The 57,671-nt window shown below is 60.4% G+C and carries 44 protein-coding genes, 4 tRNA genes and 1 other RNA gene (2 of these 49 running past the window's edge); 38 read left to right on the plus strand and 11 right to left on the minus strand.

Annotated features, from left to right (window positions below; translation table 11 throughout):
• The 7 genes from bcsA to QOL81_RS19460 all read left to right on the plus strand — a co-directional run.
• Positions 1-2,218: the 3' portion of a UDP-forming cellulose synthase catalytic subunit gene (gene bcsA / locus QOL81_RS19430; protein ID WP_060424243.1), read on the plus strand. Its footprint begins 386 nt before the window's first position; only the last 2,218 of its 2,604 coding nucleotides appear in the window; its start codon lies beyond the left edge, outside the window; the stop codon is at positions 2,216-2,218.
• A gap of 62 nt (positions 2,219-2,280) precedes the next feature.
• The gene (gene bcsB / locus QOL81_RS19435) at positions 2,281-4,587 is read left to right on the plus strand and encodes a cellulose biosynthesis cyclic di-GMP-binding regulatory protein BcsB (protein WP_070915633.1); all 2,307 of its coding nucleotides are present in this window, start codon (positions 2,281-2,283) and stop codon (positions 4,585-4,587) included.
• Positions 4,588-4,592: 5 nt separating this feature from the next.
• The gene (bcsZ, locus tag QOL81_RS19440) at positions 4,593-5,705 is read left to right on the plus strand and encodes a cellulose synthase complex periplasmic endoglucanase BcsZ (protein WP_080480352.1); all 1,113 of its coding nucleotides are present in this window, start codon (positions 4,593-4,595) and stop codon (positions 5,703-5,705) included.
• Complete coding sequence (bcsC, locus tag QOL81_RS19445) at positions 5,687-9,160, plus strand: cellulose synthase complex outer membrane protein BcsC (protein ID WP_197757488.1); 3,474 nt, start codon at positions 5,687-5,689, stop codon at positions 9,158-9,160. Before bcsZ ends, bcsC begins: the two co-directional genes overlap by 19 nt.
• A gap of 228 nt (positions 9,161-9,388) precedes the next feature.
• Positions 9,389-11,395: a biofilm formation regulator HmsP gene (gene hmsP, locus QOL81_RS19450; RefSeq protein WP_060424237.1), complete on the plus strand. Its 2,007-nt coding sequence runs from the start codon at positions 9,389-9,391 to the stop codon at positions 11,393-11,395.
• 273 nt (positions 11,396-11,668) lie between these two features.
• Entirely contained in the window at positions 11,669-12,955 is a 1,287-nt protein-coding gene (locus QOL81_RS19455) for a dicarboxylate/amino acid:cation symporter (protein WP_038874048.1), read from the plus strand.
• A gap of 260 nt (positions 12,956-13,215) precedes the next feature.
• Positions 13,216-14,718, plus strand: a complete 1,503-nt coding sequence (locus tag QOL81_RS19460) for a M16 family metallopeptidase (RefSeq protein ID WP_142109119.1) — start codon at positions 13,216-13,218, stop codon at positions 14,716-14,718.
• Positions 14,719-14,742: 24 nt separating this feature from the next.
• Here QOL81_RS19460 and ppiC read toward each other — a convergent pair whose 3' ends face one another.
• Positions 14,743-15,024, minus strand: coding sequence for a peptidylprolyl isomerase PpiC (ppiC, locus tag QOL81_RS19465; protein WP_004934175.1), 282 nt, complete (start codon positions 15,022-15,024; stop codon positions 14,743-14,745).
• A gap of 109 nt (positions 15,025-15,133) precedes the next feature.
• Between ppiC and rep the strand changes: the two genes are divergently transcribed.
• Entirely contained in the window at positions 15,134-17,158 is a 2,025-nt protein-coding gene (gene rep, locus QOL81_RS19470; RefSeq protein ID WP_004934177.1) for a DNA helicase Rep, read from the plus strand.
• Positions 17,159-17,336: 178 nt separating this feature from the next.
• Here the strand turns inward: rep and ppx are convergent, their stop codons facing one another.
• Positions 17,337-18,833: an exopolyphosphatase gene (gene ppx / locus QOL81_RS19475; protein ID WP_047729463.1), complete on the minus strand. Its 1,497-nt coding sequence runs from the start codon at positions 18,831-18,833 to the stop codon at positions 17,337-17,339.
• 5 nt (positions 18,834-18,838) lie between these two features.
• Positions 18,839-20,125 carry an ATP-dependent RNA helicase RhlB gene (gene rhlB / locus QOL81_RS19480; RefSeq protein ID WP_060424233.1) on the minus strand — a complete coding sequence of 429 codons (1,287 nt, stop codon included), beginning with the start codon at positions 20,123-20,125 and terminating at the stop codon, positions 18,839-18,841.
• A 131-nt stretch (positions 20,126-20,256) separates the two neighbouring features.
• Here rhlB and trxA point away from each other — a divergent pair, with 131 nt between their 5' ends.
• From trxA to QOL81_RS19580, 20 genes are all read left to right on the plus strand, one after another.
• A complete protein-coding gene (gene trxA / locus QOL81_RS19485; RefSeq protein ID WP_004934187.1) occupies positions 20,257-20,583 on the plus strand; it encodes a thioredoxin TrxA in 327 nt (108 codons plus the stop codon).
• 400 nt (positions 20,584-20,983) lie between these two features.
• A complete protein-coding gene (gene rho, locus QOL81_RS19490; RefSeq protein ID WP_004934188.1) occupies positions 20,984-22,243 on the plus strand; it encodes a transcription termination factor Rho in 1,260 nt (419 codons plus the stop codon).
• Positions 22,244-22,539: 296 nt separating this feature from the next.
• Positions 22,540-23,637 carry a UDP-N-acetylglucosamine--undecaprenyl-phosphate N-acetylglucosaminephosphotransferase gene (gene wecA / locus QOL81_RS19495; RefSeq protein WP_004934192.1) on the plus strand — a complete coding sequence of 366 codons (1,098 nt, stop codon included), beginning with the start codon at positions 22,540-22,542 and terminating at the stop codon, positions 23,635-23,637.
• A gap of 20 nt (positions 23,638-23,657) precedes the next feature.
• A complete protein-coding gene (gene wzzE, locus QOL81_RS19500; RefSeq protein WP_029988858.1) occupies positions 23,658-24,710 on the plus strand; it encodes an ECA polysaccharide chain length modulation protein in 1,053 nt (350 codons plus the stop codon).
• An 85-nt stretch (positions 24,711-24,795) separates the two neighbouring features.
• On the plus strand, positions 24,796-25,926 hold the full coding sequence (wecB, locus tag QOL81_RS19505) for a non-hydrolyzing UDP-N-acetylglucosamine 2-epimerase (RefSeq protein ID WP_060424231.1): 1,131 nt from the start codon (positions 24,796-24,798) through the stop codon (positions 25,924-25,926).
• The gene (gene wecC, locus QOL81_RS19510; RefSeq protein ID WP_060424229.1) at positions 25,923-27,185 is read left to right on the plus strand and encodes a UDP-N-acetyl-D-mannosamine dehydrogenase; all 1,263 of its coding nucleotides are present in this window, start codon (positions 25,923-25,925) and stop codon (positions 27,183-27,185) included. The genes wecB and wecC overlap by 4 nt, the downstream gene beginning before the upstream one ends.
• On the plus strand, positions 27,176-28,249 hold the full coding sequence (gene rffG / locus QOL81_RS19515; protein WP_172906339.1) for a dTDP-glucose 4,6-dehydratase: 1,074 nt from the start codon (positions 27,176-27,178) through the stop codon (positions 28,247-28,249). The genes wecC and rffG overlap by 10 nt, the downstream gene beginning before the upstream one ends.
• A gap of 48 nt (positions 28,250-28,297) precedes the next feature.
• On the plus strand, positions 28,298-29,179 hold the full coding sequence (gene rfbA / locus QOL81_RS19520) for a glucose-1-phosphate thymidylyltransferase RfbA (protein WP_060424226.1): 882 nt from the start codon (positions 28,298-28,300) through the stop codon (positions 29,177-29,179).
• Positions 29,157-29,888 (plus strand): dTDP-4-amino-4,6-dideoxy-D-galactose acyltransferase, encoded by a 732-nt coding sequence (gene rffC, locus QOL81_RS19525; protein ID WP_060424224.1) that lies wholly within the window; start codon positions 29,157-29,159, stop codon positions 29,886-29,888. The genes rfbA and rffC overlap by 23 nt, the downstream gene beginning before the upstream one ends.
• Positions 29,875-31,005, plus strand: coding sequence for a dTDP-4-amino-4,6-dideoxygalactose transaminase (rffA, locus tag QOL81_RS19530; protein ID WP_060424222.1), 1,131 nt, complete (start codon positions 29,875-29,877; stop codon positions 31,003-31,005). The genes rffC and rffA overlap by 14 nt, the downstream gene beginning before the upstream one ends.
• A gap of 1 nt (position 31,006) precedes the next feature.
• Positions 31,007-32,257 carry a lipid III flippase WzxE gene (wzxE, locus tag QOL81_RS19535; protein WP_049198179.1) on the plus strand — a complete coding sequence of 417 codons (1,251 nt, stop codon included), beginning with the start codon at positions 31,007-31,009 and terminating at the stop codon, positions 32,255-32,257.
• Positions 32,254-33,339 (plus strand): TDP-N-acetylfucosamine:lipid II N-acetylfucosaminyltransferase, encoded by a 1,086-nt coding sequence (locus QOL81_RS19540; protein WP_070915641.1) that lies wholly within the window; start codon positions 32,254-32,256, stop codon positions 33,337-33,339. The genes wzxE and QOL81_RS19540 overlap by 4 nt, the downstream gene beginning before the upstream one ends.
• A complete protein-coding gene (gene wzyE, locus QOL81_RS19545) occupies positions 33,336-34,703 on the plus strand; it encodes an ECA oligosaccharide polymerase (protein WP_070915643.1) in 1,368 nt (455 codons plus the stop codon). The genes QOL81_RS19540 and wzyE overlap by 4 nt, the downstream gene beginning before the upstream one ends.
• A gap of 14 nt (positions 34,704-34,717) precedes the next feature.
• A complete protein-coding gene (gene wecG, locus QOL81_RS19550) occupies positions 34,718-35,458 on the plus strand; it encodes a lipopolysaccharide N-acetylmannosaminouronosyltransferase (protein WP_060424217.1) in 741 nt (246 codons plus the stop codon).
• Positions 35,459-35,823: 365 nt separating this feature from the next.
• Positions 35,824-37,227 (plus strand): bifunctional threonine/serine APC transporter ThrP, encoded by a 1,404-nt coding sequence (gene thrP, locus QOL81_RS19555; RefSeq protein ID WP_038874078.1) that lies wholly within the window; start codon positions 35,824-35,826, stop codon positions 37,225-37,227.
• 135 nt (positions 37,228-37,362) lie between these two features.
• Positions 37,363-37,439, plus strand: a tRNA-Arg gene (locus tag QOL81_RS19560).
• A gap of 63 nt (positions 37,440-37,502) precedes the next feature.
• A tRNA-His gene (locus tag QOL81_RS19565) sits at positions 37,503-37,578 on the plus strand.
• Positions 37,579-37,619: 41 nt separating this feature from the next.
• Positions 37,620-37,706 (plus strand) — tRNA-Leu (locus QOL81_RS19570).
• Between the two features lie 74 nt (positions 37,707-37,780).
• Positions 37,781-37,857, plus strand: a tRNA-Pro gene (locus QOL81_RS19575).
• A gap of 34 nt (positions 37,858-37,891) precedes the next feature.
• Positions 37,892-38,021, plus strand: a non-coding RNA gene (locus tag QOL81_RS19580) — RtT sRNA.
• A 703-nt stretch (positions 38,022-38,724) separates the two neighbouring features.
• On the opposite strand, the gene hemY is transcribed toward QOL81_RS19580, so the two are convergent.
• Genes hemY through hemC form a run of 4 tightly spaced genes read right to left on the minus strand, consistent with a single transcriptional unit; the run spans position 38,725 to position 42,750 of the window.
• Entirely contained in the window at positions 38,725-39,921 is a 1,197-nt protein-coding gene (hemY, locus tag QOL81_RS19585; RefSeq protein WP_019452550.1) for a protoheme IX biogenesis protein HemY, read from the minus strand.
• A gap of 3 nt (positions 39,922-39,924) precedes the next feature.
• Complete coding sequence (gene hemX / locus QOL81_RS19590) at positions 39,925-41,049, minus strand: uroporphyrinogen-III C-methyltransferase (RefSeq protein WP_169317946.1); 1,125 nt, start codon at positions 41,047-41,049, stop codon at positions 39,925-39,927.
• 22 nt (positions 41,050-41,071) lie between these two features.
• Complete coding sequence (hemD, locus tag QOL81_RS19595) at positions 41,072-41,812, minus strand: uroporphyrinogen-III synthase (RefSeq protein WP_049200055.1); 741 nt, start codon at positions 41,810-41,812, stop codon at positions 41,072-41,074.
• Positions 41,809-42,750 carry a hydroxymethylbilane synthase gene (gene hemC / locus QOL81_RS19600; RefSeq protein WP_038874089.1) on the minus strand — a complete coding sequence of 314 codons (942 nt, stop codon included), beginning with the start codon at positions 42,748-42,750 and terminating at the stop codon, positions 41,809-41,811. Before hemC ends, hemD begins: the two co-directional genes overlap by 4 nt.
• 316 nt (positions 42,751-43,066) lie before the next feature.
• Between hemC and QOL81_RS19605 the strand changes: the two genes are divergently transcribed.
• Positions 43,067-45,619: a class I adenylate cyclase gene (locus QOL81_RS19605; RefSeq protein ID WP_019452546.1), complete on the plus strand. Its 2,553-nt coding sequence runs from the start codon at positions 43,067-43,069 to the stop codon at positions 45,617-45,619.
• 36 nt (positions 45,620-45,655) lie between these two features.
• Here QOL81_RS19605 and cyaY read toward each other — a convergent pair whose 3' ends face one another.
• On the minus strand, positions 45,656-45,976 hold the full coding sequence (gene cyaY / locus QOL81_RS19610; RefSeq protein ID WP_049200053.1) for an iron donor protein CyaY: 321 nt from the start codon (positions 45,974-45,976) through the stop codon (positions 45,656-45,658).
• Positions 45,977-46,054: 78 nt separating this feature from the next.
• Here cyaY and lptM point away from each other — a divergent pair, with 78 nt between their 5' ends.
• The 6 genes from lptM (at position 46,055) to uvrD (ending at position 51,732) form a co-directional block, all read left to right on the plus strand.
• Positions 46,055-46,261, plus strand: coding sequence for an LPS translocon maturation chaperone LptM (lptM, locus tag QOL81_RS19615; RefSeq protein ID WP_048232385.1), 207 nt, complete (start codon positions 46,055-46,057; stop codon positions 46,259-46,261).
• Between the two features lie 71 nt (positions 46,262-46,332).
• Positions 46,333-47,157 (plus strand): diaminopimelate epimerase, encoded by an 825-nt coding sequence (gene dapF, locus QOL81_RS19620; RefSeq protein ID WP_049200051.1) that lies wholly within the window; start codon positions 46,333-46,335, stop codon positions 47,155-47,157.
• Complete coding sequence (locus QOL81_RS19625; RefSeq protein ID WP_060424209.1) at positions 47,154-47,867, plus strand: DUF484 domain-containing protein; 714 nt, start codon at positions 47,154-47,156, stop codon at positions 47,865-47,867. The genes dapF and QOL81_RS19625 overlap by 4 nt, the downstream gene beginning before the upstream one ends.
• On the plus strand, positions 47,864-48,775 hold the full coding sequence (gene xerC / locus QOL81_RS19630; protein ID WP_070915644.1) for a tyrosine recombinase XerC: 912 nt from the start codon (positions 47,864-47,866) through the stop codon (positions 48,773-48,775). The genes QOL81_RS19625 and xerC overlap by 4 nt, the downstream gene beginning before the upstream one ends.
• The gene (gene yigB / locus QOL81_RS19635) at positions 48,775-49,491 is read left to right on the plus strand and encodes a 5-amino-6-(5-phospho-D-ribitylamino)uracil phosphatase YigB (RefSeq protein WP_060441210.1); all 717 of its coding nucleotides are present in this window, start codon (positions 48,775-48,777) and stop codon (positions 49,489-49,491) included. Before xerC ends, yigB begins: the two co-directional genes overlap by 1 nt.
• A gap of 78 nt (positions 49,492-49,569) precedes the next feature.
• Complete coding sequence (gene uvrD / locus QOL81_RS19640; RefSeq protein ID WP_038874108.1) at positions 49,570-51,732, plus strand: DNA helicase II; 2,163 nt, start codon at positions 49,570-49,572, stop codon at positions 51,730-51,732.
• Positions 51,733-51,777: 45 nt separating this feature from the next.
• On the opposite strand, the gene QOL81_RS19645 is transcribed toward uvrD, so the two are convergent.
• Positions 51,778-52,251, minus strand: coding sequence for a WbuC family cupin fold metalloprotein (locus tag QOL81_RS19645; protein WP_025160392.1), 474 nt, complete (start codon positions 52,249-52,251; stop codon positions 51,778-51,780).
• Between the two features lie 445 nt (positions 52,252-52,696).
• Here QOL81_RS19645 and corA point away from each other — a divergent pair, with 445 nt between their 5' ends.
• Complete coding sequence (gene corA / locus QOL81_RS19650) at positions 52,697-53,647, plus strand: magnesium/cobalt transporter CorA (protein ID WP_004934262.1); 951 nt, start codon at positions 52,697-52,699, stop codon at positions 53,645-53,647.
• A gap of 16 nt (positions 53,648-53,663) precedes the next feature.
• Here corA and rarD read toward each other — a convergent pair whose 3' ends face one another.
• The gene (rarD, locus tag QOL81_RS19655) at positions 53,664-54,551 is read right to left on the minus strand and encodes an EamA family transporter RarD (RefSeq protein ID WP_060424204.1); all 888 of its coding nucleotides are present in this window, start codon (positions 54,549-54,551) and stop codon (positions 53,664-53,666) included.
• A 66-nt stretch (positions 54,552-54,617) separates the two neighbouring features.
• Positions 54,618-55,088 carry a thioesterase family protein gene (locus QOL81_RS19660; RefSeq protein ID WP_225529365.1) on the minus strand — a complete coding sequence of 157 codons (471 nt, stop codon included), beginning with the start codon at positions 55,086-55,088 and terminating at the stop codon, positions 54,618-54,620.
• A 203-nt stretch (positions 55,089-55,291) separates the two neighbouring features.
• Between QOL81_RS19660 and pldA the strand changes: the two genes are divergently transcribed.
• Complete coding sequence (gene pldA, locus QOL81_RS19665) at positions 55,292-56,170, plus strand: phospholipase A (protein ID WP_004934270.1); 879 nt, start codon at positions 55,292-55,294, stop codon at positions 56,168-56,170.
• A gap of 43 nt (positions 56,171-56,213) precedes the next feature.
• Positions 56,214-57,671, plus strand: partial view of an ATP-dependent DNA helicase RecQ gene (recQ, locus tag QOL81_RS19670; protein WP_060424201.1) — the 5' portion only. It continues 375 nt past the right edge of the window; 1,458 of the gene's 1,833 nt are visible here — the first part of the coding sequence; its start codon is at positions 56,214-56,216; the stop codon falls past the right edge of the window.

Below are 57,671 nucleotides of genomic sequence, written 5' to 3' on the forward strand. Positions count from 1 at the left end.
CGTGGAGCAGCGTTCGGTGGAGCGCCTCGGCCGCATGAGCCGCGGCATGCGGCGCGCGCTGTTTATTCTGGTCAGCGTGCTGGCGGCGATCCTCGCCATGCTGTGCATCTCGCAACCGTTCGATCTGCCGGCGCAGTTCGTGTTCGTTCTGCTGCTGTGGGGGATCGCGATGGTGGTGCGCCGGGTGCCGGGGCGCCTGCCGGGGTTGATGCTGATCGTGCTGTCGCTGACCGTATCCTGTCGCTACCTGTGGTGGCGCTATACCGCCACGCTGAACTGGGACGATCCGCTCAGCCTGGTGTGCGGCCTGTTGCTGCTGGTGGCGGAAACCTACGCCTGGGTGGTGCTGGTGCTGGGCTATTTCCAGACCGTCTGGCCGCTTAACCGGCAGCCGGTGCCGTTGCCCGCCGATAGCGCCACCTGGCCGACTATCGATCTGATGGTGCCGACTTACAACGAAGATCTCGGGGTGGTGAAGCCCACCATCTACGCGGCGCTGGGCATCGACTGGCCGAAAGAGAAGGTGAACATCTATATCCTCGATGACGGCAACCGTCCCGAATTCCGGGCGTTCGCTGACGAAGTGGGGGTGAAATACATCGCCAGGCCAACCCACGAACACGCCAAGGCCGGCAACATCAACAATGCGCTGAAGCAGGCCACCGGCGAGTTCGTGGCGATTTTCGACTGCGACCACGTGCCGACGCGCTCCTTCCTGCAGCTGACCATGGGCTGGTTCTTCAAAGACAAAAAGCTGGCGATGCTGCAAACCCCGCACCACTTCTTCTCGCCGGATCCGTTCGAGCGCAACCTCGGCCGCTTCCGCCAAACGCCCAATGAGGGCACCTTGTTCTACGGGCTGGTGCAGGACGGCAACGACATGTGGGACGCCACCTTCTTCTGCGGCTCTTGCGCCATCCTGCGCCGCAGCGCGCTGGACGAGATCGGCGGCATTGCGGTGGAAACCGTCACCGAAGACGCCCACACCTCGCTGCGCTTGCACCGGCGCGGGCACACCTCGGCCTACATCCGCATTCCGCAGGCCGCCGGGCTGGCGACCGAGAGCCTGTCGGCGCACATCGGCCAGCGCATTCGCTGGGCGCGCGGCATGGTGCAGATCTTCCGGCTGGACAACCCGCTGCTGGGCAAGGGGCTGAAACTGGCGCAGCGCCTGTGCTACGCCAACGCCATGCTGCACTTCCTGTCGGGCATTCCGCGGCTGATCTTCCTCACCGCGCCGCTGGCGTTTTTGCTGCTGCATGCCTACATCATCTTCGCACCGGCGCTGGCGATCGCGCTTTATGTGCTGCCGCACATGATCCACGCCAGCCTGACCAACTCACGTATCCAGGGGAAATACCGCCATTCGTTCTGGAGCGAAATCTATGAAACCGTGCTGGCCTGGTATATCGCGCGGCCGACGACGGTGGCGCTGTTCAATCCGCACAAGGGCAAATTCAACGTCACCGCCAAGGGCGGGCTGGTGGAGGAGGAGCACGTCGACTGGGTGATCACCCGGCCTTACATGTTCCTGGTGATCCTGAACCTGGCCGGGCTGGCGTTCGGCGTCTGGCGGTTGGCCTATGGCCCGACGGACGAGGTGATGACGGTGATCATCAGCCTGGTATGGGTGCTGTACAACATGACGATTCTCGGCGGCGCGGTGGCGGTGGCGGTGGAGGCCAAGCAAGTGCGTCAGGCGCACCGCGTGGAAATCGCCATGCCGGCGGCGATCGCGCGTGCCGACGGCCATCTGTATCCCTGCACGCTGCGCGATTACTCCGACGGCGGCGTGGGCATCGAGATGCGGGTGGAAAACGCGTTGAAAGACGGCGACAAAGCCTCGCTGCTGCTCAAGCGCGGCCAGCAGGAGTACAGCTTCCCCTGCGTGGTAACGCGCGCCTTCGGCAACAAGGTGGGGGTGCGCCTGGTCGACCTCTCCACCCGTGAACACATCGATTTCATTCAGTGCACCTTCGCCCGCGCCGATACCTGGGCGCTGTGGCAGGACGGGTTCCCTGAAGACCGGCCGATCGAAAGCCTGCGCGATGTGCTGGCGCTGGGCTTCCGGGGGTATGTGCGCATGGCGGACTACGCGCCGCCGCTGGTGCGCGGTCTGCTGGTCGGGGTCACTTCGCTGACCGCCTGGGTAGTGTCGTTTATTCCGCGCGGCGTCGGCAGGGATCCGACCTTGGGTCAACAAGAAACAGTGGGTTAGCTGCGAGTTCAACCGCCCGCTCACTCGCCCGGTGAACAGGCTCCAACATTGATGATGATACGATGACGAGAAAAATAACCTGGTTAACTGCTCTGGCCTTAGGCATCAGCACCCTGTCGCAGGCCGAAACCGCCACCGCGCCGACCGTGGCGGCCCAGCCGCCGATCGCCGCGGCGGCCGATACGGCGACCGCGCCACCGCCGGCCGCCGCGCCGCAGGATCCGAATGCGCCGGTGCGCGACGTGTCGCTGCCGTTTGCGCAGATAGCGCCGCCGCCGGGCACCTTTGTTCTGCGCGGCACCCGGCCGGACGGGCAGATCGAATTCGGCGTGCGCAGCGATGAGGTGGTCTCGCAGGCGATGCTCGATATGGAGTTTACGCCGTCGCCGGCGCTGATCCCGGTGGAGTCGCACGTCAAGGTCTACCTGAACGACGAGCTGATGGGGGTGACCACGATCGCCAAGGAGCAGCTGGGCAAGCCCAATCGCATCCAGATGGCGATCGATCCGCGCTATATCACCGATTTTAACCGCGTCCGGCTGGTGTTCGTCGGCCATTATCAGAACATCTGCGAAAACCCGGCCAGCACCTCGCTGTGGCTTGACGTCAGTAAATCGAGCGCGTTGAAGCTGCGTTTCCAGACGCTGCCGGTGAAAAACGAGCTGTCGCACTTCCCTGAGCCGTTCTTCGACAGTCGCGATAATCGGCCGCTGACGCTGCCGATGGTGTTCGCCGGCCAGCCTGATCTCGCCCAGCAGCGCGCGGCGGGCATTCTGGCGTCCTGGTTCGGCAGCAAGGCGCAGTGGCGCGGGCAATCCTTCCCGGCGCTGTACAACGCGCTGCCGACGCAGCACGCGGTGGTGTTCGCCACTAACCAGCAGCGCCCGGATTTCCTGCGCGATTATCCGGCGGTCAACGGCCCGACGGTGGAGATGATCAGCCACCCCGATAACCCGTACGTTAAACTGCTGCTGATTCAGGGGCGCGACGACAACGATTTGATCACCGCGGTGAAGGGCATCGCGCAGGGCAACATCCTGTTCCGCGGCCAGAACGTGACGGTGGACAAGGTGGAACAGCTCGCGCCGCGCCAGCCTTACGACGCGCCGAACTGGGTGCGCACCGATCGGCCGATGACCTTCGCCGAGCTGCAGCAATACGCCGAGCAGCTGCAAACCAGCGGCATCGAACCCGGCCCGATCTCGCTGACCATGAACCTGCCGCCGGATCTGTTCCTGATCCGCAGCACCGGCATCGACATGCACCTGAAATACCGTTATACCGCGCCGCGCATTCAGGACGGTTCGCGGCTGAGCGTCAGTCTGAACAACCAGTTCGTGCAGGCTTACTCGCTGGTGCCGGAACACGAACAGGGCGCACAGCTGCTGCGCCTGCCGTTGACGCAGGGGCTGCTCGATTCCGACAAAAACGTCAGCATTCCGGCGCTGCGGCTCGGGGCCACCAACCAGCTGCGCTTTGACTTCGATTACACCACGCTGCTGGCCAGCGGCGCGGAAGGGCGCTGCGAAACCTACTCCTTCACGCAAAACCACGCGGTGATCGACGGTGCGTCCACCATCGATTTCTCCGGCTACCGCCACTTTATGGCGATGCCGGACCTGCGCGCCTTCGCCAACGCCGGCTTCCCGTTCAGCCGTCTGGCGGATCTGTCGCAAACGCTGGTGTTGGTGAACCAGAAACCGCAGCCGGCGCAGGTCAGCGCGCTGCTGAACGCGCTGGGGGTGATCGGCGCGCAAACCGGCTACCCTGCGCTGGCCTTCACGCTCAGCGACGACTGGTCGCAGGCCAAGGATCGCGACGACGATATCCTGATGGTCGGCACCATCCCGCCGGAGCTGCGCGACGACAAGAAAATCAGCCTGCTGGTGGACGCGACCCAAAGCTGGGTGAAACAGCCGACGCGGCAGCCGCCGCTGCCCAGCGCGGAAGTGCTGGCGGAAGATACCAAACCGGACAGCAAGACCAGCGTCAGCTCCGAGGGGGCGATGTCGGCGATCATCGGCGTGCAGTCGCCGTTCAACGACCAGCGCAGCATCGTGGCGCTGCTGGCGGACAGCCCGCGCGGCTATGAGCTGCTGAACGATGCCCTGCTGGACAGCGGCAAGCGCGCCGCGGTGTTCGGCTCGGTGGCGGTGATCCGCGAATCGGGGGTCAATAGCCTGCGCGTCGGCGATATTTACTATGTCGGCCACCTGCCCTGGTGGGAGCGGCTGTGGTATGCCCTCTCCACCCATCCGGTGCTGCTGGCGGTGATCGCGGTAGTGCTGGTGGTGATCCTGGGGCTGATGCTGTGGCGCGGCCTGAAGGCCTTCAGCCGGCGTCGTCTGGCGCCTGAAGATCGGGATTGACGGCGGTGAGCGCGATGCTGCAACGCCTGTCGCTCGGCATGCTGCTGCTGTGCGCGTTCAGCGCGGCGGCGGCCTGCGAGTGGCCGGGCTGGCAACAGTACAAGCAGTACTACATCAGCCCGCAGGGGCGGGTGATCGATCCGAGCAGCCCGAACAAAATCACCACCTCCGAGGGACAGAGTTACGGCCTGTTCTTCGCCCTGGTGGCCAACGACCGGCCGACCTTCGATCGGCTGCTGGCCTGGACGGAGAACAACCTGGCGGCGGGCGATCTCAGCGCCCGTTTGCCCGCCTGGCTGTGGGGCGAGAGCGACGACAAGCAGTGGAAGGTGCTGGACGCCAACTCGGCGTCGGATGCCGATCTGTGGATAGCTTACAACCTGCTCGAAGCCGGCCGCCTGTGGAAAAGCCGGCGTTATCAAACCCTAGGGACGCTGCTGCTGCAACGCATCGGCCGTGAGGAAGTGGCCGACATTCCCGGCCTGGGCCTGATGCTGTTGCCGGGCAAAGTCGGGTTCGTGGCGGAAGATCGCTGGCGGCTGAACCCCAGCTACCTGCCGCCGCAGCTACTGGCGCGTTTTGCGGCGCTGAACGGCCCGTGGCGCGCGATGCGCCAGGTCAATCAGCGGCTGTGGCTGGACACCGCGCCGCACGGCTTCTCGCCGGACTGGGTGGTGTGGCGGATCGGTGCCGGCTGGCAGCCGGATACCGTCAAGCCGAACGTCGGCAGCTACGACGCCATTCGGGTTTATCTGTGGGCCGGCATGCTGGCGGACGACGATGAGCACAAGGCGGCGCTACTCGAACGCTTCCAGCCGATGGCGCAGCTCACCGCCAAACAGGGCGTGCCGCCGGAAAAAACCGATACCGCCAGCGGCAAAACCACCGGCACCGGCCCGGTCGGCTTTTCTGCCTCGATGCTGCCGATGTTGGCGACGCAGGCCGAGGCGCTGACGACACAGCGGCAACGCATCAGCGAACATCCGCCGGGTGACGACGCCTATTTCAGCGCCTCGCTGACGCTGTTCGGTCAGGGATGGGATCAACAACGTTATCGCTTTAATCGTCAGGGTGAATTGCAACCCTCGTGGGACGGCCAATGCACAACTTCAAAATAAACTGGCTGAATTTGATTCCGCTGAGCCTGGCGATGTTGCCACAGGCACGCGCCGCGGAGGCCGTGGCCCCGGAGCAGTGGCTGCTGGAGCAGGTGCGTATTGGCGAGGCCGGCAACAAGGACGATCTGGTGCGCCAGTCGCTGTACCGGCTCGAGCTGATGGATCCGAACAACCCGGACGTGATCGCCGCGCGCATGCGTTTGGCGCTGCGGCAGGGCAACATGGCGCTGGCGCAGCAGCAGTTGGACAAGCTGAAAACCCTCGCGCCGCAGTCCAGCGCCTATCGCCAGGCGCAAATGAACATGCTGCTGACGCAGCCGGAAACCCGGCAAAAGCTGCAGCAGGCCCGCCTGATGGCGACTGCCGGCCGGTTGCCGGAGGCCAAGGCGCAGTACGATGCGCTGTTCCACGGCGAGCCGCCGACGCTCGATCTGGCGGTGGAATATTGGCGGCTGGTGGCGCGTTTGCCGGGGCAGGAGGCGAAGGCGTTGAAGCAGCTGCAGGCGCTGGATCAGCAATATTCCGGCAACGTGGCGCTGCGTATGTCGCTGGCGCGCATGCTGTTCAGTCAGAACCAGGACGCGCAGGCCTATGAGCTGCTGCAGAAGATCGCCGCCGATCCGGCCGGGCGCGGCGATGCCGCCGATCTGTGGCTGGACAAGGTCAAAGCGATGCCGGTCAGCGCGCAAAGTGTGGCGGCGCTCAACCGCTTCCTCGGCGTGTTCGACACCGGCGATCAGGCGACCAGCGCCCGCGAAGAGCTGGCCAGACAGCAGAAACTGTTGGCCGATCCGGCGTATCAGGCACGGGTACGCGGCCTGGCACAGGTGGATAAAGGCGGCAGCCGGGCGGCCATTCCGGCGTTGCAAAAGGCGTTGGCGGCGGCGCCGAACGACGCCGAGGTGCTGGGCGCGCTCGGCCAGGCCTATTCGCGCGCCGGCAACCGCCCGCAGGCGCTGAAACTGTTCCGCCAGGCGCTGGCCGCCGACAAGAACGGCTACGACAGCGGCAAGTGGCAAAGCCTGATCAAGAGCACCGGCTACTGGCTGGCGATCGACGAAGGCGACAAGGCGCTGAAGGCCGGCAATCTCGCGCTGGCCAGGCAGAAATACCAGCAGGCGCGCCAGCTCGACGACAGCGACGGCGATGCGTTTATCGGCCTGGGCGATGTGGCGGTGGCGAGCAAGGATGACGCCGCGGCGGAAGGATTTTATCAGCAGGCGCTGCGGCGCGACCCCGGCAACGGCAGCGCGCTGCGCGGCCTGGTGAATCTCTATCAACGGCAGTCGCCGGAAAAAGCGCTGGCCTACCTCAACGGCCTGCCGCGCAGCCAACAGGCCAAGCTGCGTAGCACCCTCGACGGGCTGCGGCTCGATATGTTGAAACAGCAGGCGGAGGCGCTGGCGGCGCAGCAGCAGTGGCAGCAGGCGGCGGAAATCTATCGCCGCGCTCAGCCGATGGATCCCGACGATGTTTGGCTGACCTATCGCTACGCGCAGGCGCTGCGTCAGGCCGGGCAGCCGCAGCAGGCGGACGCTCTGTTCCGGCAGCTGGCGCAGCGTCAGCGCGTCAATCCGCAGTTGGCCTATGCCTATGCGCTCTACCTTTCCGGCAGCGATCGCGACGACCAGGCGCTGGCGCAGCTCAATACGCTGCCTGTGGCGCAGTGGAACGATAACATGCGCGAACTGGCGCAGCGGCTGAAAATGCAGGCGGTGATCGCACAGGCCGAACGGCTGCGGGCGGCCGGCGACGAACCGGCGGCGGAAGCCTATCTGCGCCGGCAGCCGGCGGACACCCGCATCGATTTACTGCTGGCCGACTGGGCGCTGGCGCGCGGGGAGTATGCGGCGGCGCTGGAGGATTATCAGCGGGTGAAACGGCGCGAACCGAACAACCCGGATGCGCAACTGGGCGAGATCGAAGCCTATGTCGCGCAAGGGGATTTGGACGCGGCGCGCCAGCGGCTGAAAACCGAACCGCAGCCGCAAGACGCTTCGCTCAACAGCCAACGGCGGGTGGCCAACGCCTGGAGTGCGGTCGGCGATCCGCAGCAGGCCGACGCGCTCTTCAACCGGCTGAAAACGGCGGCGGCCTCGGAGCCCGTGGGGCAGGCCAAGGCGCTGATCTACCGCGACGCCGCCCGTCTGGAACAGGCGCAGCGGCAGCCGGAGCGGGCGCAGCAGGATTACCGCCAGGCGATGGTGGCCGGCGGCATCACGCCGACGCTGCCGCAGGACAATGACAGCTACACCTATTTGACGCGCAATAACCCGAGCGACGACTGGCTGAAACGCGGCATCCGTTCCGACGCCGCGGATCTGTATCGGCAGCAAGACGTGAACGTCACGCTCGATCACGATTACTGGCGCTCGAGCGGCACCGGCGGCATTTCCGACTTCAACGCGCACGACACCATGCTGCAGGTGGACATGCCGCTGTATGACGGGCGCGCCTTCTTGCGCACCGACACCGTGCAGCTGGACGCCGGCCGCTTCTCGACCGACGGCAGCGGCAAGTACTACGAGACCTTCGGCACCTGCAATACGCAAGGGTGCCGCGGCGATGAACACCAGAAAACCACCGGCACCAGCGTGGCGGCCGGCTGGAAAAACGACCGCTGGGCCGCCGACATCGGCACGACGCCGATGGGCTTTGAGGTGGTCGACTGGACCGGCGGCCTGGCCTACAGCGGCGACTGGAACCACATCGGTTGGACGCTGGCGGCCTCGCGGCGGCCGATCTCCAGCTCGCTGCTGGCGTTCGGCGGTGCCAAAGATCCGAACACCGGCACCACCTGGGGCGGCGTGCGCGCCACCGGCGTCAGCCTGAGCGCGAGCTACGATCGCGGCGAGGCGAACGGCGTGTGGGCCGATCTCAGCGCGCACCAGATTACCGGCAAGAACGTGGCGGACAACCAGCGGCAGCGGTTGATGGCCGGCTACTACTACAAGCTGATCAACGAAGACAATCGCCGTCTGAGCGTCGGGCTCAATACCATGCTGTGGCACTACCAGAAGGATTTGAGCGGCTACTCGCTGGGGCAGGGCGGCTATTACAGCCCGCAGCAATATCTGTCGCTGTCGCTGCCGGTCAACTATCGCCAGCGCACCGAGAACTGGTCGTGGGAGCTGGGCGGTTCGGTTTCGATGTCCCATTCGAAAACCGACAGCCAGCGCCGCTATCCGCTGCAGGGGCTGATCCCGGATTCACTGCCCGATAAGTTCGCCGTCGAGGACGGCAGCGCCTCGAGCGGCGTCGGTTATACGCTGCGGGCGATCGTCGAACGCCGCCTCAGTTCGCACTGGACGCTCGGCGCCGGCATCGACATTCAGCAGGCGAAGGACTATACGCCGAGCCACGCGTTGATTTATCTGCGTTATTCCCTGGCCGGCTGGCAGGGAGATCTCGATTTGCCGCCGCAACCGCTGACGCCTTACGCCGACTTCAAGTAACCGGGAGGGGAAAGATTCGGAGTGTCGGACACCGGGGAGTTTTGTTACCCTGTGTCCGGGTCGCGTTTGTTCGCTTTAGGAAAAGACTGAAACCCGCGATTTTCTTGGCTTTGCCTGCGGCATAGCCAGATTAAAACAGCCGATGATCGAGTATACTCAGCCCGGTTCGAGGGGGCGGGTGAGAGTCAGCCCCCTTTTTGTTTCAGCCCGATTTCACGGAGAGCAGGTTTGCGGGTCAGGCGTTCGTTAACGATTAAGCAGATGGCGACGGTGTCCGGCGTGGCACTGGTCACGATCTGTATCTTTATCGTGATCCAGTTATTCCACTTTGTGCAGCAGCGCAGGGATGACTACGCCCAGCAACTGGAGAATATCGCTCATTCCGTGCGCCAGCCGTTGGCGGAAGCGGTGCTGCGCATGGACGTGCCGGAAGCCAAAAAGGTGCTGAATACGCTGCTGCCGGTCGGCATTTTGAGCCGGGCGGATATCGTCTTGCCGAACGAGTTTCAGGCGCTGCACGCCAATTTCCCGCCTGAGAGGCCGGTGCCGACGCTGATCGCCCGGCTGTTTGAACTGCCGATCCAAATTTCCGTACCGCTCTATTCGCTGGAGCGGGTGCCGGCCAACCAGCAGCCGCTGGCCTATCTGGTGCTGCAGGCCGACTCGTTCCGCATGTACCAGTTTATCCTCAGCATTTTGTCGACCATGCTGTCGACCTACCTGCTGCTGGCGCTGATCCTGTCGGTGGCCATCACCTGGTGCATGAACCGGCTGATGGTGCATCCGCTGCGCGCGATGGCCAAGGAGCTGGAAAACATCTCGCAGGACGAAGCGCCCTATCACCAGCTGATGCTGCCGGCGCTGCACCAGGACGACGAGCTCGGCCTGCTGGTGCGCAACTACAACCGCAATCAACAGACGCTGGCCAAGGCGCATGCCGACATGAGCCGCCTCAGCACCCGCCATCCGGTGACCGAACTGCCGAATCCGGCGTTGCTGAACGCGTTGCTGGAACAGCATATCGCTTCCAGCCTGCGCCCCGAGCGTTTTAACCTGCTGGTGATCGGCATCGAGACGCTGCATGAGGCCTCGGGCGTGATGAGCCCGGCGATGCGTGAAGCGTTGCTGTTGGCGCTGGCGAAGAAGCTGCGCGGCTGCATCGACGAAAACGGCGTGCTGGCGCAGCTGAGCAATACCGAATTCGCCATCCTGGCCAAGGGCATCGAGCGGCCGTTCCACGCCATGCAGCTGGCACGGCGCATCATGGCGGAGATCAACGCGCCGTTGACGCTGGAAGGCTTGGCGCTGCGGCCCAACGCCAGCATCGGCATCGCGCACTACCTCAATCAGGGGGAAAGTGCGGAACAGCTGCTGCGCAGCGCCACCTCGGCGATGATGTCCGCGCACCGCGAAGGAAAAAATCAGATCCTGTTCTTCGAACCCAGCCTGACGGAACGCACGCAGAAGCGGCTGACGCAGGAGAGCGAGATCTTGCACGGCATCGAACAGCGGCATTTTACGCTGTTCCTGCAGCCGCAGATCGACATGCAGTCCAACGAGGTGATCGGCGCCGAAGCGTTGCTGCGTTGGCAGCAGTATGACGGCAGCTATACCCTGCCGGCCGACGTTATCCCGCTCGCGGAAGAGCTGGGCGTGATCGTGCCCCTCGGCAACTGGGTGCTGGAAGAGTCCTGCCGTATCCTGGCGGACTGGCAGCAACGCGGCATTGAGCTGCCGCTGGCGGTCAACGTTTCCGGTATTCAGATGCAGGATGAGGCGTTCGTTCCGCATCTGAAAAACCTGCTGGCGCAGTATCGGATCGATCCGCGCAAGCTGCTGCTGGAGATCACCGAGACGGTACGCATCGACGATCTCGACCGTGCGCTGGCGCTGCTGCGTGAGCTGCACGATCTGGGATTGTCGATCGCGCTGGACGACTTCGGGATGGGCTACTCCAGCCTGGAGTACCTGAACCGCTTGAAATCCCTGCCGATTGACCTGATTAAAATCGACCGCAGTTTCATTCAGGGGCTGCCGGCCGACGATGCGATGGTGCGCATCGTCAGCTCGATCTCTGAAGTGCTGGCGTTGCCGGTGATGGCCGAAGGCGTGGAAAACGCCGAGCAGCGCGACTGGCTGCTGAAGCACGGCATTCGCAGCGGGCAAGGATTCCTGTTTGCCCGGCCGCTGCCGCGCGAAGCGTTCGAAGCCGAGTTTTGCCGCGCGGCGCCGTGAGCGTCGCGTTACCTTTCCGGTACTTTTCCCCGTCCGAAAATCGCCATTCTCTACCTACCTCTTTTGCGTTAGTGCAAACAAAGGCTTACGCAATTTTCAGCTTTGCACCCAGACTGACGCGTTTCAGCTCTTAAATTCACATCAACCCCGTGGGGCGGGTGCAACAAATTATTTCCATGTTGTTAAGTGGGTGTTATTTTCCGCGCAAGCGATGAACAGGCTGGATGTTTAGACTGCTGCCTGGTGCGTGTCTTCCCCCCATAGGACGTTCATATGAAAACAACAATCTTTAAGAGCCTCTATTTTCAGGTGCTGACGGCGATCACGCTGGGTATCCTGCTTGGCCATTTCTACCCTGACCTCGGCGCCGAGATGAAACCTCTGGGCGATGGCTTCGTCAAACTGATCAAGATGATTATCGCCCCGGTGATCTTCTGCACCGTGGTGACCGGCATCGCCGGCATGGAAAGCATGAAAGCGGTGGGCCGTACCGGCGCCATCGCGCTGCTGTATTTTGAAATCGTCAGCACCATCGCGCTGATTATCGGCCTGGTGATCGTCAACCTGGTGCAACCGGGCGCCGGCATGAACGTCGATCCCGGCACGCTGGACGCCAAAGCGGTAGCGGTCTACGCCGAGCAGGCGCAGCAGCAGGGCATCATTCCGTTCCTGCTGGATATCATTCCCGGCAGCGTGATCGGCGCGTTCGCCAGCGGCAACATTCTGCAGGTGCTGCTGTTCGCGGTGCTGTTCGGCTTCGCCCTGCATCGTCTGGGTGAGAAAGGGCAGCTGATCTTCAACGTGATCGACAGCTTCTCGCGGGTGATTTTCGGCATCATCAACATGATCATGCGCCTGGCGCCGCTGGGGGCCTTCGGCGCCATGGCGTTTACCATCGGTAAATACGGCGTCGGCACCCTGGTGCAACTCGGCCAGCTGATCGTGTGCTTCTACATTACCTGTATCCTGTTCGTGGTGGTGGTGTTGGGCAGCATCGCCCGCGCCAACGGCTTCAGCATCTTCAAATTCGTCAATTACATCAAAGAAGAACTGTTGATCGTGCTGGGGACCTCGTCGTCCGAGTCCGCGTTGCCGCGCATGCTGGATAAAATGGAGAAGCTGGGCTGCAAGAAATCGGTGGTGGGCCTGGTGATCCCGACCGGGTACTCCTTTAACCTGGACGGCACGTCTATCTACCTGACCATGGCCGCGGTGTTTATCGCGCAGGCGACCAATACCCACATGGACATCATGCATCAGGTTACTCTGCTGGTGGTGCTGCTGCTTTCCTCCAAAGGGGCGGCGGGCGTGACCGGCAGCGGCTTTATCGTGCTGGCCGCCACCATCTCCGCCGTCGGCCATCTGCCGTTGGCCGGCCTGGCGCTGATCCTCGGCATCGATCGCTTCATGTCGGAAGCCCGCGCGCTGACCAACCTGGTGGGCAACGGGGTGGCGACCGTGGTGGTGGCGAAGTGGTGCGACCAACTGGATGAGAAACAGCTGAAAGACACGCTGAACAACAAAAACGCCGGCGCGGACAAAACGCAGCCTTCCGCCTGATATTGGCGGCGAATCACCGGCCGCAGCCGCGGCCGGTGAGGGAAACCCCCTGCCTCGTAACGATTTCTTGCATTAAAAACCCCGCTATCTATTATTTTTCACTCTAATGAGTGACATCCGCAAAGGCGCGCGGTCTAACACGATGGTACACTTTCTGCTTTCCGCCCCACTGTGAAACTCAGGGCGTATTTTTATGATTCCATTGAATGGAATACACGCATTTGCATAAGAAATTGGATAGTCATTAAGTAGGGGTTCACATGCAGGGCACCAGAATTCATCTTATAGTTGGTGGGCTGCTATTGGCTGCCGCCAGTAGCAGCGTGCAGGCTGAAGCACTACAACCCGATCCTGCCTGGCAGCAGGGGTCGCTGGCCAACGGGTTTTCATGGCAGATTCTCGATACGCCGCAGCGGCCAAGCGACCGCGTGGAACTGCGGCTGATCGTCAATACCGGCTCCCTGGTGGAGTCTTCGCAGCAGACCGGCTTCGCCCATCTGCTGCCGCGGCTGGCGTTGGCGCGCAGCGAAAGCTTTACCGCGCCGCAGCTGCGCGCCCTGTGGCAACAGAGCGTGGATAACGAGCGGCCGCTGCCGCCGGCGATCATCTCGTATGATTTCACCATGTATAACCTCAGCCTGCCGAACAACCGGCCCGACCTGCTGAAAGAAGCGCTGGCCTGGCTGGCGGACACCACCGGCAAACTGGCGATCGACGAGCATACGGTGCACGCGGTGATGAATTCCAGCATCAATCCGGTCGGCACTTTCCCGCCCAATACCAAAGACGCCTGGTGGCGTTACCGCCTGAAAGGCTCGACGCTGCTGGCGCACGATCCGGCGCAGCCGGCGAAACGGCCGGTCAATCTCGAGCAGCTGAAGAAATTCTATCAACAGTGGTATACCCCGGACGCCATGACGCTGTTCGTGGTCGGCAAGGTGGACAGCCGCAGCCTGGGCGAACAGATCAACAAGGCGTTCTCGCCGCTGCAGGGCAAACGTGAAACCCCGGCCCCGATGCCGACGCTGACGCCGCTGCCGCAGCAGCCGGTAAGCCTGATCAGCGAGCAGGTGAAGCAGGATACGCTGTCTATCATGTGGGATTCGCCGTGGCATCCGATTCGCGATTCGCAGAGCCTGCTCCGCTACTGGCGTGGCGATCTTGCTCGCGAGGCACTGTTCTGGCATCTCCAGCAGACGCTGGAAAAAAGCGACCAGAAGAACCTGCATCTGGGCTTTGACTGCCGCGTGCAGTACCAGCGCGGGCAGTGCGCCATCCATCTGGATACGCCGAACAACAACCTGAACGGCAGCCTGGGCTTTATCGCCCGCGAGCTGGCCAACGTGCGTGACAACGGCCTGTCCAAAGAGGAATTCGATGCGTTGCTGGCGCAGAAAAACGATCAGCTGAGCAAGCTGTTCGCGACCTACGCCCGTACCGATACCGACGTGCTGATGAGCCAGCGCCTGCGTTCGCAGCAGAGCGGGGTGGTGGATATCGCGCCGGAGCTGTATCAGAAGCTGCGTCAGGAGTTCCTGTCCAGCCTGACGCTGGAGACGCTGAATCAGGCGCTGAAGCTGCAGCTTTCTCAGGAGGCGACGCTGGTGCTGATGCAGCCGAAGGGCGAGCCGGAAATGAGCATGAAGCAGCTGCAGGAAACCTATAACGGCATCATGATGCCGGCGCCGGCGGTGGTGACGGAAGAAGCCAAACCGGCAGACACCGCGGTGGCTGCGCCAGCGACGGACGCTGGCGCGCAGTAATCGCAGCAGGGGGCTCAGGCCCCCTCAGTTGCGGTACAGCACCTTGATGATGTGGTAACCGAACTGGGTTTTGACCGGGCCGTAAGGTTTGAGCAGTGGGATGCTGAACACCGCTTTATCGAACGCCGGCACCATCGCGCCCTTGTTGAATTCGCCCAGCGAGCCGCCGTTGCGTTTTGACGGGCAGCTCGAGTATTTGCGCGCCAGCGTGTCGAAGCTGACGCCGCGCTTCAGCTTGGCCAGCAGCTCGTTGGCCAGCTTTTCATTGTCTACCAGAATGTGCAGGGCGCACGCCGTTTTTGCCATGGTAATGCCTTTGTCGATGCGAAAATTGCGCTGATTATACCCGCTAAATCTCATCGGCGCTTTCTGCTACAATTCCCTTCCACGTTTTACAGTCGAGCAAGCCAGCACCATGCGATTAAACCCCAGCCAACAACAAGCCGTCGAATTCGTTACCGGGCCCTGCCTGGTGTTGGCCGGTGCCGGTTCCGGCAAGACGCGCGTTATCACCAACAAGATAGCCCACCTGATCCACCACTGCGGCTATCAGGCGCGGCACATCGCCGCCGTGACCTTTACCAACAAGGCCGCACGCGAGATGAAAGAGCGCGTGTCGCAAACCCTGGGGCGTAAAGAGGCGCGCGGGCTGATGATTTCCACCTTCCATACCCTGGGGCTGGAGATCATCAAACGGGAATACGTGGCGTTGGGGATGAAGTCCAACTTCTCGCTGTTCGATGACCAGGATCAGCTGGCGCTGTTGAAAGAGCTGACCGAAAAGTGGCTGGAAAGCGACAAAACGCTGGTGGCGCAGCTGATCTCGACCATCTCCAACTGGAAAAACGACCTGATCGATCCCCAGCGGGCGGCGGAGCTGGCGCGCTCGGAGCGCGACAAGCTGTTCGCCCACTGCTACGGCCTGTACCACGCCCATATGCGGGCGTGCAACGTGCTGGACTTCGACGACCTGATCCTGTTGCCGACGCTGTTGCTGCAACGCAACGAAGAGGTGCGCGAACGCTGGCAGCAGCGTATTCGCTATCTGCTGGTGGATGAGTACCAGGATACCAACACCAGCCAGTACGAGCTGGTTAAGCTGCTGGTGGGCAACCGCGCGCGCTTTACCGTGGTGGGTGACGACGACCAGTCGATCTACTCCTGGCGCGGCGCGCGGCCGCAGAACCTGGTGCTGCTGAAGGAAGATTTCCCGGCGCTGCAGGTGATCAAGTTGGAGCAAAACTACCGTTCCAGCGAGCGCATTCTGAAGGCGGCCAACATTCTGATCGCCAATAACCCGCACGTGTTTGAAAAACGGCTGTTTTCCGAGCTGGGATATGGTGAAGAGCTGAAAGTGGTGACCGCCAACAACGAGGATCACGAAGCCGAGCGGGTGGTGGGGGAACTGATCGCCCACCACTTCGTAAAAAAGACCAACTACGGCGACTATGCGATCCTGTACCGCGGCAACCACCAGTCGCGGGTGTTTGAAAAGATGCTGATGCAAAACCGCATCCCGTACAAGATTTCCGGCGGCACCTCGTTCTTCTCGCGCCCCGAGATCAAGGATCTGCTGGCCTACCTGCGCGTGCTGACCAACCCGGAGGACGACAGCGCCTTCCTGCGCATCGTCAATACCCCCAAGCGCGAGATCGGCCCGGCGACGCTGCAGAAGCTCGGCGAATGGGCCAACCAGCGCAATAAGAGTTTATTCCACGCCAGTTTCGATCTGGGGCTGAGCCAGCACTTGACCGGGCGCGGGCTGGAGTCATTGCAGCGCTTTACCCACTGGCTCGGCGGTATCGCCCAGCAGGCGGAACGTGAGCCGGTGGCGGCGGTGCGCGATCTGATCCGCGGCGTGGACTATGAGAGCTGGCTGTTTGAAACCTCGACCAGCCCGAAGGCCGCCGAAATGCGGATGAAGAACGTCAACACGCTGTTCGGCTGGATGACCGAGATGCTGGAAGGCAACGATCTGGACGAGCCGATGACGCTGACCCAGGTGGTGACGCGCTTCACCCTGCGCGACATGATGGAGCGCGGTGAAAGCGAAGAAGAGCTGGATCAGGTACAGCTGATGACGCTGCACGCTTCCAAAGGGCTGGAGTTCCCCTACGTATTCCTGGTGGGCATGGAAGAGGGCCTGCTGCCGCACCAGAGCAGCATCGATGAAGACAATGTCGATGAAGAGCGGCGTCTGGCCTATGTGGGGATCACCCGTGCGCAAAAAGAGCTGATCTTCACCCTGTGCCGCGAGCGCCGTCAGTACGGCGAACTGGTGCGGCCGGAGCCGAGCCGCTTCCTGCTGGAGCTGCCGCAGGACGATTTGGCGTGGGAAACCGAGCGCAAAGTGGTGAGCCCGCAGGAGCGGATGCAGAAGGGGCAGAGCCATCTGGCCAATATCCGCGCCCAGCTGGCCAAGGCCAAAGGCGGGAATTAAAAAGACAGGGCTAGATTACTGACAAAGGAGGAAAAAGCGTGGTTTTTCCTCCTTTGAGGTTATCAGCCGAAAATCAATGAATTGATTTTCCTTATTTTTTATATGCTGTCTTCTGTAAACCTGGCAATGTCATCAGGTTTGCCATTAACCTTCAGGCGCTCATCGCGCCCTGGTCATTTCAACGCTGTTCTTCCAACCGCAGCGTCCAGTGGACGTAGCTCTGCCAGTGGCTTTCCTGCTCCAGCGCCTCGGCGCGCAGCGGATGCTGTTCCAGCCAACCCGGCGGCAAGATCACCGTCAGTTCGTCGTCCTGATTGGCGCGTAACCGCACCGCCGGCAGCGTGTCATCGCGGCGGCGGCTGGCGAAGATGATCGCCAGGCGCAAAATGCGGCACAGACGCTGCGCAGTGCGCGGCGGCAGGGCGTTTTGCTGGTTCAACAGCGACAGGTCGAGGGTGTTGCTCTGGTTTTGCAGCAGGGTGGCCAGCAGTTTTTTCTGCGCCGGGGTAAAGCCGGGTAAGTCCAGGTGGCGGATTAGATAAGCGGCGTGTTGCGGAGCCTGCTTGAAATCGACGCTGAGGCCGAGTTCGTGGATCAGGCTGGCGCTGTGCAACAGCTCGCGACATCGCGCATCCAGCTGCCACTCGTTGGCGACCTGCTGCGAGAAGTTGGCGGCGAGTTGGCTGACGCGTTCGGCCTGCTCGGTGTCGATCAGGTAGCGACGCTGCAGGTTGCGGATGGTGCGGATGCGAATATCCTGCTCCACCGGCAGATGCAGCATGCCGTAAACCAGGCCTTCACGCAGCGCCCCGCCGGCCAGCATCATGCTCTCGATGCCCAGCTCCTGGAAGATGGCCAACAGAATGGACAGGCCGCTCGGGAACACCAGCGCGCGCTCCAACGTCAACCCTTCGATCTCCAGCTCTTCCAGCTTGCCGCACTGAATGGCGCGCTGTTTCAGCTGGCGCAGCTTGGGCAGGGTGATGCGTTCATCCATGCCTTGCGCCACCATGATCTCCTGCAGCGCCTGCACGGTGCCGGAAGCGCCGACGCAGATCTGCCAACCTTGCTGGCGCAGCTGCGGTGCGATCGGCCGCACCATTTCGCGCGCGGCCTGTTCGGCGCGTTCGAAGTTTTCTTGCCCAAGGTTGCGATCGCTGAAATAGCGTTCCAGCCAGGTGACGCAACCCATCGACAGGCTATACAGCTGCGATGCCTGTGCGCCGGTGCCGGTGACCAGTTCGGTGCTGCCGCCGCCGATGTCGACGACCAGCCGCCGATCCGGCCCGCCGGTGGTGTGCGCAACGCCGTGATAAATCAGCCGCGCTTCTTCTTCGCCGCTGATCACCTGCACCGGGCAGCCGAGGATTTGCTCGGCGACCTGCAGAAACTCATCGGCGTTGGACGCCAGGCGCAGCGTGGCGGTGGCGACGACGCGGATCTGCTCGCGCGGAATGTCCTGCAGGCGTTCGGAGAACAGCCGCAGGCACTGCCAGCCGCGTTGCATGGCCTCATGCGACAGGTGATTGTTCTGATCCAGCCCGGCCGCCAGGCGCACCTTGCGCTTGATCCGCGCCAGAGTCTGAATGCTGCCGGCCACCTCGCGCACCACCAACATGTGGAAGCTGTTGGAGCCGAGATCGATGGCAGCATAAAGCGTGCTGGAACTGAGCATGGCGATCAGCTCGAACGTTTACGGTTGCTGCGCGGCGCGCCGCCGCGACGAGGCGCGGAGTTGCGACGTGGGCCGTTGCCGCCGCGCGGACGCGACAGGCGCTTCGGCGCCGGCAAATCGGTCAGCAGCGCATCGCTGTTGTACTTGCTCACCGGAATGCTGTGGTCGATATAGGTCTCGATCGCCGGCAGGTTGAGCGCGTACTCTTCACACGCCAGGCTGATGGAGTGGCCGCTGGCGCCTGCGCGGCCGGTACGGCCGATGCGGTGCACGTAGTCTTCGCAGTCGTCAGGCAGATCGTAGTTGAAAACGTGCGTGACGGAAGGGATGTGCAGACCGCGCGCGGCGACGTCGGTGGCGACCAGGATATCGAGGTTGCCTTTGGTGAAGTCGTCGAGGATACGCAGGCGTTTTTTCTGCGCCACGTCACCGGTCAGCAGGCCGACGCGGTGACCGTCGGCGGCCAGATGGCCCCAGATGTCTTCGCAGCGATGCTTGGTGTTGGCGAAGATGATGGCGCGATCCGGCCACTCTTCTTCAATCAGCGTCTGCAGCAGGCGCATTTTTTCTTCGTTGGACGGGTAGAACAGCTCTTCTTTAATGCGGTGGCCGGTTTTCTGTTCCGGTTCCACTTCAACATATTCGGCGTTGTTCATCTGCTCGAAGGCCAGTTCGCGTACGCGATAGGACAGGGTGGCGGAGAACAGCATGTTCAGGCGTTGATCGGCCGTAGGCATACGGCGGAAAAGCCAACGGATGTCTTTGATAAAGCCGAGATCGTACATGCGATCGGCTTCATCCAGCACGACGACCTGCATCGCGCCGAGATCGACATAGTTCTGTTTGGTGTAATCGATTAAACGGCCGGTGGTGCCAATCAGAATGTCCACGCCGCTTTCCAGCACTTTCAGCTGTTTGTCGTAGCCGTCGCCGCCGTAGGCCAGGCCCAGTTTCAGGCCGGTGCTCTGGGAGAGCGCTTCTGCATCGGAGTGGATTTGCACCGCCAGTTCACGCGTAGGCGCCATGATCAAGGCGCGCGGCTGATTGGTCTGGCGATCCTGTTTCGCCGGGTGAGTCAGCAAATAGTGAAAAGTAGACGCCAAAAACGCCAGCGTCTTTCCGGTACCGGTTTGCGCCTGACCTGCAACGTCACGCCCGGAGAGCGTGAGCGGCAATGCTAACGCCTGGATGGGCGTGCAATTGTGAAACCCTTTTTTCTCAAGGGCTTCAAGGACTAACGGGTGCAGGGCGAAGTCGGAAAACTTCTGTTCGGTCAAGTGTGTTTTGCTCATAGTGTGGTAGAATATCAGCTAACTATTGCTTTACGAAAGCACATCCGTTGAAATAAACGCGGTGCAATAAAATCACCTTGAGTTGGTTAATGCTACACCAACAAGGTAGACATAATCCTGTGGAGTAGAACATGAGCGATAAAATTATTCACCTGACTGACAGCAGCTTCGAAGCCGATGTGCTGAAAGCGGAAGGGCCGATCCTGGTCGATTTCTGGGCTGAATGGTGTGGGCCGTGCAAGATGATTGCTCCGATTCTGGATGAGATTGCCGAAGAGTTCGAAGGCAAACTGACCATCACCAAGCTGAATATCGATCAGAACCCGGCTACCGCGCCTAAGTACGGTATCCGTGGTATCCCTACGCTGTTGCTGTTCAAGAACGGTGAAGTGGCCGCGACCAAGGTTGGCGCGTTGTCCAAAGGTCAGCTCAAAGATTTCCTGAACGCGAATCTGTAATCGGGCGGGAAGCCCAGTATCAGGCGCCTGGCGGTGATGTTCAATTCACCGCTAGACGCCTGCCAAGAAGCGTGTTAAGTTTAACCACACTGCATATAGAACTTGCCCGAAGTTTTAAATCTAAAGAGTTTGAATCTAAAGCTATACTCTGTGTCGAACCACTGGCGTTGAAAGTAAACTGAACTCAGCCCGTGTTTTGGCAATCAAACGGTTTTGCAAAAATCATTTTTAAGGTACCTTCGATCTTCAACCGTCAATGCGTGCGCCCGATGTAAGCCATTTCTTACCGCGACGGCTCTGCGCCCGGTGATCGAACGTCCAGTAAACAGGCACGCATCTCGCTGCCATACCATTCACGATACAAGTTCGAGACATACCCCGAGTTTAAGAACCCACCACTATGAATCTTACCGAATTAAAGAATACGCCGGTTTCTGAGCTGATTACTCTCGGCGAAAATATGGGGCTGGAAAACCTTGCCCGCATGCGCAAGCAGGACATTATCTTCTCCATTCTGAAGCAACATGCGAAAAGCGGAGAAGATATCTTCGGCGACGGCGTGCTCGAGATATTGCAGGATGGATTCGGTTTCCTCCGCTCTGGAGACAGTTCCTACCTCGCCGGTCCCGACGACATCTATGTATCCCCTAGCCAAATCCGCCGCTTCAACCTCCGCACAGGTGACACCATTTCCGGTAAGATTCGTCCGCCAAAAGAAGGCGAGCGCTATTTTGCCCTGTTGAAAGTCAACGAAGTCAACTACGACAAGCCGGAAAACGCCCGCAGCAAGATCCTGTTCGAGAACTTGACCCCGCTGCACGCCAATTCCCGTCTGCGGATGGAGCGCGGCAACGGTTCGACCGAAGACCTGACGGCGCGCGTACTGGATCTGGCGGCGCCGATTGGCCGCGGCCAGCGTGGCCTGATCGTGGCACCGCCGAAAGCCGGTAAAACCATGCTGCTGCAGAACATTGCGCAGAGCATCGCCTACAACCACCCTGACTGCGTGCTGATGGTGCTGCTGATCGACGAACGTCCGGAAGAAGTGACCGAGATGCAGCGTCTGGTGAAAGGCGAAGTGATCGCATCGACCTTCGACGAACCGGCTTCGCGTCACGTGCAAGTGGCCGAAATGGTGATCGAGAAGGCCAAGCGCCTGGTTGAACACAAGAAAGACGTGATCATTCTGCTCGACTCCATCACCCGTCTGGCGCGTGCCTACAACACCGTGGTACCGGCCTCAGGCAAGGTGCTGACCGGTGGTGTGGATGCCAACGCCCTGCATCGTCCGAAACGCTTCTTCGGTGCGGCACGTAACGTGGAAGAGGGCGGCAGCCTGACCATCATCGCGACCGCGCTGGTTGATACCGGTTCGAAGATGGACGAAGTGATCTACGAAGAATTTAAAGGTACCGGTAACATGGAATTGCACCTGGCGCGTAAAATCGCCGAGAAACGCGTATTCCCTGCGATCGATTACAACCGCTCCGGTACCCGTAAAGAAGAGCTGCTCACCACCTCCGAAGAGCTGCAAAAAATGTGGATCCTGCGCAAAATCATCCATCCGATGGGTGAGATTGACGCGATGGAGTTCCTCATTAATAAGTTGGCGATGACTAAAACCAACGATGAATTCTTCGATATGATGAAACGCTCATAATTCGTTAAAAAATTCGCTGAACGCCACGCCTAGTCGTGGCGTTTTTCGCTTTTGGCGGATACGATAAGTAGCAGTAATGGAAAAGTAAGTTGTTTCCTCGACTTATTGAGAATTCATCTTGTTTGTCGGTCGGTTTCTCGCCGGTCGGCTTTGCTGCTGTCGTTTTGTCAGCCGAAGCGAAGAAAATAGGCATGAATCACCGTTGTCATAGGAAATGACCGAAAGGTGGCGGGGGCCGATGGCACAAGCTATTGCCCGTGGTAAGCTGCCTTATCTTCTACAGAGATCTGTTAACTGTGAACTTACTCACTATGAGTACTGAAATTCTATTTGTTTTCCTGTTTTCTTTGGCTTTTCTCTTTGTTGCCCGCAAGGCGGCAAAACGTATTGGTCTGGTAGATAAACCCAATTATCGCAAACGCCATCAGGGGCTGATTCCGCTGGTCGGCGGTATTTCCGTTTATGCCGGGCTGTGCTTCGCGTTTTGGATTTCTGAACAACCTATCGCGCACGCCAAGCTTTATCTTACCTGCGCCGGCATTCTGGTGTTTGTGGGCGCGCTCGACGATCGTTTCGACATCAGCGTTAAAATCCGCGCCCTGGTGCAGGCGTTGGTCGGCATCGCCATGATGGTGTTCGCGGGCCTCTATCTGCGCAGCTTCGGCCATGTGCTGGGCGACTGGGAGATGCTGCTGGGGCCGTTCGGCTATCTGGTGACGCTGTTCGCGGTATGGGCGGCGATCAACGCCTTCAACATGGTCGACGGCATCGATGGCCTGCTGGGGGGCTTGTCGTGCGTCTCCTTCGGCGCGCTGGGCCTGTTGCTGTACCTGAGCGGCCATCATGAGCTGGCGTTCTGGTGCTTTGCGATGATTGCCACCATCGTTCCCTATATTTTGCTCAACCTCGGCATCCTTGGCCGCCGTTATAAGGTGTTCATGGGGGACGCCGGCAGTACCCTGATCGGCTTTACCGCCATTTGGCTGCTGCTGCAAAGCTCGCAGGGAAAGGCACACTCGATTAACCCGGTGACCGCGCTGTGGATCATCGCTATTCCGCTGATGGACATGATAGCAATCATGTATCGTCGTTTACGCAAGGGGATGAGCCCCTTCTCTCCCGATCGTCAACATATTCACCACCTGATCATGCGCGCCGGCTTTACGCCGCGGCAGGCTTTCGTGTTGATCACCCTGGCGGCCGCATTGCTGGCGGCGGTTGGTGTGATCGGCGAACGTCTGACTTTTATCCCAGAGTGGGTTATGTTGGCATTATTCTTGCTTGCTTTCTTCCTGTACGGTTACTGCATCAAGCGCGCCTGGCGGGTTGCGCGGTACATTAAGCGCATCAAGCGTCGCCTGCGGCGTTCGAGCGATAACAAGCAAGTATCTTAACCAGAGGCTTTTTGGCTGTGATGAATCCAGAAACAACGTCTGACAAGCATACCCCGGCGGTGGATAACGAACTCGATATCCGCGGCCTGTGCTGCACCCTGTGGCGCGGCAAACCGTGGATTATCGGCATTGCGGTGCTGTTCGCGGCGGTCGCGCTGATCGTCTCTTATCTGGTTAAGCAAGAGTGGAGCGCGACCGCCATCACCGACAGACCGACGGTGAATGCGCTGGGCGGTTACTACTCGCAGCAGCAGTTCCTGCGTAATCTGGACGTGCGCACGCTGCCGGCGACGGCCGGCGATCAGCCGAGCATCGCGGATGAAGCGTACAATGAGTTCATCATGCAGCTGGCGGCTTACGATACGCGTCGCGATTTCTGGCTGCAGAGCGATTACTACAAGCAGCGTCAGGAAGGGGATGCCCGCGCCGATGCGGCGTTGCTCGACGAACTGATCAACAACATCCTGTTCACGCCGCGCGACGACAAGAAAGTGCCGAACGACGGCGTGAAGCTGACGGCGGAAACCGCCGCCGACGCCAACCGCCTGCTGCGTCAATACGTGGCCTTCGCCAGCCACCGCGCAGCCCTGCACCTGAACGAAGAGATCCAGGGGGCGTGGGCCGCCCGCACCACCTCGATGAAGGCGCAGGTCAAACGTCAGGAAGCGGTGGCGGAGTCGGTTTACAAGCGTGAGCTGAACACCACGCAGCAGGCGCTGAAAATCGCCGAGAGCCAGGGGATAAGCCGCACGCAAACCGACACCCCGGCCGAGCAACTGCCGGATTCGGATCTGTTCCTGCTGGGCCGGCCAATGCTGCAGGCGCGTCTGGAAGGCCTGCAGGCTTCCGGCCCGACCTATGACCTGGATTACGATCAGAACCGCGCGATGCTGGCGACGCTGAACGTTGGCCCAACGTTGGATGAGAAGTTCCAGACCTATCGCTATTTGCGTACGCCGGAAGAGCCGGTAAAACGCGACAGCCCACGCCGGGTCTTCTGGCTGATTCTGTGGGGTGCGATGGGCGCTTTGGTTGGCGCGGGTGTTGCCTTGGCGCGTCGGCCGCGTAGTTAAAAATAATATAATAATCTGATGCAGGGCGCGTGAGCGCCCCATTCGCAGGCGGGGCCTGCGATTAACCGACCAAAAGAGATTCGCTGTGAAAGTGTTGACTGTTTTCGGCACCAGGCCGGAAGCCATTAAAATGGCGCCGCTGGTACATGCACTGGCCCAGGATGAGGCCTTTGACGCAAGAGTCTGCGTAACGGCACAGCATCGTGAGATGTTGGATCAGGTATTGCGGTTGTTTGAGATTACGCCGGATTACGACCTGAACATCATGAAACCCGGTCAGGGGCTGACGGAAATCACCTGCCGTATCCTGGAAGGGCTGAAAGGGGTGCTGGAAGACTTCAAACCGGACGTGGTGCTGGTGCATGGCGATACCACCACCACGCTGGCGACCAGCCTGGCGGCGTTCTATCAACGCATCCCCGTCGGGCATGTCGAAGCCGGGCTGCGCACCGGCAATCTGTATTCTCCCTGGCCGGAAGAGGCCAACCGCAAACTGACCGGCCATCTGGCGATGTACCATTTTGCGCCAACCGAAAACTCGCGCCAGAATCTGCTGCGCGAGCTGCTGCCGGACAACCGTATTTTCGTGACCGGCAATACGGTGATTGATGCGTTATTCTGGGTGCGCGACCGCGTGATGAGCGATGCCGCGCTGCAGGCTGGCCTGGCGCAGCGTTACCCGTTCCTCGACGCCGACAAGAAACTGATTCTGGTCACCGGCCATCGCCGCGAAAGTTTTGGCGGCGGCTTTGAGCGAATTTGCAGCGCGCTGGCGGAGATTGCCCGCAACCACCCGGAAGTGCAGGTAGTGTATCCGGTGCATCTCAATCCGAACGTCAGTGAGCCGGTGAATCGCATCTTGAAAGGCATCGACAACGTCATGCTGATCGAGCCGCAGGATTATCTGCCGTTTGTCTATTTGATGACTCAGGCCTATATGATCCTGACCGATTCCGGCGGTATTCAGGAAGAGGCGCCATCGTTAGGCAAACCGGTGCTGGTGATGCGCGACACCACCGAACGCCCGGAAGCGATAGATGCGGGCACGGTACGCCTGGTCGGTACCGATGTAGCCAAAATTGTTGAAGCGGTGACCCGGCTGTTGACGGACGAAAGCGAATATCACGCGATGAGTCGGGCGCACAACCCATACGGTGACGGGCATGCCTGCCAGCGTATCCTCGAAGCTTTAAAGAATCATCAGGTGACACTATGAGTTTTGACACTATTTCGGTTATCGGCCTGGGTTATATCGGCTTGCCAACGGCGGCGGCGTTCGCTTCCCGCAAGAAAAAAGTGGTGGGTGTAGATGTTAACCAACATGCAGTAGATACCATTAACCGCGGTGCGATCCACATCGTCGAGCCGGATCTGGACAAAGTGGTCAAGGACGCCGTCGACGGTGGTTTCCTGCAGGCGGTGACCAAACCGCTGGCGGCCGATGCGTTCCTGATCGCGGTGCCTACGCCGTTCAAGGGCGATCACGAGCCGGATCTGGCCTATGTCGAAGCGGCGGCGAAATCGCTGGCGCCGGTGCTGAAAAAGGGCGATCTGGTGATCCTTGAGTCCACCTCGCCGGTGGGTGCCACCGAACAGATGGCGGAATGGCTGGCGCTGGCGCGCAGCGATCTCAGCTTTCCGCAACAAGCGGGCGAAGCGGCGGACGTGAATATCGCCTACTGCCCGGAGCGCGTGCTGCCGGGGCAGGTCATGGTGGAACTGATTCAAAACGACCGCGTGATCGGTGGCATGACGCCGAAGTGCTCGGAACGTGCCAGCGCGCTGTACAAGATTTTCCTCGAGGGCGAATGCGTGATCACCAACTCGCGCACTGCCGAGATGTGCAAGCTGACGGAAAACAGCTTCCGCGACGTGAATATCGCCTTTGCCAACGAATTGTCGTTGATCTGCGCCGAACAGGGGATCAACGTCTGGGAACTGATCCGCCTGGCGAACCGCCATCCGCGGGTGAATATTCTGCAGCCGGGGCCGGGCGTCGGCGGTCACTGCATCGCCGTCGATCCGTGGTTTATCGTGGCGCAGAACCCGCAGCAGGCGCGCCTGATCCACACCGCTCGCCTGGTGAACGACGGTAAACCGCTGTGGGTGGTCGACCGGGTGAAAGCGGCGGTGGCCGATTGCCTGGCCGCCACCGACAAGCGCGCGTCCGAGGTCAAAATTGCCTGCTTCGGCCTGGCCTTCAAGCCGAATATCGACGATCTGCGTGAAAGCCCGGCGGTCGAGGTCGCACATCTGATTGCCGAATGGCACGTCGGCGAAACGCTGGCGGTGGAACCGAACGTCGAACAGCTGCCGAAGTCGCTGGCGGGCCATGTGACGTTGATGCCAATCGCTGAGGCGTTGCAGCAGGCTGATGTGATCGTGATGTTGGTCGATCACCAGCAGTTCAAGGCCATCCGGCCGGAAGATGTAAAACAAACATGGGTAATTGATACCAAAGGAGTATGGCGTTGAAACGTATTTTAGTCACCGGTGGTGCCGGTTTTATTGGCTCCGCAGTCGTGCGGCACATCATCGAGGCCACCGGCGATAGCGTGGTGGTGGTGGATAAGCTGACCTATGCCGGTAACCTCGAGTCTTTGGCGGTGGTGGCTGAGAGCGATCGCTATGCTTTCGAGCAGGTCGACATCTGCGATCGCGCCGAGCTGGATCGGGTATTTGCCCACTATCAGCCGGACGTAGTGATGCACCTGGCGGCGGAAAGCCACGTCGATCGCTCTATCGACGGCCCGGCGGCGTTTATCGAGACCAACGTGGTTGGCACTTACACTATGCTGGAAGCGGCGCGCCACTACTGGCAGCCGCTGGCGGCGGAGAAGAAACTGGCCTTCCGCTTCCATCATATTTCCACCGACGAAGTGTACGGCGACCTGCACGGCACCGACGATCTGTTCACCGAAACCACACCGTATGCGCCGAGCAGCCCCTATTCAGCCTCCAAGGCGTCGAGCGATCATCTGGTGCGCGCCTGGCTGCGCACCTACGGTCTGCCGACCCTCGTGACCAACTGCTCGAACAACTACGGCCCTTATCACTTCCCGGAGAAGCTGATCCCGCTGGTGATCCTGAATGCGGTAGCAGGCAAACCGCTGCCGGTCTACGGCAACGGCGCGCAGGTGCGCGACTGGCTGTATGTCGAGGATCACGCGCGCGCGCTCTATCAGGTCGTGACCGAAGGCGTGGTAGGCGAAACTTACAATATCGGTGGCCATAACGAGCGCAAGAATATCGAAGTGGTGCAGACCATTTGCGATTTGCTGGAAGAACTGGCACCGAACAAGCCGCAGGGCGTGGCGAACTACCGCGATCTGATCACTTACGTGAAGGATCGCCCGGGCCACGATATGCGTTACGCTATCGACGCCGGCAAAATTGATCGTGAGCTGGGCTGGCGGCCGCAGGAAACCTTCGAAAGCGGCATTCGCAAGACGGTAGCCTGGTATTTGACTAATGAAACCTGGTGGCGCCGAGTGCAAGACGGTTCTTATGCCGGCGAGCGTTTGGGGCTATCAGATTAATTTAACGCCGCGTCGCTTTGCGACGGTGCGGCGGGTTTTGGAGTAAGTATGAAAGGTATTATTCTGGCCGGCGGTTCCGGCACGCGTCTGCATCCGATTACTCGTGGTGTGTCCAAGCAACTGCTGCCGATCTACGACAAGCCGATGATCTATTATCCGTTGTCGGTGCTGATGCTGGCGGGGATCCGCGATGTTTTGATTATCTCGACCCCGGAGGACTTGCCTTCCTTCGAGCGTTTGTTGGGTAACGGCGAGCAGTTCGGCGTCAATCTCAGCTACGCTGCGCAGCCTAAGCCGGAAGGTTTGGCGCAGGCGTTTCTGATCGGCGAAGAGTTTATCAACGGTGATTCTTGCTGCCTGGTGTTGGGAGATAACATCTTCTTCGGCCAATCTTTCAGCCCGAAATTAAAAACCGTCGCGGCCCGCGCCGAAGGTGCCACCGTGTTTGGTTATCAGGTGATGGATCCTGAACGCTTTGGTGTCGTGGAATTTGATGACAACTTCCGTGCGCTGTCGATCGAAGAAAAGCCGAAGAAACCGAAATCCGATTGGGCGGTGACCGGCCTGTACTTCTACGATAGCCAGGTGGTGGAGTTTGCTAAGCAGGTGAAGCCTTCCGAGCGCGGCGAGCTGGAAATCACCAGCATCAACCAGATGTATCTGGAGCGCGGTGAACTGACCGTAGAGCTGTTGGGGCGTGGTTTCGCCTGGTTGGACACCGGGACTCACGACAGCCTGCTGGAAGCCAGCAGCTTCGTGCAGACAGTAGAAAAGCGTCAGGGCTTTAAAATCGCCTGCCTGGAAGAGATCGCCTGGCGTAACGGCTGGCTGGATGACAAGGGGCTGAAACGCGCCGCCACCTCATTGGCCAAAACGGGCTACGGCAAGTATTTGTTGGATCTGCTGCATGTGCGTCCACGCCACTATTGAGCCTTTGGCGTGGGAAAGCGAGTTTTTCGCGCTGGACAGCGCGAAACTCAGCTTCTCCTCCTCGGCTCCGGCGCTTGCCGAAGCCGACTTGGCGGCTTATGCCCTGGTGCAGGCCAAAATTCCTGCGCAGCAACTGGCATTGGCGGATGGCCTCGCCGGCTTGGGATTTCGTCTGGTTGAGGGTGAGGTCGATCTGGTCCTGGCTCTTGAGCGTGAACGAGCGGCGGAACTCGGCGACGGAGCCCAGACTTCCCGTCTGGCAACCGAGTCCGATATCCCGGCATTGCGTGCCGCGGCGGCTCAGGCGTTCACCGTCAGCCGCTTTCGCGCACCTTGGTATCAACCTGATGACAGCGGCCGGTTTTATGCTTTGTGGATTGAAAAGGCCGTTTTAGGCACGTTCGATCATCAGTGCCTGTTGGCTCTGGACAACCAGGGGCAACCTGAAGGCTTCGTCAGCCTGCGTGACATTGGCGGCCAGGAAATGCGCATCGGCCTGCTGGCGGCTTTCCCCGGCGTATCCGGTCGGGGCATTGGCACTCGGCTGATGACGGCGGCGATCGCCGAATGTCGGCGTCAAGGTATGCAGCGCCTGCGGGTCGCAACCCAGATAAGCAATATCGCCGCATTACGACTCTATCAACGACAGGGTGCCGTGATTGAAAGCACCGCGTACTGGTTATACAGAGGTAGACATGATTCCATTTAACGCTCCACCGGTTGTTGGCACTGAACTGGAATATATGCAGGCTGCCATGGGCAGCGGCAAGCTATGCGGCGACGGCGGCTTTACCCGTCGCAGCCAGCAGTGGATGGAACAGCGTTTCGGCAGCGCGAAAGTGTTGCTGACGCCTTCCTGCACCGCGTCGTTGGAAATGGCCGCCATCCTGCTGGATATTCAGCCGGGTGACGAAGTGATCATGCCGAGCTTTACCTTTGTTTCCACCGCCAACGCCTTTGTGCTGCGCGGGGCTAAAGTGGTGTTCGTCGACCTGCGTCCGGATACCATGAACATCGACGAAACCAAAATCGAAGCGGCGATCACCGATAAAACCCGCGCGATTGTGCCAGTGCACTATGCCGGCGTTGCCTGCGAGATGGATACCATCATGGCGCTGGCGAAGAAATATAACCTGTTCGTGGTGGAAGACGCCGCGCAGGGCGTGATGTCGACCTACAAAGGTAAGGCATTGGGCACCATCGGTCATATCGGCTGCTTCAGCTTCCATGAAACCAAAAACTATACCGCCGGCGGCGAAGGTGGTGCGACGCTGGTGAACGATCCGGCTCTGGTCGATCGGGCGGAAGTCATCCGCGAGAAAGGCACCAACCGCAGCCAGTTCTTCCGTGGTCAGGTCGACAAATATACCTGGCGCGACATCGGCTCCAGCTATCTGATGTCTGACCTGCAGGCCGCCTACCTGTGGGGCCAGCTGGAAGTGGCGGAACGCATCAACCAGCGCCGCCTGACGCTGTGGCAGAAGTACTACGACAGTTTCCTGCCGTTGGCGAAGGCCGGGCGCATCGAGCTGCCGAGCATACCGGCGGACTGCAAGCACAATGCGCACATGTTCTATATCAAGCTGCGGGATATCGACGATCGCACGGCCTTTATCGACTACCTGAAGGAAGCCGAGATCATGGCGGTGTTCCACTATATCCCGCTGCATGACTGCCCGGCCGGCGAACGTTTTGGTCGCTTTGCCGGCGAAGACCGTTATACCTCGCAGGAAAGCGCGCGCCTGGTGCGCTTGCCGCTGTTCTACAATATGTCCGATGTCAATCAGCGTACGGTAATCAATACCATCCTGAGCTTCTTTGCCTGATATGTCGCTGGCAAAAGCATCGATATGGACTGCCGGCTCCACGCTGATCAAAATCGGCGTGGGGTTGTTGGTGGTGAAGCTGCTGGCGGTGGCGTTTGGCCCCAGCGGGGTGGGGCAGGCGGGTAACTTCCGCCAGTTGATTACCGTGCTGGGCGTGCTGTCCGGCGCGGGTATTTTTAACGGCATCACCAAATACGTGGCGGAGTACCACCAGGATCCGCAGCGTCTGCGTCTGGCGGTAGGCACCGCGTCGAGCATCGTGCTGGGTTTTTCGACCTTGCTGGCGCTGGTGTTTCTGTTCGCCGCCGAACCGATCAGCATCGGGCTGTTCGGGCATGCCGATTACGTCGATGTGGTGCGTGCCGTCGCCTTCATTCAGATGGGCATCGCCTACGCCAACCTGTTCATGGCGGTGCTGAAAGGCTACCGCGACGCGATGGGCAATGCGCTGGCGGTGATCGGCGGCAGCCTGATTGGCGTGGTGGCTTATTACCTGTGCTTCACGCTGGGTGGCTATGAAGGCGCGTTGGCGGGGCTGGCGCTGGTGCCGGCGTTGGTGGTGTTGCCTGCCGGGCTGATGCTGTGGCGGCGCAAAACGCTGCCGCTGCGCTATCTGGCGCCGCGTTGGGACAAACTCGTGGCCGGCAATCTCGGCAAATTCACCCTCATGGCGTTGATCACGTCGGTGACGCTGCCGGTGGCCTACGTGATGATGCGTAACCTGTTGGCCGCCCATTACGGCTGGGATGAGGTGGGGATTTGGCAGGGCGTCAGCAGCATTTCCGATGCCTATCTGCAGTTTATCACCGCTTCGTTTACCGTCTATTTGCTGCCGACGCTGTCGCGGCTGACGGACAAGGGCGCCATCTCACGGGAGATCGTGCGTTCGCTGAAATTCGTGCTGCCGGCGGTAGCGGCGGCGAGCTTTACGGTTTGGGTGCTGCGCGATTTCGCTATTTGGCTGCTGTTCTCGGACAAGTTTGTCGCCATGCGCGATCTGTTTGCCTGGCAGCTGGTGGGCGACGTGCTGAAAGTCGGGGCCTATGTGTTCGGCTATCTGGTGATCGCCAAAGCGTCGCTGCGCTTCTATATCCTGACGGAAGTCAGCCAGTTTCTGCTGCTGACGCTGTTCTCGCACTGGCTGATCCCGCTGCACGGCGCGTTGGGGGCGGCTCAGGCCTATATGGCAACCTACATCGTGTATTTCGCGCTCTGTAGCTGCGTGTTCCTTATTTATCGTAGACGAGTATGACCACACTGATTCACGTTCTGGGATCCGATATCCCGCATCATAACCAGACGGTGCTGCGCTTCTTCAACGACGTGCTGGCGCCGCGTTTGCCGGCTGAGCAGACGCGGCATTTTATGGTGGCGGCCAAGGATGTGGCGGCACTGGGTGATTTCCCCGCCCTGAACATTGAGCCCTACGCAGACAAGAAAAGCCTGGCGGCGGCGGTCATCGCCCGTGCCCAGGCCGATCGCGATACGCGCTTCTTCCTGCACGGCCAGTTCAATCCGGGGCTGTGGTTGGCGCTGCTGAGCGGCAAGATCAAGGCGCGTCAGGTCAGTTGGCATATTTGGGGCGCCGATCTGTATGAAGACGCCACCAGCTGGAAATTCCGGCTGTTCTATCTGCTGCGCCGCATTGCGCAGGGGCGAGTAGGGAACGTGTTTGCTACTCGCGGCGACGTGATTCACTACCAGCAGCGCCATGCGCGGGTGCCGGCCTCGCTGCTGTACTTCCCGACCCGCATGGATCCGGCGCTGACCGACGTTCACGTCGAGAAAAACCTGGCCGGGCCGATGACGGTTCTGGTGGGCAACTCCGGCGATCGCAGCAATCGGCATATCGAAGCGCTGCAGGCGATTCATCAGCAGTTCGGCGCCGACGTGCGCGTGATCCTGCCGATGGGTTATCCGGCCAACAACGATGCCTACATCGAGCAGGTGCGCGCCGCCGGGTTGCCGCTGTTCGGCGAGAAAAACCTGCAGCTGCTCACGCAGCAGGTGGCGTTTGAGGACTACCTCAATATTTTACGCGCCTGCGATCTGGGCTATTTCATTTTCAATCGCCAGCAGGGGATTGGCACCCTGTGCCTGCTGATTCAGTTCGGCGTGCCTTTCGTGCTCAGCCGGCAAAACCCGTTCTGGCAGGATTTGGCGGAACAGCATCTGCCGGTGCTGTTCTACGGCGATTCGCTGGACGAGGCGGTGGTGCGCGAAGCGCAGCGTCAGCTGGCGGCGGTGGATAAACAGGCGATCGCCTTCTTCAATCCGAACTATGTCGACGGCTGGCAGCAAGCCCTGGCGTTGGCGGCGGGAGAGCACTCATGACGTTGGCGCAATTCGGCGGCCTGTTTGTCGTCTATCTGGTCAGCCTGACGTTTATTCTGACGCTGACCTACCAGGAGTTTCGGCGCGTGCGCTTTAACTTCAACGTCTTCTTTTCGCTGCTGTATTTGCTGACGTTCTATTTCGGTTTTCCTTTGACCTGCCTGCTGGTGTTCCAGTTTGACGTCGAGGTGGTGCCGGTGGAGTTTCTGCTGTACGCCCTGCTGTCGGCGACGGCGTTTTACGCCATCTATTACGTCACCTACAAGACCCGGCTGCGCAAGCGCCGCACAGAGTCGCGTACGGCGCTGTTTACCATGAACCGGGTAGAGACTCATATGACCTGGGTGCTGCTGGCATTGGTGGCGATCGGTACCGTTGGGATCTTCTTCATGCAGAACGGCTTCCTGCTGTTCAAGCTCAATTCCTACAGCCAGATTTTCTCCAGCGACGTGTCCGGCGTAGCGCTCAAGCGGTTCTTCTACTTCTTCATTCCGGCGATGCTGGTGGTCTATTTCCTGCGGCAGGATCTGCGCGCCTGGTTCTTGTTCCTGGTGGCGACGGTGGCGTTCGGTATTCTGACCTACGTGATCGTCGGCGGCACCCGCGCCAACATCATCATCGCCTTCGCGCTGTTCCTGTTTATCGGCATCGTGCGCGGCTGGATCACGCTGTGGATGCTGGCGGCGGCGGGCATATTCGGCGTAGTCGGCATGTTCTGGCTGGCGTTGAAGCGCTACAGCCTGGACGTCAGCGGCGCGGAAGCGTTCTATACCTTCCTCTACCTGACCCGCGATACCTTCTCGCCGTGGGAAAACCTGGCGCTGCTGCTGCAAAATTACGACAAGATCGATTTCCAGGGCCTGGCGCCGATCGTGCGTGATTTCTACGTCTTTATTCCAACCTGGCTATGGCCGGGCCGGCCGGACGTGGTGCTGAACTCGGCCAACTATTTCACCTGGGAAGTGCTGAACAATCACTCCGGGCTGGCGATTTCGCCGACGCTGATCGGTTCGCTGGTGGTGATGGGCGGCGCGCTGTTTATCCCGCTCGGCGCGATTCTGGTGGGCATGATCATCAAGTGGTTCGACTGGTTGTATGAGTTGGGCAAAACTGAGCCGAACCGCTATAAGGCGGCCATTCTGCAGGGGTTCTGCTTCGGCGCGGTGTTCAACATCATCGTGTTGGCGCGCGAAGGGGTGGATTCATTCGTGTCGCGCGTGGTGTTCTTCTGCATTATTTTCGGCGCCTGTTTGGTGCTGGCGAAGTTGCTGTATTGGCTGTTCGATACAGCCGGGCTGATCAAGGCCAGAGTGACGCGCACCCGCGCGCTGGCGTCTCCGCCCCGGGCGAACGGTCTTTTGTAAGGGTAATGAGAACGATGGAAGCAAAGATTTCGGTGCCGCAGTATGAGCTGCGCGGTTTCAGCCTGTGGGGCTTTCGCGATATGGCGCACTGCATGGACTTTTTGTTCGACGGCGGCCGGGTAAAACAGGGCACGCTGGTAGCCATGAACGCGGAAAAGATCCTGAAGGCGGAAGAGGACCCGGCGCTGCATGCGTTGCTGGATGAGGCGGAGTACAAGTACGCCGACGGCATCAGCATGGTGCGTTCGATTCGCCGCAAATACCCGGCGGCGGACGTTTCGCGCGTGGCGGGTGCCGATCTGTGGGAAGCCTTGATGCAGCGCGCCGGCCGTGAAGGCACGCCGGTCTTCCTGGTCGGCGGCAAGCCCGAGGTCTTGGCGGAAACCGAGCAAAAGCTGCGCAGCCAGTGGAATGTCAACCTGGTGGGCAGCCAGGACGGCTATTTCAAACCGGATCAGCGAGAGGCGCTGTTCGAGCGTATTCGCGCCAGTGGCGCCGCTATCGTGACGGTGGCGATGGGATCGCCGAAGCAGGAAATTCTGATGCGTGACTGTCGCAAGGTGCATCCGCAGGCGCTGTACATGGGCGTGGGCGGCACCTACGACGTCTTTACCGGCCATGTGAAGCGTGCGCCCAAGGTGTGGCAGAACCTCGGTCTGGAATGGCTCTACCGCCTGCTCAGCCAGCCCAGCCGCATCGGCCGACAGTTGAAGCTGCTGAAGTTTGTCGGCTACTACTACAGCGGCAAGATGTAATCCCTCATCCGGGGCGGAAAGTGCTGTTCCGCTCCGGTCTGCTGTACCAATAATCTGCTTTTGCACGTTTCTCCCGCATATCTATAACCCCCGGCCCTAAACGTCGCTGCATTTATTCCATAAAGTTTTAAATTGCGGTTTGCTTATAGCGGCGAAATGCGAAACGATACCGCCCGGAAATTATCCCTGGCTGCTGAAGCCTGATGCGACAGCGCTGAACGATGTCCCTCTCACGGTAACTTCGCTCCGACTACCCGTTGATGCCAACCCGATCGGCAGGGGATGATTTATTCTTTTAATAATGACAATAACGACCGGCAGCGGCCGGCAGGCAAACACAACCCGAGAAAAATTATTGAGGATTTATGGCACACAAAGAGAAACCGCAAGGGCTACACCGGGGCCTTGAGGCCCGGCATATCGAGCTTATCGCTCTGGGGGGCACCATCGGTGTCGGCCTGTTTATGGGGTCGGCCAGTACGCTGAAGTGGGCGGGGCCGTCGGTGCTGCTGGCTTACATCATCGCCGGGCTGTTCGTATTCTTCATTATGCGTTCGATGGGAGAAATGCTGTTCCTCGAGCCGGTCGCGGGCTCGTTTGCCGTTTACGCGCATAAGTACATGAATCCCTATTTCGGTTACCTGACCGCCTGGGGCTACTGGTTTATGTGGATTGCCGTCGGCATTTCCGAGATCACCGCCATCGGGGTGTATGTGCAGTTCTGGTTCCCGGAAATACCGCAGTGGGTGCCGGCGCTGATCGCCGTGGCGATGGTGGCGCTGGCCAACCTGGCGGCGGTGCGCCTGTATGGGGAGCTGGAGTTCTGGTTCGCCATGATCAAAGTCACCACCATCATCGTGATGATTCTGGTGGGGCTAGGGGTGATCTTCTTCGGCTTCGGCAACGGCGGTGAACCTATCGGTTTCGCCAATTTGACGGCGCACGGCGGTTTCTTTGCCGGCGGCTGGAAAGGCTTCCTGTTTGCGCTGTGCATCGTGGTGGCGTCCTATCAGGGGGTTGAGCTGGTGGGCATCACCGCCGGGGAAGCCAAGAACCCGCAGGTGACGCTGAAACGCGCGATCAACAATATCCTGTGGCGCATCCTGATCTTCTATGTCGGCGCAATCTTCGTCATCGTCACCATCTTCCCGTGGAACGGCATCGGCACCACCGGAAGCCCGTTCGTGCTGACCTTCGCCAAGATCGGTATCGTCGCCGCCGCCGGCATCATCAACTTCGTGGTGTTGACCGCCGCGCTCTCCGGCTGCAACAGCGGCATGTACAGCGGCGGCCGCATGCTGTACGCCCTGGCCAAGAACCGCCAGCTGCCGGCGGCGCTGACCAAGCTTTCCGCCAGCGGCGTGCCGGTGAACTGCATCGCCGTCACCATCGGCTGCCTGTTGGTGGGTTCCGCGCTGAACTACATCATCCCGAATCCGGAGCAGGTGTTCGTCTATGTCTACAGCGCGAGCGTGCTGCCGGGCATGGTGCCGTGGTTCGTGGTGCTGATAAGCCAGCTTTATTTCCGCCGCGCCCATAAGGAAGCGATCAAAAATCACAGCTTTAAGTCGATCATGTTCCCGTATGTGAACTATCTGACCATCGCTTTTCTGATTTGCGTGCTGGTCGGCATGGGAATCAACCCGGATACGCGGATTTCCCTGCTGGTCGGGGCGATTTTCTTAGCCGGCGTCAGCCTGTGCTACTTCGCTTTCGGCATGCACAAGAAACATCATCCGGCTGAAAATCGGGTAGAAACGCGCCAATAAACGGTGAAAAGGGGCTACGGAGTGCGCTTTTGTGCGCGGGAGTGAGCAAAGCGTAATCAAACGCAACATTTCTGCGAAAAAGCACTAGACAGAATTGGCGTAAATCCGTAGTATCCCCTCCCGCAACGGCGCTACGCGCCCGTAGCTCAGCTGGATAGAGCGCTGCCCTCCGGAGGCAGAGGTCTCAGGTTCGAATCCTGTCGGGCGCGCCATTAAGTTTGTGCGCAGGAGCTGCGGTGGTAATATTACCGCGTGAGTAAGAAGAAGTAGTAATGGTGGCTATAGCTCAGTTGGTAGAGCCCTGGATTGTGATTCCAGTTGTCGTGGGTTCGAGTCCCATTAGCCACCCCACTTCCTAACGAAGTGAAGATTTAGCAGTATTTTGTGACAGTGCGAAGGTGGCGGAATTGGTAGACGCGCTAGCTTCAGGTGTTAGTGTTCTTACGGACGTGAGGGTTCAAGTCCCTCTCTTCGCACCACGCAAAATATCTGATAAATATAAGATTTATATGGACAACGGTCTGATAAATCGGGTAGTATGAGCAACACAAATCGGCGAGTAGCGCAGCTTGGTAGCGCAACTGGTTTGGGACCAGTGGGTCGGAGGTTCGAATCCTCTCTCGCCGACCACATTCGAAAAACCTGCTTTTTAAAGCAGGTTTTTTTTCGTCTGTCGTTTATGAGGATGAGCACCTCCGCAGGGGGGTCGAGCCTCGCGAAGCGAGACAACGTTGCTTCAGCAACGGCCCGCAGGGCGCGCATCAAAGATGGGCGTAATCCTCTTTCGCCGACCACTCTCAAAGAAACCGACGCAAGTCGGTTTTTTTACGTCTGTCGTTTATGAAAGCAAGTTCTTCTCAGCATGATGAAGGGAACATCGACAAGCCCGTGCAGCACCGCACGGGCTTTTTGCCTTCCTGGGGGAGCATCTGGTGTCGGCCTGCAAACGTGTTGGTTTTCAGCGACAATACCATCCTGCGCTGTCGTCAGGTTGAGACAAATAATTCATTGATTTTAAAGGGTAAATATAGCTTTGACTTAAGTCGTCGTTTCGAGGCGACAACCTGATAAAGGCCGCCGGCAAGGAACACCAGAGAGTGATTTGTGACGGGAAAGGAAGGGTTAAATAAAAATCCAATAATTTCAATATATTGATGTATATTTTTCTATTTGAGAGCCTAAATTTAAAAGTTGGCACGCCAAATGCTATATCTATTGCGTAGATGCTCATTCCACCTCTTATGTTCGCCTTAGGCCTCATAAACCCTGGGAATGACGCAGAGCCGATTTAGGGTGCCTATCGCCCACGAGAACGATGACTAACCCGTCATCACGCTCAGGGCAGAACGTTGAGTGAGGCACCGCCCCTGTTGTCCTAGACCTGATTGCTTCTTTATACACTTGCCCTGCGGCAAGTGTTTTTTTTGCGTTTCAGAAAGCCATTGGGCAAAAAAAAGCGCGGCATCGGGGCCGCGCTTTTCTCTCTCAGGCAGGGCGTTATTCGCCGCCGTTCTGTTTCAGCGTTAACATCAGTCCCTCACGCCGCATCTGCGCCGCTTCATCCGAACGATGCAGTTTCTCCAGCGTATCGGCCAACCAGGCATAGTCGTAGGCATCCGGGCGCTGTTTCAGCGCTTCACGGAAGGCGTCGGCCGCTTGCTGCCACTCGCCGTGCTTCATCAACAGCTGCCCCAGCGTGCTGTTCAGCAGCGGCGTCGCGCCGTGTTGTTTCATCTGCTGACGCAGCGCTCTTTCCAACTGCTCGGGGTTGCCGGATTTCAGCCGCGGCAGCAACAGCACCAGGCGCTCGTCGTATTGGCGCTTCAGGCTGTCGAGCACAATCTCCTGCGCCAGTTCGTGGTCGTTGCATTCGATAAGGTGTTCCACCATCGCGATTTGCAGCGGCACTTCGTGACGCGTCTTGCGGCTCTGATCTTTCCACCAGCGCTTCAGGCCTTCGCTGCCTTCGTCCGCCATCGCCTGATTCATCAGCCCGATGTACGCCTGTTGCTGCAATGCCTGCAGCTGCTCCTCGCTGTGGAGTTCGATTTTACGCATCGACGGCAGCACTTCCAGCAGCGACGCGTAGGCGCCAGTGCGCAGATAGGCTTGTTCCGCCAGACGCAGCACTTCCGGATGACGCGGTGCCTGGTTCAGCAGGCGATCGACGCCGTGGCGCGCGGCGTGGTTCTCGCCCTGCGCCAGCTGGATACGAACCCGGGTGATGTCCACCGGCAGCTGATCGGTGTCGGCCGCTTCGGCGGCGCGCTCCAGATACTGATTGGTACGGAAGTCGTCGCCGCGTTGCTGTGCGGCCTCGGCGGCCAGCAGGTAGTTCACGACCGGCTGTTCGGCGTGGTCGGCGTTGCGCGTCATCAGCTTCTCGACCTGCTTGTAGTCGCCTTCCGCCAGCTTGATCAGCGCGGCTTTGGTTTGCTGGCGCGCGCGGGTGCGCTTGCGGCCGATAAACCAACCGCGCGTGCGGGCGCCGGTACGGAAGATGCGGCGCAAGATCCACTCGATCGCCAGCAGCACCACGAACAGCAGCACCAGCATAATCACCAGGCCGGTGACGCTGGTTTCAATATTGTAATTGTCGGTCTGGATCAGCACATAGCCCTGATGCCCGGCCAGCATCGGCCCGAGCACCACGCTGGCGATCACCACCAGGAACAGAAATAGCACGCGTAACATGGCTTAACCCTCCTGGTGAGCGGCAGGGGACTGGGTCATCAGGTTGCGCACCCGGGTCTGCATCACTTTTTCCAGCAGCGGCTGGCTTTTCAGCTGATCCGGCACGTCCATCGAGATCGACTGTTGGCTCAGGCTGTCCAGCTCTTCCAGGAAGGCCTTGGTCGCCGGATCGGTGGTGTCGAAATAGGCGCGCACCCAGGTGGAGACGGTTTCCAGCGATTGCTTGTAGGTCTCGTTCTGGTGGCGCGGGATGGCCTGTGCGGCCACCAGCAGGCGCGAACGGATGTTTTCGCGCAGGTAGATGTCTTGGTTCGGTGCCAGCAGCGGCTCGGCGCTGGTGTCGCGGCGACGGATGGTGATGAAGTCGGCCATGAAATTGCGCCAGCTCTTGGCCAGGTTCTGCCGCCACTCGCCGATCGAGCTGGAGAGTTCGCTGCTGTTTTGATCCATCGGCGCTTCGTCGGTGTCGTTATCCGCCAGACGCAGGTTATCCACCTGATTGGACAGCTGATTGACCTTGAGGATGATGCCGTCGTAATCGACCTGGGTCAGCGTAGAAAGCGTGCTGATGTCTTCGGTAATGGCGCGGCGCACGTCGAGCAGGCTCGGATCGTTCATGTCCGCCAGGCTGGCGTCGGCGCTTTTCAGCAGCGCGGCGGCGCTGGTGACGTCCTGATCGCTCCACAGCTTGCGGCCGGCCATTTTCACCAGGAAATCGGCCTGCGCCAGCAGCCAGGTTTTGGCGTCGCTGCCGGAGATGGTCGCAACTTTTTCCTGCAGTTCGCTCAATTGGCGCGCCAGATTCGCCTGCTCGCGGTCGGCGGCGTCCAGGGTTTTACCCTGCTGCTGCAACAGGCCCTCCAGCGCATTTCTTTCCTGCTGTTGGCTCTGCTTCACGCCTTCAAGCTGCTGCTGCAGCGCCTGATTGGCGGCGATCAGCTGTTGCGCCTGCTTGTGCGTGTGGTAATAGCCGCCCGCACCGAGGGAGATGACCAGCACGATAGCGATCGCGCCGAGCACCGGGCCGGTGTTCTTTCCTTTGCGGCTGGCAGCGGCTGGCTGCTGGGAGCTCTCAACCGCGGTGGTTGGCTCTTCAACCGGGGCGGATGGGGTATTTTGTTCCGTCATAGTGGCACATCCCATAGTCAGATTATTGTAGCGCGCGGATCAGCGCGTCATTATCGGCGTTGTCAGCTACCCGAATCGTACGCCAGCCCAAGTCCCGGGCGAGGGTAGCCAGGCGTTCGCTCACTACTACCAGGCGGCAACGCAGCAGCCATGAAGAACGATAGTAATCAGGAACTAAAGTATAGAGCTGTTGTAACATTTCACCGCTGGTCACCACCAGCGTATCCACACCGGCGCGCTGCCAGTGGGCGCTTTGCTCGCTGCCGTCGTAGTGCACCGGGCTGCGTTGATAGCATTCATAATAGCTGACGTCGGCGCCGCGCTCGCTCAGCGTCGTGCCCAGCAGCTCGCGGCCGCCGTTGCCGCGCAAAATCAGCGCGCGTTTGCCCGCCAGCTTTTGCAGCGCCGGCAGCAGCAGCAGCGTTTCGCTGATCTCGCGTTCACGCGGGTATTCCACCGGCAAACTGCTGATGCGGTGCAGCGCCAGCCCGGTGGTGCGGCCGATGGCGTAATAAGTCAGGTGCGCAGGCCAGCTCAGCCCGGCGCGGCCGATGACCGAATCGGCATAGTTCACCGAATGCTGCGACAGCACGAACACCAGATCGCCGGCGCTAAGCTGCTGCAACGCCTGCGGCAGCTGCGGCAGATCGCCGCCGGGGGCGAAGTCGATCAGCGGTGCATGATAGGCAACCCGGCCGAGTGCGCGCAGCCGGCTCACTAACTGCTCGCCCGAAGGCGATGGACGGGTTACCAGGATCGTCATGCCGGCGGATTTCCCTGGTAAACTTCGCGCAGGATCTCGCGTGCGCCGCGCGCCAGCAGCTCTTCCGCCAGCTCAACGCCCATCCGTTCGGCCTCGGCGGCCGGGCCGCGGCGTTCGCCGCGCACCATCTGGCTGCCGTCCGGCGCACCGACCAGGGCACGCAGCCACAGGCTGTCGCCATCCAGTTCGGCATAGCTGCCGATCGGCACCTGGCAGCCGCCTTCCAGACGGGTGTTCATCGCCCGTTCGGCGCGTACGCGGGTTTCGGTGGCCGCATGGTTCAGCGGCACCAGCAGCGCGCGGGTGACGCTGTCGTCGAGGCGGCATTCAATGCCGACCGCACCCTGGCCGACCGCCGGCAGGCACTCTTCGGCGCTCAGCGGGCTGCGGATGCGTTGCTCCAGCCCCAGGCGTTTCAGGCCGGCCACCGCCAGAATAATCGCGTCGTAATCGCCGTTGTCCAGCTTGGCCAGGCGAGTGCCGACGTTGCCGCGCAGGTCGCGCACGATCAGATCCGGGCGGCGTTCACGCAGTTGGCACTGGCGGCGCAGGCTGGAAGTGCCGACCACGCTGCCCTGCGGCAGCTGATCGAGCGAGGCGAAACGGTTAGAAACAAAAGCGTCGCGCGGATCTTCGCGTTCGCAAATGGTGGTCAAACCCAGGCCGGCAGGGAAATCGACCGGCACGTCTTTCATCGAGTGCACGGCGATGTCGGCGCGGCCTTCCAGCAGCGCCAGCTCGAGTTCTTTAACAAACAGGCCTTTACCGCCGACTTTCGCCAGCGGCGTATCCAGAATAACGTCGCCGCGCGTGACCATCGGCACCAACTCGACCTGCAGGCCGGGATGGCAGGCCATCAAACGTTGCTGCACATAATGTGCTTGCCAAAGTGCAAGTGGGCTTTGTCGGGTGGCAATTCGAATAATTTTGTCTAACATGCTTGTTACCGTTTTTATATTTCGCCATCCATCCTACCACTGAGAGCCAATACTGTCAGTGCAAGAAGCCGGAGGCGGAAAAAGGACAACGGAATCAAAGGGACGTGTGATGTGCTTTGGGGCAGTTAACACTGCGGGTAAATCGTTTAGGGAACCGCTACAATAATTGTGAAGCGTTACCTCCTTTACGGTCAATCAGCAAGGTGTTAAATTGATCACGTTTCCAGCAATAAGTCGCCAAATATTCTTCTTACACTAACGGCGCTTATGGAATACGGGTTTTTTTCTAAACACCGGGATAATCAGGCGAGACGTCTTGTACCTCTACATCGAGACATTGAAGCAGAGACTGGATGCGATCAATCAGCTACGCGTCGATCGCGCCCTGGCGGCTATGAAGCCCGCGTTTCAACGGGTATACAGTCTGCTGCCCACCTTACTGCACCACCACCACCCGCTGATGCCGGGTTACCTGAACGGTAACGTTCCCCACGGCATTTGCCTCTACACGCCTGATGAAACTCAACAAGATTACCTGAACGATTTAGAAGACAAATGGGGCAGCCCGTTTGACAAACCGGCCAGCGGCGAGCTGCCGATCACCGGCGTCTACTCGATGGGCAGCACCTCGTCTATCGGCCAAAGCTGCAGCTCGGATCTCGACATCTGGGTCTGCCACCAGTCCTGGCTGGACAACGAAGAACGCACCCGCCTGCAGCAAAAATGCAGCCTGCTTGAGAAGTGGGCCGCCTCGATGGGGGTGGAAGTCAGCTTCTTCCTGATCGACGAAAACCGCTTCCGCCATAATGAAAGCGGCAGCCTGGGCGGCGAAGACTGCGGCTCGACGCAGCATATCCTGTTGCTCGACGAATTCTACCGCACCGCGGTGCGCCTGGCCGGCAAACGCATCCTGTGGAACATGGTGCCGGGCGAAGAAGAAGCGCACTACGATGAATACGTGCTGTCGCTGTACGCGCAGGGCGCGCTGACGCCGAACGAGTGGCTGGATCTCGGCGGCCTGAGTTCGCTGTCGGCGGAAGAGTACTTCGGCGCCAGCCTGTGGCAGCTGTACAAGAGCATCGATTCGCCTTACAAGGCGGTGCTGAAGACCCTGCTGCTGGAAGCCTATTCCTGGGAATACCCCAATACCCAGCTGCTGGCGACGGACATCAAACACCGCCTGCATCAGGGGGAGATCGTCAGCTTCGGGCTCGATGCCTATTGCATGATGCTCGAGCGCGTGACCCGCTACCTGACCGACATCAACGACACCACCCGCCTCGATCTGGCCCGCCGCTGTTTCTACCTGAAAGTGTGTGAAAAGCTGTCGCTGGCCAAGGCCTGCGTCGGCTGGCGGCGCGAGATCCTCAGCCAGCTGGTCAGCGAGTGGGGCTGGAGCGAAGAGCGTCTGGCGATGCTGGACAACCGCGCCAACTGGAAAATCGAACGGGTGCGTGAAGCGCATAACGAGTTGCTCGACGCGATGATGCAGAGCTACCGCAACCTGATCCGTTTCGCCCGCCGCAACAACCTCAGCGTCAGCGCCAGCCCGCAGGATATCGGCGTGCTGACCCGCAAACTGTACGCGGCGTTCGAGGCGCTGCCCGGCAAGGTGACGCTGGTGAACCCGCAGATTTCGCCGGACCTGTCGGAAAACGATTTAACCTTTATTCACGTGCCGGTTGGCCGCGCCAACCGCACCGGCTGGTACCTGTATAATCAGGCGCCGGCCATGGATTCGATCGTCAGCCATCAGCCGCTGGAATATAACCGCTACCTGAACAAGCTGGTGGCCTGGGCCTATTTCAACGGCCTGCTGACTCCGCAGACCCGCCTGCACATCAAGAGCGGCAACCTGTGCGACACCGCCAAGCTGCAGGAACTGGTGGCCGACGTTTCTCATCACTTCCCGCTGCGCCTGCCGGCGCCGACGCCGAAAGCGCTGTACAGCCCGTGCGAAATTCGCCATCTGGCAATCATCGTCAATCTGGAAAACGATCCGACCGCCGCCTTCCGCAACCAGGTGGTGCACTTCGATTTCCGCAAGCTGGACGTGTTCAGCTTCGGCCAGCAGCAGCAGTGCCTGGTCGGCAGCATCGATCTGCTGTACCGCAACTCCTGGAACGAAGTGCGCACCCTGCATTTCAGCGGCGAACAGTCGGTGCTGGAAGCGCTGAAAACCATTCTCGGCAAAATGCACCAGGACGCCGCGCCGCCGGAGTCGGTGGAAGTGTTCTGCTACAGCCAGCACCTGCGTGGCCTGATCCGCACCCGCATCCAGCAGTTGGTGTCGGAGTGCATTGAGCTGCGCCTGTCCAGCACCCGCCTGGAGCCTGGCCGCTTCAAGGCGGTACGCGTCGCCGGGCAGACCTGGGGGCTGTTCTTCGAGCGCCTGAGCGTGTCGGTGCAAAAGCTGGAGAACGCGGTGGAATTTTACGGTGCGATCTCCAACAACAAGCTGCACGGCCTGTCTATCAAGGTGGAAACCGATCAGGTGCATCTGCCGCCGGTGGTGGATGGCTTCGCCAGCGAGGGGATCATCCAGTTCTTCTTCGAAGACACCTCGGACGACAAGGGCTTCAACATCTATATTCTGGACGAGTCGAATCGGGTGGAGGTGTATCACCACTGCGAGGGCAGTAAAGAGGAGCTGGTGCGCGACGTCAGCCGCTTCTACTCTTCATCGCACGATCGCTTTACCTACGGCTCCAGCTTCATCAACTTCAACCTGCCGCAGTTCTATCAGATCGTGCAGCTCGACGGGCGCACGCAGGTGATCCCGTTCCGCAGCAACGTGCTGTCCAGCCTGTGCGTGACGGTGGCCGATGGCGCCGCACAGCCGCTCAAACAGCAGTTCCAGCTGCATTGACGCCGCAAGGGCTCGGTTGCCGAGCCCTGCATCGCCTCAGGAAAACTGCAGTTCCTCACCGGCCTGTGCGCTGGCCGCTTCGCTGAGCAGCTGATAAAACGGCTGCCCGCTGCGATCGCATAGCCAGACGCCGTCGCGGTAGTTGAAGTGGTAACCGCCGGCCTTGGTGGCGAGCCACACCTGGTGCAGCGGCTCTTGGCGGTTGATGACGATTTTGGTGCCGTTTTCGAAGCTCAGCGTCATCACGCCGCCATTGGTTTCGTAATCGATGTCCGCATCGCCGTCAAAATCGTCCAGTGTCTCTTCAATATTCAGCATCAGCTGGTCGGCCAACTGATGAAACTCGCTGTCGTTCATATTCAATTCCTATTGCTTTTCATGATCCACCTGCGATTATAGAGACCTTGGACGCATGAATTACAGGCATTAATGCAAATGAAAAAACAACTACGCTATGCGCTGATGGCAGTTCTGCTTACCGGCCTCGCCGGCTGTGGTCTGAAGGGCCCGCTTTACTTCCCACCTGCCGATTCCGCCGGCCAAAAACCGGCCAAGCCGCCGGTGCAAACGGGCGATCAGGTGCAAAAGAACCAGCAGGAGCAGTCTGGCTCTCAGCAAAAACCGTCGATGGTCGACCAGTAACACCCTGTTTGCGGTGGCGAGCGCCGCCGCAAAATCAAGACGGATAGCGCGTCCAGATAGCGGAGTATGATATGCAGTTCTCCAAAATGCACGGTCTGGGCAACGACTTTATGGTGGTCGATGCCGTTACACAGAATGTCTATTTTTCACCTGAGCTGATCCGCCGGCTGGCCGATCGGCACCTGGGCGTCGGCTTTGACCAGATGCTGGTGGTAGAACCGCCTTACGATCCCGAGCTGGATTTTCACTACCGAATTTTCAACGCCGACGGCAGCGAAGTGGCGCAGTGCGGCAACGGCGCGCGCTGCTTCGCGCGCTTTGTGCGGCTGAAAGGGCTGACCAACAAGCGCGATATCCGCGTCAGCACCCAAACCGGGCGCATGGTGCTCAGCGTCACCGACGACGATCTGGTGTGCGTCAACATGGGCGAGCCGAACTTCGATCCGCAGGCGGTGCCGTTCCGCGCCGCCAAGGCCGAAAAGACCTACATCATGCGCGCGGCGGAACAGACCGTGCTGTGCGGCGTGGTGTCGATGGGCAACCCGCATTGTGTTTTGCAGGTGGATGATGTAAAAACCGCCAAGGTGGAGCTGCTCGGGCCGGTGCTGGAAGGGCATGAGCGCTTCCCGGAACGGGCCAACATCGGCTTTATGCAGGTGGTCAGCCGCGATCACATCAAGCTGCGCGTTTACGAGCGCGGCGCCGGCGAAACGCAGGCCTGCGGCAGCGGCGCCTGTGCGGCGGTAGCGGTGGGGATCCAACAGGAATTGCTGTCAGAAGAGGTGCATGTAGAACTGCCGGGCGGCAGCCTGCATATTCGCTGGAAAGGGCCGGGCAACCCGCTGTTTATGACCGGCCCGGCAACCCATGTCTATGACGGATTTATTCATCTATGAAGAGCGTAGAAGAACAGAGCGTCGCCGGCCTGGCGCTGGATGACGACACCGTGATGCAGTATCTGCTGCAGAACCCGGATTTCTTTATTCGCAACGCACGCCAGGTTGAGCAGATGCGCGTGCCGCACCCGGTGCGCGGCACCGTTTCGCTGGTGGAATGGCATCTGGCCCGCCAGCGCAATCACATCGAACGGCTGGAAGAAGAGATCACGCTGTTGATGGAACAGGCCAGCGCCAACGAAGCGCTGTTCGCCCGGTTGCTGCACCTGCAGGCCGATTTGGCCACCGCCGATAGCCTGCAGGACATGCTCAACCGGCTGCAGCGCTGGGCGCGCGGCTTCGGTTTGGCCGGTGCCACGGTGCGCCTGTTCGCCGAACGCTGGAAGATCGGCGCGCCTTCCGACTTTACCCACCTGGCGCTGACGCGTTCGGCGTTCGAGCCGTTCCGCATTCAGCGGCTGGGCAGCGAACAACACTACCTCGGCGGCCTGAACGGCCCCGAACTGCTGCTGCTGCTGCCGCAGGCCAAACAGATTGGCCAGATTGGCTCGGTGGCGCTGTCGATGCTGGGCGACGACGGCGAACTGGGCATGGTGATCTTCAGCAGCCGCGATACGCAACACTATCAGCAGGGCATGGGCACGGTGATGCTCAATCAACTGGCGCGCATGCTGCCGGAACTGCTGGAACGCTGGGTCGAACGCGCATGACGCCGATTGCGCCCAGCCTGCAGCAGCCGGTGGACGCTTTTCTGCGTTATCTCAAGGTAGAACGGCAACTCAGCCCGCTGACGCAGCTCAGCTATTCGCGCCAGCTGGCGGCGCTGATGCGCCTGGCGCAGGAGATTGGCGTCACCGACTGGACGGCGCTGGACGCCGCCCGGGTGCGCATGCTGGCGGCGCGCAGCAAACGCGCCGGCCTGCAGTCCGCCAGCCTGGCGCTGCGGCTCTCTTCGTTGCGCAGTTTCCTCGACTGGCTGGTCAGCCAGGGCGTATTGCACGCCAACCCCGCCAAAGGCATCCGCACGCCGCGCAGCGGCCGCCATCTGCCGAAAAACATCGACGTCGATGAAATGAACCAGCTGCTGGAGATCGATCTCAACGATCCGCTGGCGGTGCGCGATCGCGCCATGCTGGAGGTGATGTACGGCGCCGGCCTGCGCCTCTCCGAGCTGGTGGGGCTGGATTGCCGCCATGTCGACATGGCCGCCGGCGAGGTGTGGGTGATGGGGAAAGGCAGCAAAGAGCGCAAATTGCCGATCGGGCGCACCGCCGTCACCTGGCTGGAACACTGGCTGGCGATGCGCGATCTGTTCGGGCCGGAAGATGACGCGATGTTCCTGTCCAATCAGGGGCGGCGCATTTCGACGCGCAATGTGCAAAAGCGCTTCGCCGAATGGGGCGTGAAACAGGGCGTCAACAGCCATATCCACCCGCACAAGCTGCGCCACTCCTTCGCTACCCACATGCTGGAGTCCAGCGGCGATCTGCGCGCGGTGCAGGAGCTGCTCGGCCACGCCAACCTGACCACCACGCAAATTTATACCCACCTCGACTTTCAACATCTGGCGAACGTGTACGATGCCACGCATCCGCGCGCCAAACGGGGGAAATCCTGATGCATTTTTATCGCCCGCTGCGCCCGCTGGCGGCGCTGACTTTCGATCTGGACGACACGCTGTATGACAATCGCCCGGTGATTAGACAGACCGAACAACAGTCGGTGGCCTTCCTGCAGAGCTACCATCCCGGTCTGAACAGCTTCCAGTCGGCGGATTTCCACCGCCTGCGTCAGGAGCTGCGCGAGCAGGATCCGGAGATCTACCACGACGTCACCCAGTGGCGCTGGCGCGCTATTCATCTGGCGCTGAGCCGGCAGGGGCTGCGCGATGCCGACGCGGCGATCGGGGCCGATGCGGCGATGCAAAACTTCGCGCTGTGGCGCAGCCGCATCGAGGTACCGGAAGCGACCCACGCCACGCTGAAGGCGCTGGCCGCGCGCTATCCGCTGGTGGCGATCACCAACGGCAACGCCGATCCGGCACAGTGTGGCCTGGACGGCTACTTCCAGTTCGTGTTGCGCTCCGGGCCGGACGGCCGCGCCAAACCGTACCAGGACATGTACCACCTGGCCGTCGAGCGGCTGGGCGTGGCGCCCGAGCAGATCCTGCACGTGGGCGACGATCTGACTACCGACGTCGCCGGCGCGCTGCGCGCGGGGCTGCAGGCCTGTTGGATCAACGATCGGCAACGGGATCTGATGCGGGCTGCCGACAGCCGCCTGCTGCCGCATATTGAGATTTCGCAGTTGGCATCGCTGACAGCATTGTTATAATCCCTGCCAGAACTCTGTATAAATTTCCAGTGAAAAACCCGTCAGCGGCGGGTTTTCCCTTAACCATTAGTGGTGCCTATGGACGTCTCCGATCTGCTCGACAGCCTGAATGAAAAACAACGTGAAGCCGTGGCGGCGCCGCGCAGCAACCTGTTGGTTCTGGCCGGGGCGGGCAGCGGCAAGACCCGGGTACTGGTGCATCGCATCGCCTGGCTGCTGTCGGTGGAGAACTGTTCGCCGTATTCGATCATGGCGGTGACCTTCACCAACAAGGCGGCGGCGGAAATGCGCCACCGTATCGAACATCTGATCGGAACCAGCCAGGGCGGCATGTGGATCGGCACCTTCCACGGCCTGGCGCATCGTCTGTTGCGCGCCCACCATCTGGAAGCCAACCTGCCGCAGGATTTCCAGATCCTCGACAGCGACGACCAGCTGCGGCTGCTCAAGCGCATCATCAAGGCGCTGAACGTCGACGAGAAGCAGTGGCCGCCGCGTCAGGCGATGTGGTACATCAACGGCAAGAAAGACGAGGGCCTGCGGCCACAGCACGTCGAGACCTACAACAACCCGGTAGAGGCCACCTGGCTGCGCATCTACCAGGCCTATCAGGAAGCCTGCGATCGCGCGGGGCTGGTGGATTTCGCCGAGCTGCTGCTGCGCGCGCACGAGCTGTGGCTGAACAAGCCGCATATCCTCAACCACTACCGCGAACGTTTCACCAACGTGCTGGTGGACGAATTCCAGGATACCAACAGCATCCAGTACGCCTGGATCCGTCTGCTGGCGGGCGGCAACAGCAACGTGATGATCGTCGGTGACGATGACCAGTCGATCTACGGTTGGCGCGGCGCGCAGGTGGAAAACATCCAGCGCTTCCTGAAAGATTTCCCCGGCGCGGAAACCATCCGCCTGGAGCAGAACTACCGTTCCACCAGCAACATCCTGAAAGCGGCCAACACCCTGATCGCCAACAACGACGGGCGCATGGGTAAAAACCTGTGGACCGAAGGCGGCGAAGGCGAACCGATCTCCATCTACTGCGCCTTCAACGAACTCGACGAAGCGCGCTTCGTGGTCAACCGCATCAAGACCTGGCAGGACAACGGCGGGGCGCTGAACGACTGCGCCATCCTGTACCGCAGCAACGCCCAGTCGCGCGTGCTGGAAGAGGCGCTGCTGCAGACGGCGATGCCGTACCGCATCTACGGCGGCCAGCGCTTCTTCGAACGCCAGGAAATCAAGGATGCGCTGGCTTACCTGCGCCTCATTTCCAACCGCAACGACGATGCGGCCTTCGAGCGCGTGGTCAACACCCCGACGCGCGGCATCGGCGATCGTACCCTCGACGTGGTGCGCCAGGCGGCGCGCGATCGCCAGCTGACGCTGTGGCAGGCGACGCGCGAGCTGATGCAGGACAAAGTGTTGGCCGGCCGCGCCGCGTCGGCGCTGCAGCGCTTTATCGAACTGGTGGAGTCGCTGGCGCATGAAACCGCCGACATGCCGCTCCACGTGCAGACCGACCGGGTGATCCGCGATTCCGGGCTGTTCATCATGTATGAGCAGGAGAAAGGCGAAAAGGGGCAGGCGCGCATCGAAAACCTTGAGGAACTGGTGACGGCGACGCGCCAGTTCAGCTATCAGGAAGAAGATCAGGATCTGATGCCGCTGCAGGCGTTCCTGTCGCATGCGGCCCTGGAGGCGGGCGAAGGGCAGGCCGACGCCTACCAGGACGCGGTGCAGCTGATGACCCTGCACTCCGCCAAGGGCCTGGAGTTCCCGCTGGTGTTTATCGTCGGCATGGAAGAAGGCATGTTCCCGAGCCAGATGTCGCTGGATGAAGGCGGCCGTCTGGAAGAGGAGCGCCGCCTGGCCTATGTGGGCGTAACGCGCGCCATGCAGAAGCTGACGCTGACCTATGCCGAAACGCGCCGTCTGTACGGTAAAGAGGTTTACCACCGGCCGTCGCGCTTTATCGGCGAGCTGCCGGAAGAGTGTGTGGAAGAAGTGCGCCTGCGCGCCAGCGTATCGCGCCCGGTCAATCACCGCCGCATGGGTACGCCGATCAGCGAGAACGATACTGGTTACAAGCTGGGCCAGCGCGTGCGCCATCCCAAGTTTGGCGAAGGCACCATCGTCAATCTGGAGGGCAGCGGCGAGCACAGCCGGCTGCAGATCGCTTTCCCGGGCGAGGGCATCAAGTGGCTGGTGGCGGCCTACGCTCGCCTGGAAACGGTATAAAGAGAGGGGAGAGTTGCAGGGGCATGCCCCTGCAATCGTTCATTATCAGTGAGGGTAGCGATCGCCGACCTGCGCGGTGGCATACCAGCGCATCACCGCTTCGGTGCCTTCGCCGCCTTCCTGCGGCGCCCATTGCATGCAGTCCTCTTCGGTCAGTGCCTGATACGGGCCCTGCTTCACTTCGAATACCACGCCGCCGGCATCGACCGACAGCACCGCATGCCAGGTAAATGCCGGCATCTCCAGCACTTTGGTTTCTTCGCCGAGCAGGGTGCGCTGCGTGACGACGCCGTCATCGTTGAACTGCAACACGACAAAACGGCCGCGCAGCGGCGTCAGCAATTCCCAGGTTTGCGGGTGACGGTGCGGGCGGATATAGGTGCCGGGTTCCATGGCGATCGCCAGGCGTTGCACCGGGTCGCTCAACTCTTCGTGTAAAGTGCGGTGCGCGCGCAGGCGGGCCACGCTGGCGGCCTGTTCGCTCATCGCGGTCAGTTCATGGGCGGTAATCTGTTTCATCATTTAAATCCGCATGCTTGTCGTACCATTAGGGTGATGTCATCTTAACAACATTCTTGGTGGCGGTAAGCGATCGCCGCGACTTTTTCAGCACGGTTTAAGCGCCATTTTTACCATTGATCATCGTGATGATTTGTTGCGCAATTATCCCGCCTAACGTGTTGACAGGCTTTTTCCTCTCGGCGTAACATGCGCGCACTATTATCATTGAGGACAGACGCCTTGGACACACCCAGTAGATACTGGCTCACTGACCTGCGCCGCAGGTATAACTTCTAAGGCTCTCCGTTTTTGCTGATAGCCTTCGTGGTTGTCGGCGACCCCGCAAAGCGTCGCTATGAGTCAGATCTCTTCATGGTCTGAAACAAATCGGTGATACGCATCCCCTCTGTTTCTGTGCTTCAACGCGTTGTCCGCACCCGTTACCTTCACGGAGTTTTGGCACATGCTGAGCGCTTTTAAATTAGATAACCGCCGCTTGTCCCGTCTGGAGCTGGACGACTCGGATGATCTTACGTCATCGCTGTGGGTTGACCTGGTCGAGCCGGAAGAGGGCGAGCGTGAGCGCGTGCAGAATGAGCTGGGACAAAGCCTGGCGACGCGTCCCGAGCTGGACGACATCGAAGCCTCCGCCCGTTTCTTCGAAGACGAAGACGGTCTGCATATCCACTCCTTCTTCTACTTTGAAGACGCGGAAGATCACGCCGGCAATTCCACGGTGGCGTTCACCATCCGCGACGGCCGCCTGTATACCCTGCGCGAGCGTGAACTGCCGGCGTTTCGCCTGTACCGCATGCGCGCCCGCAACCAGACCATGCTCGAAGGCAACGCCTACGAACTGCTGCTGGATCTGTTCGAAACCAAGATTGAGCAGTTGGCGGACGAGATAGAGAACATCTACAGCGATCTGGAACAGCTCAGCCGGGTGATCATGGAAGGGCATCAGGGCGACGAATACGACGCCGCGCTGTCGACGCTGGCGGAGCTGGAAGATATCGGCTGGAAGGTGCGTTTGTGTCTGATGGATACCCAGCGCGCGCTCAACTTCCTGGTGCGCAAGGCGCGTCTGCCGACCGGCCAGCTGGAGCAGGCGCGTGAAGTGCTGCGCGACATCGAATCCCTGCTGCCGCACAACGAATCGCTGTTCCAGAAAGTGAACTTCCTGATGCAGGCGGCGATGGGCTTCATCAACATCGAGCAGAACCGCATCATCAAGATCTTCTCGGTGGTGTCGGTGGTGTTCCTGCCGCCAACGCTGGTGGCCTCCAGCTACGGCATGAACTTCGAATTCATGCCGGAGCTGAAATGGTCGTTCGGCTACCCGGGCGCCATCACCTTGATGATCCTGGCTGGCCTGGCCCCTTACCTGTACTTCAAGCGCAAGAACTGGCTGTAACCCGGCGGCGCCGGGCTCAGCGCAGCTTGCGCTGGGTATAGAGCGCGTCGAGGGTGAACAGGATCAGCGCCGCCCAGATAAAGCCGAAGGTCACCAGTTTGTCCTGGCCGACGGTTTCGCCGTAGAAGGTGACCGCCAGCAGGAACATCAGCGTCGGGCCGAGATACTGGAAGAAACCGAGTGTCGACAGGCGCAGCCGGGTGGCCGCCGCGGTGAAGCACAGCAGCGGCACGGTGGTGACGATGCCGGCGGCGACCAGCAGCAGGTTCAGCGACCACGGGTTGGCGCTCAGGTGGCTGGTGGGGCTGTCGGCGAACAGGAACAGATAGGCCGCCGCCACCGGCAGCAGCCACAGCGTTTCGATCAGCATGCCGGTCTGGGCGTCGATGGCGATTTTCTTGCGCAGCAGGCCGTAGAAGGCGAAGCTGAACGCCAGCCCCAGACCGATGATCGGCAACGAGCCGAACTGCCAGAGCTGTACCAGCACCCCGGTGAACGCCAGCGCCACCGCCACCCACTGCATGCGGCGGAAGCGTTCGCCGAGAAACAGCATTCCCAACAGCACGTTAACCAGCGGGTTGATGAAGTAGCCCAGGCTGGCCTCGAGCATATGGTGGTTGTTCACCGCCCAGATGAACAGCAGCCAGTTGCCGCCGATCAACAGCGCGGTGACCGCCAGCAGCAGCAGCCGTTTGCGATTTTGACAGGCGGCCCGCACTTTCGGCCAGCTGCGGCCCAGCGAGATCAGCGCCAGCATGAAGAAAAACGACCAGATGATCCGGTGGGTGAGGATCTCATCGGCGGGCACTTGCTGAATCAGTTTGAAATAGGCCGGGGCGATGCCCCACATAAAATAGGCGGCCAGGGCGAAGAAAATGCCCTGACGCGTTTGCTTTGCGTCCATGACGTCACTCGGGTGGGGAACGTAAGATGCGGTGAGTGTACTGAAGACGCTCACCGCACACAATCATCAGCCGACCAGATAGGTGGCGGTGGCGCTCGCGATATGCAGGCCGTCGTGGTTATGCAGCTCTACGCGCGCGACGGCGACTTTGTTGCCGCTGCGCAGCACGCTGGCGGAGGCGACGAAGTGCTCGCCGCGGCCGGGGCGCAGGTAATCGACGCGCAGATCGATGGTGCCCATGCGCGACAGCTTGGCGGCGATCTCCTCTTCGATCAGCGGCTCCAGGCGCGTCAGCACGCCGCCGGCGCAGGCCAATCCGGCGGCGACGTCAAGCACCGCGGCGATCACGCCACCGTGCAGAATTTCCTGTGCCGCGTTGCCCACCAGCTTGCGTTGGTTGGTGAAGCTCAGCTCGACGTAATCATCGTCGAAGCGGCGTAGCTCCAGGCCAAGCTCGCGGTTGAACGGCATGTGGTAGACAAAGATTTCGCCGATCTTGCGGCGGGCGGCTTCCAGGGTCAGTGATGTGGTCGACATAGCGGGTTTCCGTTTTTCTTTTGCGTTTTAAGGGAGCTAACTGGTCAGTCCAGGTTAATGGAATGTTGATTTTATGCTTAACCTTTGTTGCTTTCCAGACTATTCCAATAAAACCGACCTGCGCTGCGGTAAAGCCTCCTTTGTGTGTAAAATGGCCTGATTTTTTCCGGGCTTGCCCTTTTTCGTTGGAGTGAGGAGAGGTTATGCGCATTTTGTCAGGGATCGTTTCCGCCACGCTGCTGATGCCAGCGCTGGCATTGGCTGAGGAAGCCAAAGAGCAGCAGATTCACGATAAGCCGGCGGTGCGCGGCAGCATTATCGCCAACCTGCTGCAGGAGCACGATAATCCGTTCACGCTGTATCCTTACGATCCCAATTATCTGCTGTACACCGACACCAGCGATATCAACAAAGAGGCCATCAAGACGTACAACTGGGCCGACAAGGCGCGCAAGGACGAGGTGAAATACCAGCTTAGCCTGGCGTTTCCGCTGTGGCGGGGCATTGCCGGCGACAACTCGGTGCTCGGCGCGTCTTATACTCAGCGCTCCTGGTGGCAATTGTCCAACCGCGGCGAGTCTTCGCCGTTCCGCGAAACCAACTACGAGCCGCAGCTGTTCGTGGGGTGGGCGACCGATTACCGTTTTGCCGGTTGGACGCTGCGCGATGTTGAAATCGGCGTTAACCATCAGTCTAACGGCCGTTCGGATCCGACGTCGCGCAGCTGGAATCGCGGCTATGCGCGGCTGATGGCGCAAAACGGCAACTGGCAGGTGGATCTCAAGCCCTGGTTCCGTTTCTCGGAGAGCTCGAGCAACGACGACAACCCGGACATCACCAAATACATGGGATACTACCGGTTGAAGGTCGGTTACGCCTGGGGCGACAGCGTGTTCAGCGTCGACAGCCACTACAACTGGAACAGCGGCTACGGCGGCGCGGAGCTGGGCTGGAGCTATCCGATCACCCGCAACGTGCGTTTCTATACCCAGGTGTTCAGCGGCTACGGCGAATCGCTGATCGACTATAACTTCCGGCAGACACGGGTGGGCGTTGGTGTCATGCTGAACGATATTATGTAATCATACCCGGTGGGTGTGTACCGATGAAAAAATGGGGAAGTGTGTGTCAACCGCAGCAGTGATTAACAGAGAGTTGCTGGCCGAGCAGGTATTGCGCGATACCTTTGGCTACCAGCAATTCCGTCCGGGCCAACAAACGATTATCAACGCCGCGATCGGCGGGCAGGATTGCCTGGTGGTGATGCCGACCGGCGGCGGCAAGTCGTTGTGTTACCAAATCCCGGCGCTGGTGATGGACGGCCTGACGCTGGTGGTTTCCCCGCTGATCTCGCTGATGAAGGACCAGGTCGACCAACTGTTGGCCTACGGCGTTTCCGCCGCCTGCTACAACTCGACGCAAACCCGCGAGGAGCAGCTGGACGTTATGGCCGGCTGCCGCAACGGCACCATCAAGATGCTGTACATCGCCCCGGAACGGCTGATGATGGAAAGCTTCCTCAGCCTGCTCGATCACTGTCCGCCGGCGATGCTGGCGGTGGATGAGGCGCACTGTATTTCGCAGTGGGGCCATGACTTCCGGCCGGAATATCGCGCGCTGGGTCAGCTGAAACAGCGCTTCCCGTCGATGCCGGTGATCGCGCTGACCGCCACCGCCGACGAGTCCACCCGCGGCGATATCGTGCGCCTGCTGTCGCTGCAGGACCCGCTGGTGCAGGTCAGCAGCTTCGACCGGCCGAACATCCGCTACACGCTGGTGGAAAAATTCAAACCGCTCGATCAGCTGTGGCGCTTCGTGCAGGATCAGCGCGGCAAGAGCGGCATTATCTATTGCAACAGCCGCGCCAAGGTGGAAGACACCGCCGCGCGTCTGCAAAGCCGCGGGCTGAGCGTCGGCGCCTACCACGCCGGGCTGGACAACGATCGCCGCGCGCAGGTGCAGGAAGCGTTCCAGCGTGACGATTTGCAGGTGGTGGTGGCTACCGTCGCCTTCGGCATGGGCATCAATAAACCCAACGTGCGCTTCGTGGTGCATTTCGACATCCCGCGCAATATCGAATCCTATTATCAGGAGACCGGCCGCGCCGGGCGCGACGGCCTGCCGGCCGAAGCCATCCTGCTGTACGATCCGGCCGACATGGCCTGGCTGCGCCGCTGCCTGGAGGAAAAACCCGCCGGGCAGCAGTTGGACATCGAGCGCCACAAGCTGAACGCCATGGGCGCGTTCGCCGAGGCGCAAACCTGCCGCCGTCTGGTGCTGCTCAACTACTTCGGCGAAGGCAAGCACGAGAACTGCGGCAACTGCGACATCTGCCTCGATCCGCCCAAGCGCTACGACGGACTAGAGGACGCGCGCAAGGCGCTGTCCTGCGTGTACCGCGTCGGCCAGCGCTTCGGCCTCGGGTACATCGTGGAAGTGCTGCGCGGCTCCAACAACCAACGCATTCGCGAATACGGCCACGATAAGCTGCCGGTGTACGGCATCGGCCGCGATCAAACCACCGAACACTGGACCAGCGTGCTGCGTCAGCTGATCCACCTGGGCTTTATCACCCAGAACATC

Origin of the sequence: Serratia sp. CC22-02, assembly GCF_900182895.1 — a bacterium.
Lineage (GTDB): Bacteria > Pseudomonadota > Gammaproteobacteria > Enterobacterales > Enterobacteriaceae > Serratia > Serratia nevei.

Coding starts and splice junctions, on each gene's coding strand:
- cyaY (WP_049200053.1), bottom strand. CDS start 45,976: ATGAACGACAGCGAGTTTCATCAGTTGGCCGACCAGCTGATGCTGAAT.
- trxA (WP_004934187.1), top strand. CDS start 20,257: ATGAGCGATAAAATTATTCACCTGACTGACAGCAGCTTCGAAGCCGAT.
- QOL81_RS19625 (WP_060424209.1), top strand. CDS start 47,154: ATGAAGAGCGTAGAAGAACAGAGCGTCGCCGGCCTGGCGCTGGATGAC.
- thrP (WP_038874078.1), top strand. CDS start 35,824: ATGGCACACAAAGAGAAACCGCAAGGGCTACACCGGGGCCTTGAGGCC.
- rep (WP_004934177.1), top strand. CDS start 15,134: ATGCGATTAAACCCCAGCCAACAACAAGCCGTCGAATTCGTTACCGGG.
- rfbA (WP_060424226.1), top strand. CDS start 28,298: ATGAAAGGTATTATTCTGGCCGGCGGTTCCGGCACGCGTCTGCATCCG.
- bcsB (WP_070915633.1), top strand. CDS start 2,281: ATGACGAGAAAAATAACCTGGTTAACTGCTCTGGCCTTAGGCATCAGC.
- rffA (WP_060424222.1), top strand. CDS start 29,875: ATGATTCCATTTAACGCTCCACCGGTTGTTGGCACTGAACTGGAATAT.
- uvrD (WP_038874108.1), top strand. CDS start 49,570: ATGGACGTCTCCGATCTGCTCGACAGCCTGAATGAAAAACAACGTGAA.
- QOL81_RS19645 (WP_025160392.1), bottom strand. CDS start 52,251: ATGAAACAGATTACCGCCCATGAACTGACCGCGATGAGCGAACAGGCC.
- QOL81_RS19660 (WP_225529365.1), bottom strand. CDS start 55,088: ATGTCGACCACATCACTGACCCTGGAAGCCGCCCGCCGCAAGATCGGC.
- hemY (WP_019452550.1), bottom strand. CDS start 39,921: ATGTTACGCGTGCTATTTCTGTTCCTGGTGGTGATCGCCAGCGTGGTG.
- wzxE (WP_049198179.1), top strand. CDS start 31,007: ATGTCGCTGGCAAAAGCATCGATATGGACTGCCGGCTCCACGCTGATC.
- ppx (WP_047729463.1), bottom strand. CDS start 18,833: ATGCTCAGTTCCAGCACGCTTTATGCTGCCATCGATCTCGGCTCCAAC.
- yigB (WP_060441210.1), top strand. CDS start 48,775: ATGCATTTTTATCGCCCGCTGCGCCCGCTGGCGGCGCTGACTTTCGAT.
- QOL81_RS19540 (WP_070915641.1), top strand. CDS start 32,254: ATGACCACACTGATTCACGTTCTGGGATCCGATATCCCGCATCATAAC.
- ppiC (WP_004934175.1), bottom strand. CDS start 15,024: ATGGCAAAAACGGCGTGCGCCCTGCACATTCTGGTAGACAATGAAAAG.
- hemD (WP_049200055.1), bottom strand. CDS start 41,812: ATGACGATCCTGGTAACCCGTCCATCGCCTTCGGGCGAGCAGTTAGTG.
- hemC (WP_038874089.1), bottom strand. CDS start 42,750: ATGTTAGACAAAATTATTCGAATTGCCACCCGACAAAGCCCACTTGCA.
- wecG (WP_060424217.1), top strand. CDS start 34,718: ATGGAAGCAAAGATTTCGGTGCCGCAGTATGAGCTGCGCGGTTTCAGC.
- hemX (WP_169317946.1), bottom strand. CDS start 41,049: ATGACGGAACAAAATACCCCATCCGCCCCGGTTGAAGAGCCAACCACC.
- lptM (WP_048232385.1), top strand. CDS start 46,055: ATGAAAAAACAACTACGCTATGCGCTGATGGCAGTTCTGCTTACCGGC.
- corA (WP_004934262.1), top strand. CDS start 52,697: ATGCTGAGCGCTTTTAAATTAGATAACCGCCGCTTGTCCCGTCTGGAG.
- dapF (WP_049200051.1), top strand. CDS start 46,333: ATGCAGTTCTCCAAAATGCACGGTCTGGGCAACGACTTTATGGTGGTC.
- rhlB (WP_060424233.1), bottom strand. CDS start 20,125: ATGAGCAAAACACACTTGACCGAACAGAAGTTTTCCGACTTCGCCCTG.
- xerC (WP_070915644.1), top strand. CDS start 47,864: ATGACGCCGATTGCGCCCAGCCTGCAGCAGCCGGTGGACGCTTTTCTG.
- wecC (WP_060424229.1), top strand. CDS start 25,923: ATGAGTTTTGACACTATTTCGGTTATCGGCCTGGGTTATATCGGCTTG.
- rarD (WP_060424204.1), bottom strand. CDS start 54,551: ATGGACGCAAAGCAAACGCGTCAGGGCATTTTCTTCGCCCTGGCCGCC.
- rho (WP_004934188.1), top strand. CDS start 20,984: ATGAATCTTACCGAATTAAAGAATACGCCGGTTTCTGAGCTGATTACT.
- QOL81_RS19455 (WP_038874048.1), top strand. CDS start 11,669: ATGAAAACAACAATCTTTAAGAGCCTCTATTTTCAGGTGCTGACGGCG.
- pldA (WP_004934270.1), top strand. CDS start 55,292: ATGCGCATTTTGTCAGGGATCGTTTCCGCCACGCTGCTGATGCCAGCG.
- bcsC (WP_197757488.1), top strand. CDS start 5,687: ATGCACAACTTCAAAATAAACTGGCTGAATTTGATTCCGCTGAGCCTG.
- wzzE (WP_029988858.1), top strand. CDS start 23,658: ATGAATCCAGAAACAACGTCTGACAAGCATACCCCGGCGGTGGATAAC.
- wzyE (WP_070915643.1), top strand. CDS start 33,336: ATGACGTTGGCGCAATTCGGCGGCCTGTTTGTCGTCTATCTGGTCAGC.
- rffG (WP_172906339.1), top strand. CDS start 27,176: ATGGCGTTGAAACGTATTTTAGTCACCGGTGGTGCCGGTTTTATTGGC.
- QOL81_RS19460 (WP_142109119.1), top strand. CDS start 13,216: ATGCAGGGCACCAGAATTCATCTTATAGTTGGTGGGCTGCTATTGGCT.
- rffC (WP_060424224.1), top strand. CDS start 29,157: ATGTGCGTCCACGCCACTATTGAGCCTTTGGCGTGGGAAAGCGAGTTT.